General features: G+C 34.5%; 45 protein-coding genes (1 of these 45 only partly in view). 15 read left to right on the top strand and 30 right to left on the bottom strand.

The genetic code is table 11. The annotated features are described in order from the left end of the window. Window positions 1–117: 117 nt before the first annotated feature. The 3 genes from IWX83_RS04675 to IWX83_RS04665 all read right to left on the bottom strand — a co-directional run bounded on the left by IWX83_RS04675 (window position 118) and on the right by IWX83_RS04665 (window position 2349). Window positions 118–336, bottom strand: coding sequence for a hypothetical protein (locus IWX83_RS04675; RefSeq protein WP_196827981.1), 219 nt, complete (start codon window positions 334–336; stop codon window positions 118–120). 470 nt (window positions 337–806) lie between these two features. Beyond that, window positions 807–1616, bottom strand: coding sequence for a 1-acyl-sn-glycerol-3-phosphate acyltransferase (locus IWX83_RS04670; RefSeq protein ID WP_196827979.1), 810 nt, complete (start codon window positions 1614–1616; stop codon window positions 807–809). Between the two features lie 88 nt (window positions 1617–1704). Continuing rightward, window positions 1705–2349 carry a CoA pyrophosphatase gene (locus IWX83_RS04665; RefSeq protein ID WP_073354500.1) on the bottom strand — a complete coding sequence of 215 codons (645 nt, stop codon included), beginning with the start codon at window positions 2347–2349 and terminating at the stop codon, window positions 1705–1707. A 93-nt stretch (window positions 2350–2442) separates the two neighbouring features. On the opposite strand from IWX83_RS04665, the gene IWX83_RS04660 reads away from it, so the two are divergent. After that, window positions 2443–2883: a DUF4268 domain-containing protein gene (locus tag IWX83_RS04660; RefSeq protein WP_073354502.1), complete on the top strand. Its 441-nt coding sequence runs from the start codon at window positions 2443–2445 to the stop codon at window positions 2881–2883. A 51-nt stretch (window positions 2884–2934) separates the two neighbouring features. On the opposite strand, the gene IWX83_RS04655 is transcribed toward IWX83_RS04660, so the two are convergent. The 5 genes from IWX83_RS04655 to IWX83_RS04635 form a co-directional block, all read right to left on the bottom strand. Then, window positions 2935–3339: a hypothetical protein gene (locus IWX83_RS04655; RefSeq protein WP_196827977.1), complete on the bottom strand. Its 405-nt coding sequence runs from the start codon at window positions 3337–3339 to the stop codon at window positions 2935–2937. A gap of 3 nt (window positions 3340–3342) precedes the next feature. Beyond that, complete coding sequence (locus IWX83_RS04650; protein WP_196827975.1) at window positions 3343–4287, bottom strand: nitronate monooxygenase family protein; 945 nt, start codon at window positions 4285–4287, stop codon at window positions 3343–3345. 15 nt (window positions 4288–4302) lie between these two features. Then, complete coding sequence (locus tag IWX83_RS04645; protein WP_073354563.1) at window positions 4303–5916, bottom strand: S8 family serine peptidase; 1614 nt, start codon at window positions 5914–5916, stop codon at window positions 4303–4305. A 132-nt stretch (window positions 5917–6048) separates the two neighbouring features. Then, window positions 6049–7236 (bottom strand): tRNA 2-thiouridine(34) synthase MnmA, encoded by a 1188-nt coding sequence (gene mnmA / locus IWX83_RS04640; RefSeq protein WP_196827973.1) that lies wholly within the window; start codon window positions 7234–7236, stop codon window positions 6049–6051. A 72-nt stretch (window positions 7237–7308) separates the two neighbouring features. Further along, window positions 7309–8025, bottom strand: a complete 717-nt coding sequence (locus IWX83_RS04635) for a toxin-antitoxin system YwqK family antitoxin (RefSeq protein WP_196827971.1) — start codon at window positions 8023–8025, stop codon at window positions 7309–7311. Window positions 8026–8487: 462 nt separating this feature from the next. Here IWX83_RS04635 and IWX83_RS04630 point away from each other — a divergent pair, with 462 nt between their 5' ends. Beyond that, entirely contained in the window at window positions 8488–9456 is a 969-nt protein-coding gene (locus IWX83_RS04630; protein ID WP_073354514.1) for a fasciclin domain-containing protein, read from the top strand. A 53-nt stretch (window positions 9457–9509) separates the two neighbouring features. Here IWX83_RS04630 and yidC read toward each other — a convergent pair whose 3' ends face one another. From yidC to guaA, 6 genes are all read right to left on the bottom strand, one after another. Then, window positions 9510–11414: a membrane protein insertase YidC gene (yidC, locus tag IWX83_RS04625; protein ID WP_073354516.1), complete on the bottom strand. Its 1905-nt coding sequence runs from the start codon at window positions 11412–11414 to the stop codon at window positions 9510–9512. A 54-nt stretch (window positions 11415–11468) separates the two neighbouring features. After that, on the bottom strand, window positions 11469–13082 hold the full coding sequence (locus tag IWX83_RS04620) for a CTP synthase (RefSeq protein WP_196827969.1): 1614 nt from the start codon (window positions 13080–13082) through the stop codon (window positions 11469–11471). Between the two features lie 73 nt (window positions 13083–13155). Next, window positions 13156–13389 (bottom strand): DUF3820 family protein, encoded by a 234-nt coding sequence (locus IWX83_RS04615; protein ID WP_066082415.1) that lies wholly within the window; start codon window positions 13387–13389, stop codon window positions 13156–13158. Between the two features lie 82 nt (window positions 13390–13471). Beyond that, entirely contained in the window at window positions 13472–13873 is a 402-nt protein-coding gene (locus IWX83_RS04610; RefSeq protein ID WP_196827967.1) for an OsmC family protein, read from the bottom strand. Window positions 13874–13968: 95 nt separating this feature from the next. Next, complete coding sequence (locus tag IWX83_RS04605) at window positions 13969–15912, bottom strand: LysM peptidoglycan-binding domain-containing protein (RefSeq protein WP_196827965.1); 1944 nt, start codon at window positions 15910–15912, stop codon at window positions 13969–13971. Between the two features lie 119 nt (window positions 15913–16031). Continuing rightward, a complete protein-coding gene (gene guaA, locus IWX83_RS04600; RefSeq protein WP_196827963.1) occupies window positions 16032–17561 on the bottom strand; it encodes a glutamine-hydrolyzing GMP synthase in 1530 nt (509 codons plus the stop codon). A gap of 200 nt (window positions 17562–17761) precedes the next feature. Between guaA and IWX83_RS04595 the strand changes: the two genes are divergently transcribed. Beyond that, window positions 17762–18289 (top strand): hypothetical protein, encoded by a 528-nt coding sequence (locus IWX83_RS04595; RefSeq protein ID WP_196827961.1) that lies wholly within the window; start codon window positions 17762–17764, stop codon window positions 18287–18289. A 129-nt stretch (window positions 18290–18418) separates the two neighbouring features. On the opposite strand, the gene IWX83_RS04590 is transcribed toward IWX83_RS04595, so the two are convergent. Further along, on the bottom strand, window positions 18419–19087 hold the full coding sequence (locus tag IWX83_RS04590) for a hypothetical protein (protein WP_196827959.1): 669 nt from the start codon (window positions 19085–19087) through the stop codon (window positions 18419–18421). A gap of 280 nt (window positions 19088–19367) precedes the next feature. Between IWX83_RS04590 and IWX83_RS04585 the strand changes: the two genes are divergently transcribed. From IWX83_RS04585 to IWX83_RS04560, 6 genes are all read left to right on the top strand, one after another. Beyond that, complete coding sequence (locus tag IWX83_RS04585; protein WP_196827958.1) at window positions 19368–19778, top strand: RidA family protein; 411 nt, start codon at window positions 19368–19370, stop codon at window positions 19776–19778. A gap of 34 nt (window positions 19779–19812) precedes the next feature. After that, a complete protein-coding gene (locus IWX83_RS04580) occupies window positions 19813–21069 on the top strand; it encodes a voltage-gated chloride channel family protein (protein ID WP_196827956.1) in 1257 nt (418 codons plus the stop codon). Between the two features lie 69 nt (window positions 21070–21138). Then, complete coding sequence (locus tag IWX83_RS04575) at window positions 21139–22143, top strand: bifunctional oligoribonuclease/PAP phosphatase NrnA (RefSeq protein ID WP_073354538.1); 1005 nt, start codon at window positions 21139–21141, stop codon at window positions 22141–22143. 4 nt (window positions 22144–22147) lie between these two features. Next, window positions 22148–22810 carry a gliding motility-associated peptidyl-prolyl isomerase GldI gene (gene gldI / locus IWX83_RS04570; protein ID WP_073354540.1) on the top strand — a complete coding sequence of 221 codons (663 nt, stop codon included), beginning with the start codon at window positions 22148–22150 and terminating at the stop codon, window positions 22808–22810. Window positions 22811–22818: 8 nt separating this feature from the next. Further along, the gene (locus tag IWX83_RS04565) at window positions 22819–23943 is read left to right on the top strand and encodes a peptidylprolyl isomerase (RefSeq protein ID WP_196827954.1); all 1125 of its coding nucleotides are present in this window, start codon (window positions 22819–22821) and stop codon (window positions 23941–23943) included. Between the two features lie 32 nt (window positions 23944–23975). Beyond that, window positions 23976–25238 carry a peptidylprolyl isomerase gene (locus tag IWX83_RS04560; RefSeq protein WP_196827952.1) on the top strand — a complete coding sequence of 421 codons (1263 nt, stop codon included), beginning with the start codon at window positions 23976–23978 and terminating at the stop codon, window positions 25236–25238. Window positions 25239–25342: 104 nt separating this feature from the next. Here IWX83_RS04560 and IWX83_RS04555 read toward each other — a convergent pair whose 3' ends face one another. Both IWX83_RS04555 and IWX83_RS04550 read right to left on the bottom strand, forming a co-directional pair. Continuing rightward, complete coding sequence (locus tag IWX83_RS04555) at window positions 25343–25783, bottom strand: hypothetical protein (RefSeq protein ID WP_196827950.1); 441 nt, start codon at window positions 25781–25783, stop codon at window positions 25343–25345. A 147-nt stretch (window positions 25784–25930) separates the two neighbouring features. Further along, window positions 25931–26167 carry a hypothetical protein gene (locus IWX83_RS04550; RefSeq protein ID WP_139259488.1) on the bottom strand — a complete coding sequence of 79 codons (237 nt, stop codon included), beginning with the start codon at window positions 26165–26167 and terminating at the stop codon, window positions 25931–25933. 232 nt (window positions 26168–26399) lie between these two features. On the opposite strand from IWX83_RS04550, the gene IWX83_RS04545 reads away from it, so the two are divergent. Next, entirely contained in the window at window positions 26400–28553 is a 2154-nt protein-coding gene (locus IWX83_RS04545; RefSeq protein WP_073354548.1) for a PAS domain S-box protein, read from the top strand. Between the two features lie 24 nt (window positions 28554–28577). Here the strand turns inward: IWX83_RS04545 and IWX83_RS04540 are convergent, their stop codons facing one another. Next, complete coding sequence (locus IWX83_RS04540) at window positions 28578–29186, bottom strand: GNAT family N-acetyltransferase (RefSeq protein ID WP_196827948.1); 609 nt, start codon at window positions 29184–29186, stop codon at window positions 28578–28580. A gap of 257 nt (window positions 29187–29443) precedes the next feature. Here IWX83_RS04540 and IWX83_RS04535 point away from each other — a divergent pair, with 257 nt between their 5' ends. Continuing rightward, window positions 29444–32272 (top strand): pitrilysin family protein, encoded by a 2829-nt coding sequence (locus IWX83_RS04535; protein ID WP_196827947.1) that lies wholly within the window; start codon window positions 29444–29446, stop codon window positions 32270–32272. A gap of 198 nt (window positions 32273–32470) precedes the next feature. Here the strand turns inward: IWX83_RS04535 and IWX83_RS04530 are convergent, their stop codons facing one another. The 10 genes from IWX83_RS04530 to IWX83_RS04485 all read right to left on the bottom strand — a co-directional run bounded on the left by IWX83_RS04530 (window position 32471) and on the right by IWX83_RS04485 (window position 42692). Further along, a complete protein-coding gene (locus tag IWX83_RS04530) occupies window positions 32471–32830 on the bottom strand; it encodes a hypothetical protein (RefSeq protein WP_073354556.1) in 360 nt (119 codons plus the stop codon). Between the two features lie 62 nt (window positions 32831–32892). Next, window positions 32893–34071, bottom strand: a complete 1179-nt coding sequence (locus IWX83_RS04525) for an AIR synthase related protein (protein ID WP_073354559.1) — start codon at window positions 34069–34071, stop codon at window positions 32893–32895. A 176-nt stretch (window positions 34072–34247) separates the two neighbouring features. Beyond that, window positions 34248–35744 (bottom strand): carboxypeptidase regulatory-like domain-containing protein, encoded by a 1497-nt coding sequence (locus tag IWX83_RS04520; RefSeq protein WP_196827945.1) that lies wholly within the window; start codon window positions 35742–35744, stop codon window positions 34248–34250. Between the two features lie 33 nt (window positions 35745–35777). After that, complete coding sequence (locus IWX83_RS04515) at window positions 35778–37178, bottom strand: CsgG/HfaB family protein (protein WP_196827943.1); 1401 nt, start codon at window positions 37176–37178, stop codon at window positions 35778–35780. A 1-nt stretch (window position 37179) separates the two neighbouring features. Continuing rightward, the gene (locus IWX83_RS04510; RefSeq protein WP_066082459.1) at window positions 37180–37584 is read right to left on the bottom strand and encodes a curli assembly protein CsgF; all 405 of its coding nucleotides are present in this window, start codon (window positions 37582–37584) and stop codon (window positions 37180–37182) included. A gap of 16 nt (window positions 37585–37600) precedes the next feature. Then, window positions 37601–37888 (bottom strand): CsgE family curli-type amyloid fiber assembly protein, encoded by a 288-nt coding sequence (locus IWX83_RS04505; protein ID WP_082854360.1) that lies wholly within the window; start codon window positions 37886–37888, stop codon window positions 37601–37603. Between the two features lie 38 nt (window positions 37889–37926). After that, window positions 37927–38334 carry a hypothetical protein gene (locus tag IWX83_RS04500; RefSeq protein WP_231379806.1) on the bottom strand — a complete coding sequence of 136 codons (408 nt, stop codon included), beginning with the start codon at window positions 38332–38334 and terminating at the stop codon, window positions 37927–37929. After that, window positions 38331–38870: a hypothetical protein gene (locus IWX83_RS04495; protein WP_073355358.1), complete on the bottom strand. Its 540-nt coding sequence runs from the start codon at window positions 38868–38870 to the stop codon at window positions 38331–38333. Before IWX83_RS04495 ends, IWX83_RS04500 begins: the two co-directional genes overlap by 4 nt. A gap of 68 nt (window positions 38871–38938) precedes the next feature. Beyond that, a complete protein-coding gene (locus IWX83_RS04490) occupies window positions 38939–39823 on the bottom strand; it encodes a hypothetical protein (RefSeq protein ID WP_073355357.1) in 885 nt (294 codons plus the stop codon). A 679-nt stretch (window positions 39824–40502) separates the two neighbouring features. Beyond that, a complete protein-coding gene (locus tag IWX83_RS04485; protein ID WP_073355355.1) occupies window positions 40503–42692 on the bottom strand; it encodes a glutamine synthetase III in 2190 nt (729 codons plus the stop codon). A 290-nt stretch (window positions 42693–42982) separates the two neighbouring features. Between IWX83_RS04485 and IWX83_RS04480 the strand changes: the two genes are divergently transcribed. Beyond that, window positions 42983–43930: a TerC family protein gene (locus IWX83_RS04480; protein ID WP_196827941.1), complete on the top strand. Its 948-nt coding sequence runs from the start codon at window positions 42983–42985 to the stop codon at window positions 43928–43930. A 64-nt stretch (window positions 43931–43994) separates the two neighbouring features. Here the strand turns inward: IWX83_RS04480 and IWX83_RS04475 are convergent, their stop codons facing one another. Further along, on the bottom strand, window positions 43995–44495 hold the full coding sequence (locus IWX83_RS04475; RefSeq protein ID WP_196827939.1) for a hypothetical protein: 501 nt from the start codon (window positions 44493–44495) through the stop codon (window positions 43995–43997). 86 nt (window positions 44496–44581) lie between these two features. On the opposite strand from IWX83_RS04475, the gene IWX83_RS04470 reads away from it, so the two are divergent. Both IWX83_RS04470 and IWX83_RS04465 read left to right on the top strand, forming a co-directional pair. Further along, complete coding sequence (locus tag IWX83_RS04470; RefSeq protein WP_196827937.1) at window positions 44582–45151, top strand: DUF1543 domain-containing protein; 570 nt, start codon at window positions 44582–44584, stop codon at window positions 45149–45151. A 140-nt stretch (window positions 45152–45291) separates the two neighbouring features. Further along, window positions 45292–45837: a type 1 glutamine amidotransferase domain-containing protein gene (locus tag IWX83_RS04465; protein ID WP_196827935.1), complete on the top strand. Its 546-nt coding sequence runs from the start codon at window positions 45292–45294 to the stop codon at window positions 45835–45837. 296 nt (window positions 45838–46133) lie between these two features. Here the strand turns inward: IWX83_RS04465 and IWX83_RS04460 are convergent, their stop codons facing one another. Continuing rightward, complete coding sequence (locus IWX83_RS04460) at window positions 46134–49586, bottom strand: methylmalonyl-CoA mutase family protein (protein WP_196827933.1); 3453 nt, start codon at window positions 49584–49586, stop codon at window positions 46134–46136. An 831-nt stretch (window positions 49587–50417) separates the two neighbouring features. On the opposite strand from IWX83_RS04460, the gene IWX83_RS04455 reads away from it, so the two are divergent. Continuing rightward, window positions 50418–51106, top strand: the 5' portion of a protein-coding gene (locus tag IWX83_RS04455; protein WP_196827931.1) for a glycoside hydrolase family 130 protein. The gene runs 778 nt beyond the window's last position; the window shows 689 of its 1467 coding nt (coding positions 1–689); its start codon is at window positions 50418–50420; its stop codon lies beyond the right edge, outside the window.

Below are 51106 nucleotides of genomic sequence, written 5' to 3'. Positions count from 1 at the left end.
TTTTCTTTATCTTTTCTTACCAGTCTCTCAAGGAACATTGCGCGTTTTGCGGGGTGCAAAGGTAACATCTGTTTTCTAATCTCACAAGCTTTTTTAAATCTTTTTAGAAAAAAATTTCTAATTTAATTCGTGCTGCTTGCCAGTATTTAAATGAACGTTTGCCGTTGTTGCGGGTGCAAAACTAACTCCTTTATACCGGTATTCAAGCTTTTTTAAACACTTTTTTTGTCCTTTTCTTAACTTAATCTTTAACTTACTGAAACCGTGAATTTTGAAAGTAAAATTTTTTTGTGCTTCCCTCTCCCTTTCCAAAGCTAAGCATGCTAAAAGAACCATAATCTAGTTTTTTTGTTATTAGATTGCGCTAGCAGCAATCGGATATGTGACTCCTTTTAGATATTTATTGCTTCTCTGAGCCGCTTTATTAGCATCACAGACAGGATTAATACTGAAATTAGGTCCTTGAACGCAGTACCGTCTAAGATAGGTTCGGTTTTTTTGACGCCTGGGCAGTTGTTCCTTGTTTATTAATTGCGGTTCTCATTATATTAGGACGTTTTATACCTACCCATATATAAGGTACACCGAATTCTAAATCAATTATACAACTCCCCGCGTTAGGGATAGTAGCAAAAAGCCCGCAGCCAAGTGAAGTGTAACGCAACTTGACGAGGACTTGTAGCGAATAGCCCGACTCCTTATATAAAGAGAGGCAATTAATCGCTAAATTAATTGCCTCTCTTTATGTAAGGTGGAACGCCCAAGTTATTGTTATTAGTAGGTTCACGCATTTATTTAACGTCTGCTTAGTATTCCCACCTGCGCGTTTTATTTAATTCTTCTTGCTCTTTGATAATTTCAGCCGGTATTACTTTGAGGAATGAGCAATGTTGCTCAATAGCATATTCGATTTTTTCAACAATTTCCTCAACAGTATCCTTATCGTAATCAATATCCAAAGGCTCTTTAATAATGAAGGATTGAAGAATGCCCTTCTTTTTCATACGTAATCCTTTTTTATCAAATGAACGACGGAAGCCATCGATCACAATAGGAACAACAATAGGTCTGTGCTGTTTTATAATATGAGCCGTTCCTTTACGAACTGGCTTAAAGGATTTAGTTGTCCCTTGCGGAAAGGTTATAACCCATCCGTCTTTTAAAGCAATTTTAATATTTTCAGTATCATCTGGATTAATGTCTTTTTTCTCCAGAACATCGACTCCCTTAGCTCTCCAAGTTCTTTCGACCGTAATTGCGCCTGCATAAGCCATAATTCGTGGCAATAATCCAGCCTGCATTGTTTCTTTTGCAGCTACATAATAGATGTTCATTTTAGGCTGCCAGAGATAACATACGTTTTTAATAGAATCATCACGACCGCTGAGACTTGCATTAAAAACATGGAACATTGCTACGACATCAGCAAAGTACGTTTGATGATTCGAAATGAAAAGAACATTAGTGTCAGGTAAATTCCTTATGATTTCTGAACCTTCAATTTGCAATTCATTGAAACCTCTATATCGTCGATGCGTGATGGCGCCGAAAATCCTGATTAACCATTTTTTTAAAAACAGGATGTGACCAAAAGGATTTCTCTTAAATAATCCCATAAAATTATGTGTTTTTTGTATTTAGCAAACCTACGAAATTAATTTTTGATTGTTTTTAGCATTCTAAAACCGTTGCTTCCTATCTAATTTAAGAATATAAGACTTCTTTTAAAACCTCTTTCAATTCGCTAAGCATCATTGCTGTTGCTCCCCAAACGATGTGGTTTTCAATTTTAAAAGCAGGAACACTGCTTTCATCTGAATAGGACGTTAAGACCTTAGTCTCGACAACAATTGAATCACTTAAAAAAATAGACAGAGGCAATTCAATTATATCTGCTACCTCAGAAAGCTGTGGCACAAATACTAGTTCCTCTTTACTAATACCTAAAAAAGGATACACCATAAAATTACTGGGTGGAATATATAATTGTGTAAAAGGTTTAAGTACTTGTATTTTATCTGGATGAATGCCAACTTCCTCGTGAGTTTCACGCAATGCTGTGTAAGCAAAATCCTTATCATCGATTTCGTATTTACCTCCTGGAAAGGCAATTTGAGCAGAATGCACCCCTTTGTATGAATTCCGAACAATCAATACCAGGTGTGTAATTTCATTTTTAGGATAAAAAAGCATCATTACTGCAGCTACTCTTGGATTTTTATCGCTAAAATCAATCTGTTTTAAGCTTTGTGACCGCTCTAATGGTGCCATTTTAATATGTGCATCAAAGGCAGGGAGCCTTACATCAAGTACTTTAGGAACAAACTGTAAAAATTCTTGAAAATCCATAATCAAAGTCTATTTTTGCACATTGAAATTTAATATAAATATAGTCTAGAAAATACCGTTACACAAATTTTCTGATACCAAAAGTCATACACAATGTACAGCAAAGAAGAAACACAAAAGTTAAAACGCGAATTCTGGGTTGAATTTTCGGAAAAATTTCCCCGAAAATGGTTGTTGTACGATACTAAGATCAAAGATTTTTCTTTTAAATTTTATGTAGATAATAAAAAGGCTCAAGTTTTAATAGCCATAGAACAGCGAAGCGATGAAAAAAGAATTGCTTATTTTGAGAAACTGAAATTTTTAAAAAATATTCTAGAAGAGGAATTCATTAAAGATCTGGTTTTTGAAAAAGAGCACACCTTGGAAAGTGGTAAAACGATTAGCCTTATTTGGGTTGAAAAACTAGGCGTTGGAGTTAGTAATAGAAAATACTGGCCGGAAATTTTTGAATTTTACAATGATAAAATGAATGCCTTGGAGCTATTTTATTCAGAGTATGATGGATATATTAAAGATATTGAACAATTTTAAAAATGAGTAAGAAATCAAACATAGCACTGTATTATCCAACTTCATATTCAATCATATATTGAAAATATTATAAAGTATTATCTTGTTACCATAATTAATGTACAGTTGCTTTCGGTTTTCTTGCTTTTTTCTGGTAATGATCGAAACTGTACAATCGACGCCTTCGTTATCTTTACAGGTAAATGTGTAAACAGTATCTGTTTCATTTTCCTCAATAGGTTGGTATTCTACAATTTCAAAAAGTTGGATAATTTGAGAATAAACTACAATTCTACTTTTATTAGTATCTAATGAAATTAAAATATTAACTAAATTTAAATCAGACCATTTTCCCCATTTCCCTTTTTCATTTTTCTCTAAAACACTAAAGCCTGAAGTTTTAAACTTATAATTTTGTCCATAAGAATGTTGTACTCCTAGAATCAAAAAAAGTAGAATAATATATCTTTTTATCATTGCTTAAAATTGAAAATTGATTGCCTCTGCTCTTGCGTATTCAAAATCGATAATCATTTCTTGGATGATTTCAGCAGCCGGTTTTATCTCGTGAATAAGACCGGCAATTTGACCGATTTCTAACTCTCCTTCGATTAAATCGCCCTCAAACATGCCTCTTTTTGCTCTAGCTCTTCCTAATAACGTAACTAATTCATCTTTTGTTGGACAAGTTTCATATAAATCCTGTACCTCTTGATAAAACTTATTTTTAATTAACCGAACTGGAGCAAGTTCCTTCAATGTCAATTGCGTATCTCCTTCCTTAACCTTTACAATCGATTCCTTGAAATTATCATGAGCTGACGATTCTAGTGACGCAGCAAATCTACTCCCAACTTGAACTCCATCGGCACCAAGAACCATGGCTGCTAGCATGCCGCGACCAGTAGCAATACCTCCGGCAGCAATCAACGGAATTGAAATTTTTTCTTTCACCATAGGAATAAGTGTCATTGTTGTGGTTTCCTCTCTACCGTTATGGCCTCCAGCTTCAAATCCTTCGGCAACAATTGCGTCTACACCAGCATCTTGTGCTTTCAATGCAAAAACGGAGCTACTTACGACATGCACTACCGTTACCCCATTTTGTTTCAAGAATGACGTCCATGTTTTTGGATTACCCGCTGATGTAAAAACTATCCTAACCCCTTCCTCTACGATAATTTTCATTATTTCCTCAATGTTGGGATATAACATTGGAACATTTACTCCAAATGGTTTTGAAGTAGCTCTTTTACATTTTTGAATGTGTTCTCGCAAGACTTCGGGATACATAGAACCAGCACCAATCAATCCTAAACCACCAGCGTTACTGACGGCACTGGCTAATTTATACCCACTATTCCATATCATTCCACCTTGAATGATAGGATATTTAATTTTGAAAAGTTCAGTGATTTTATTCATGTGGTATTAATGCTGTTATTTTTTTATTATTTTTCCACTTTTAGAGAAACTATCGGATTCCAATTTATAGAGGTACATTCCTTGATTCAACGCTTTTAAAGAAATTACAGCTGATTGAGGTGTTACTTTTTGTTCTAAAATTTTCTGTCCTAAAATAGTATAAATAAAAACGGTTCCACTTTCAAATTTTGTGGGCAAAGAAACGGAAATAGAATCAGTGGTTGGATTGGGATAAATTATAAAGTCATCTTTTGAAAATGACTCCGTCGACAATTGGTTGCGGACAATCAGTCCAAAATCTGGAATTCCATATCCATACTGATTGTTGGGAGTTAAAAATTTATCGGATGATTGAAGTACTAATTCTTTAATTTGCTGATTTGTTTTTTGTGGAAATGCTTGCCATAAACAAGCCACCATCCCGGCCATTATTGGCCCAGAAAAAGAAGTCCCATTTGCCGTTACAATATTCCCTGCTGCATCAGAAACAACTGCAGCTTGACCTTGCGCCATGATATCGGGTTTTATTCTACCGTCAGATGAAGGTCCTACTGAACTAAAGGAGGTTACTATTTCTACGGAGTTCACTGCACCTACTGCAATCACAGAGACAGCATCTGCTGGTACGGCAACATGTGGATTAGATGTACCACCCGAATTACCGGCCGAAGTCACCAGAATCATTCCTCTACTAAATGCAATTTCCGCACCTCGAGACATGAACGCTGTTGTACCATTCATTTCACTATAGGTATGGTTGTATGCTTCGTTATCAAAATCAAAATATCCTAAAGAGGTATTGATAATATCCACACCTAAACTGTCTGCCTTTTCTGCTGCTTCAACCCAAAGGGATTCTTCTACAGGATTTTCAGAAGTATCATCTTCTGTTATAAATAAATAATACGAAGCATCTGGGGCAGTTCCCACTAATGAATTCTCTTTGTAACCTCCCATTGCGGAAAGTACCGAAGTGCCATGCGAGACACCAGTATAAAAATCTGAATTTCTCAATACAAAATTATAACCACCCAAAATTTGGTCATTGGTTCTTAATTTTTGGAAAGGTTGTGTTGTATTGACACCCGGAAATCCCGCGTCCATAATAGCAATTACTTTTCCGGAGCCCGTGTAATTTTGTTGGTGCATTACTTGGCCGTTGAGCATTTGGATCTGATTTGAAGAGCTTCCATAAGCATAATCCACTTTTGTCTTCTTGGTCTTATTCCCTTGCTTTACCTTAATTGATTTTGCGCTTTTACCAATTTGATTTAATGATTTATCTGCAAAATCAACTTTACTGACAAATGAAAGCAGTAGTAAGTCATTTATTTTAGCCTGAGTTCCTCGCACATGAAGAGCATTTAGCCATTTCGATTTTGCCATCACAGTAATACCCGCAATAGCTTTTACTTGATTAATATAAGAAGCCTCAACAGGAACATCTTTAAAATCTAAAACAATACTTTGATTGGTTCTTCTATCTAATGCTCTCTGAGAAAGCATTTTCAATGGTGCATCAGCAAAGGATTGAGAACTAGGCTTTGCATTTAAATATACCCAAGCATCCTGCTGTGCAAAACCGTTTGTTGTAAGCAATAATAAAAGAAATATATAAAATTTTCTCATAGGTATCATCATTTGTTGTGCCATCGAGACTTCAACAGTAGCTGAAATTGAATGATGGTCAAAGCTATATTTGGTTTATTATTAGAATTTTAGGTGACCTTACTAGTACATTTCGATAATACAATAAAACGACTAAGAAATTACTCCTGATCCTATTAATTCATCTCCTACATACCAAGCTGCAAACTGTCCTTCGGTTATTGCAGATTGAGGTTCATCAAAAGCGACGTACATTCCATTTTCAAATTGATGCAAAGTGGCGCTTTGTAAGGGCTGTCTGTATCGAATTCTAGCCATTACATGCATGGTTTCTCCTTTGGCTAAAGCCAAATCTTTACGAATCCAGTGTACTTCCTCTTTTTCAATATGTAACGCTTTCTTGAATAATCCAGGATGCTGACTTGTTAATCCAGTATAGATCGTATTGGTCTCCACATTAGTAGCTATAATAAATAATGGATCCGTTGTTCCACCAACATTTAATCCTTTTCGTTGCCCAATAGTAAAATAATGAGCTCCTTGATGTTTTCCTACTACTTTTCCCATTTTTGGGGTATAAGAAATTTTTTCAGCCTCCAATTTTACATCTTCTTCAAAACTTAGACCTACTTCTTTTTCTAAATTATAAATAGGGTCATCTTTATCAATTTGGATAATATCGCCCGCTTTAGGTTGTAATTTTTGTTGTAAAAAATCTGGTAACCTTACTTTTCCAATGAAGCATAACCCTTGTGAATCTTTCTTTTCAGCAGTGATCAAATCCAATTGCCCAGCAATTTCTCGAACCTCTGGTTTTGTCAATTCTCCAATTGGAAACAGCGACTTTGCTAATTGTTCTTGTGACAATTGACAAAGAAAATAGGATTGATCCTTATTGGTGTCCGCACCTGATTTTAGTTGATAGACCGTTTCGCCGTTCACTTCTATTTCGCTTTTTTGACAGTAGTGCCCTGTTGCAACAAAATCAGCCCCAAGACTCAACGCAATTTTCATGAAAACATCAAATTTTATTTCCCGATTACAAAGTACATCTGGGTTTGGAGTACGCCCTTTTTCGTATTCGTTGAACATGTAGTCCACGATTTTCTCTTTATATTCTTCACTTAAATCGACTGTTTGAAAAGGAATTCCTAACTTTTCTGCTACTAGCAAAGCATCATTACTATCTTCCAGCCACGGACATTCATTAGAAATAGTAACGGAATCGTCATGCCAATTCTTCATAAAAAGACCAATTACTTCATATCCTTGCTGTTGCAGCAAATATGCCGCAACACTTGAATCTACTCCCCCTGAAAGTCCAACAACAACACGCTTCATCTTCAAAAAATTATAATTTTATAAGACTGCAAAGTTACAAAAGATTTATAACAGTATTCGTTAAGTGTTTCGTTAATTGTTTTTGTCTTTTACTGCCTGTTCTTGAAAATTCATATTCGTTTCTTTGATCAATTTTCCTTTTTCAAAAAACTGCCATATTCCAGCTTTTTTTCCATTTAAAAACTGCCCTTTGGAAGCCACATTTCCATTAGATTCTTTGAAAATGGCTGCACCGTTATACACGTCATTCTTGAAATTAGATTCTTCCAGTAAGACTCCCTTCTCTGTGTATTTTTTATAAAAACCATTTTTCAAATTATTTTTATAATTAATCTCTTCTGCGACTTTACCACTAGGATAAAAAACGGTACGAAGCCCCTCTAGTTTTCCTTTACTATAATTTTCAATAGTCATTATGTTTTTTGAGGCCAAATGATAATATTTCCATTGCCCTTCAAATACTTTATTTACCACTTTACCCTCACTCACTTTATTGCTTTTTTGATCATAAAAAATAGTGAATGCTGAATTATCAATTGGATTAAACTCTCGTGTAGCAATTACCGACTTAGCTTTGGTATCATCATAAAAATAAAAAATACCTATTTCTTTACCATGTTCAAAATTACCTTCGTAACGAGGTCTTCGGGAATCCTGATAAAACCCTTTCCAAACTCCCTGTTTTTTTCCTCTCTCATCTAATTTATTAAAATTGGACTGAGACATGCAATTTTGGCTCAAAAGCATAAGAACTAAAAGGGTAAAAAAACTAATTTGATATTTTTTCATCACTACATTATATTAAGTCAATAGTACAAAACTACAATTGTACTCTTTTATTTTAAGCAAATTTACAAATTTATTATAGTTGTTCTCCCCTCCACTTAATTATGGATAAGAGAAACAGTTTAAACTTGTAAACTTTAAAGATAAAATATAAAATTCTAGATGGAATTACAGCGTTGAAAATTATCTACTAGTCGTTTTTAAAGTGGTGAGTAACCGTTAATTATAAAGTGTTTAATTAAACTAACAAGTATTTTTTAAAATAAATACTATAAAAAATACCCGATTCACCATATATATCTTATTATCAATGCCTTATGATTAATTAAAATTATCTACCATTGAAGTTAAACAACTTTAAATGAAACAATAAAGTTTCATGTTGTTTAGCAATTTATAATACTTATTAAACAAAATTCAAAAGCTATTTATTAATTTAGTGGAAACAAATAAACATTAAACACTATGAAAAATGTAATTAAATTGAAAAATCTAATGCTAATTGCATTATTTACCGCACTTTCCGTATCGTGCGACGATGACAATAATAACGACAATATGGTTGTGGACAACACCATTACAGGGAAAGCGGTAGCCAGTCCAAATTTAAGTATTTTGGTTCAGGCACTTGTCAGAGCGGAATTAGCTACTACTTTGAAAGGAGCTGGTCCCTTTACCGTTTTTGCACCCACGAATGAAGCATTTACCGCTTTTCTTGCCACCACTCCTTATGCTACAATAAATGATGTTCCAAAAGAAGCTTTAACACAAATATTATTGAATCATGTTGTCACTGGTTCTGTAAAATCTACAGATTTAACCACAGGATACATTAAAACTTTAGCCAAAGGTTCCGCATCAACTACTAATAATTTAAGCATGTATGTAAATATAACTGCTGGTGTGAAACTTAATGGAGTTGCGACCGTTACTACTCCAGATATCATGGCTTCAAATGGAGTGATTCATATTGTAGACAAAGTCATTGACTTGCCAACTATTGTAACTCATGCTGCAGCAAATGCTAATTTTAGTACTTTGGTAAGTGTTTTAAATCGTTCTGGAGAACCTAATTTCATAACTGCCTTATCTGGAACTGGTCCGTTTACCGTTTTTGCTCCAACAAATACTGCTTTTACAGCCTTGAATACGGAATTAGCCCCTGACGGGATTGCAGGAGTTTCTGCAGCAAATTTGACAAAAGTTTTACAATATCATGTGGTAAGTCCTGCTAATGTATTGGCAGCTAGCTTAACCGAAGGTCAAGTAGTTACTCCTATTCTAGTACCAGCTCAAACCTTTACAATACAATTATCTGGAGGAGCCAAAATTAAAGATGCTAGAAACAGATTTTCAAATATCATCATTACTGATGTTCAGTGTTCAAACGGTGTTATTCACGCTGTGGACAAAGTGTTACTCCCTCTTCTGTAATTATTTTTAAAGCAAAAAAAAGCTCTCAAAATTTTGAGAGCTTTTTTTATGAATTATTTCTTCTTTTTGTCTAATGCTTTTTGAGCTTCAGCTTGTTCCATCACTTCTTGTAATTTTTTCTGGAATTTACCTTGTTTCTTCGGCTCTTTCAATTTGTTTTCTTGAATTTGAGTATGAATTTTATCACTGTCGATAAAGTATCTTTTGATGACAATCATAATTCCAATAGTAATTAGATTCGAAATAAAGTTATACAAACTCAGTCCTGCACCATAACTATTGAAGAAAAACAACATCATGATTGGCGAAACATAGATCATGATTTTCATCATCTTAGCCATGTCTGGCATTCCCTCTTGTTGTGGAGCAGCCATTTGCTGGTCGCCAGATGTCATCTTCATGTAAAAGAAAATGGCTATCGAAGCCAATACTGGAAACAAACTGATGTGATTTCCATAAAAAGGAATATAAAAAGGCAATCTAATTACCTCATCAAAAGACGATAGATCATCTGCCCAAAGGAAGCTTTTTTGTCTCAACTCAAAAGCCGATGGGAAAAACTGAAACGAAGCATACATAAATGGAAGCTGTATCAATGCCGGAATACAACCCGCCATAGGATTTACTCCTGCTTTGTTGTATAACTTCATTGTTTCCTGTTGTTTCTTCATTGGGTCTTTTTTGAATTTTTCACCCAATTCTGTAATTTCAGGACGCAATACTTTCATCTTCGCTTGTGACAAGAACGATTTGAAAGTAATAGGCGACATCGCAATTTTAATGATGATAGTAAACACGATAATTGCAATTCCGTAAGCAATGTAAGAACTTAAAAATCCAAATAATGGAATAAAAATAAATTTATTGATCCATCCAAAAATCCCCCAACCTAACGAGATAATTTTTTCAAGGTTTTTATCATAATGCTTCAAGGTCTTATAATCAGTTGGACCAAAATACCAACTCATCTTATGATCCAATTCTCCATTAGTAAAAGCTAGCGGAATATTTGCTTTGAACTGTTTTGTAAAAAGTGTATCTATTTTGTCATCATGAACTAAATTCTCTGATTTTAATTTAGCCGTTTCAAATGGCGTTTTTGTCAATAGAATTGTAGAGAAAAAATGTTGCTTGAATGCCACGAAAGTTCCCTTTTGCACGTCTGATTCTTCTGTTTGACCTACACCTGAATAATCAATTTTACCGTCTTCATGCTCAAAATAAATTTCAGTGTAGCGATTTTCATAAGAAACACTTTTCTCATTTCTGTACGTTTTCAAATTCCATTCTAAATCTAATGGTTTTGCCGTATTCAATACTTTATTCAAACCTTGGGAACGAATATCAAAACCAATCATATAATCGTTTGGTTTCAAAATGTATTTGTATTCTAAGAATTCGTTGGCTCCGGCTTTCAATTTCATTGATAAAACCTGATCCGTTCCTACTTTCGTTAAAGTCGGTTCAAAATACAAGTCTTTTGAGTTTAATGTACGGTTATCACTAGTTAGTAATTGTACGTTTAAATTAGCATTATTGTCTTTAATTAATTGGACTAACTGCCCTGAACCTTTCTTAAATTTTTCATATTGTTTCAAAGTAGCTTCAACAATATACCCCCCTTTATTAGCAATGGTCAACTTTACCAATTCGTTTTCGATAGTTGTAAGACCTGCTTTAGCAGAAGGAAGAGTTGCAGAATAAGCAAAATTTCCTAAGTTTTTTTGTAATTGGGCAATTTGTGTAGAATCTCCCGTTGCTACTGCAACAGTTGCTTTGGCTACCGTTTTAGCTTCTAACTCTTTCGCTTTCGCTTCTTTAATTACCAACTCTTTTTGAGCTTTTTCAGCTGCAACCACTTTCGGGTCGGGTTGATTTTGGTACATGATAAAAACCAAAATACCAAAAATTAATGCAAAACCTATAATCGAATTGAGGTCAAATTTTTTTTGTTCCATTATAATTAAAAAAAGTTTTAAGTTTAAGTTGTACTGAAACTAATGTGTTTCTAGTTATTTTTTCTTTGCCTTAACGGCTGCTGCCACAAAATTCACAAAAAGAGGATGCGGATTCGCAACCGTGCTTTTGTATTCCGGATGGTATTGAACCCCAATGAAAAAAGGATGGTCTTCTATTTCTATAATTTCAACTAATCCCGTATCTGGATTAACTCCTGAGGCGATCAATCCTGCATTTTGTAATTGTGCTACGTACTTACTATTGTACTCATAGCGATGACGGTGACGTTCTGAAATCGTCTCTTTTCCGTATATTTTGTACGCCAATGAATCTTTTTTAATATCGCATTTCCATGCTCCTAAACGCATTGTACCGCCTTTATCGGTTATCGTCTTTTGTTCCTCCATTAAGTTTACGACTGGATGAGCGGTATGTTCATTCATTTCTGTTGAATTAGCATCTGCATAGCCTAAAACATTTCTTGAATATTCTATGATAGCCATTTGCATTCCTAAACAAATCCCAAAGAATGGCACTTTATTTTCACGAGCGTATTGCACTGCTGCAATTTTCCCTTCAATTCCTCTTTCTCCAAAACCTGGCGCCACAAGTATTCCATCTAAGCCCGAAAATTTCTCGTTTATGTTGTTGGCATCAATATGTTCTGAATGAATTGACACTACATTTACCTTCGTTTCATTAGCAGCACCAGCATGAATGAACGCTTCCAAAATAGATTTGTAGCAATCCTGCATTTCTACATATTTACCAATCAAACCAATATTAACCGTATGTTTTGGATTTTTCAGTCGGCGTAAAAAAGTATTCCAGTTTTTAAGGTCTGGCGCTGCTTTTTTAGGCAGATCTAATTTTTTTAAAGCCACAACGTCAAGTCCTTCTTCCAACATTAAATTAGGCACTTCATAAATAGTAGAAGCATCTATGGATTGAATAACGGCTTCTCTTTTTACATTACAAAATAAAGCTAATTTATTTCGTAATTCTTCCGAAATTTCATGCTCAGTTCTGCACACTAAAATATCCGCTTTTATTCCGCTTTCCATCAAGGTTTTCACAGAATGCTGTGTTGGTTTTGTTTTTAACTCGCCTGCAGCAGCCAAATAAGGCACTAAAGTAAGGTGAATTACAATTCCGTTGTGCTCTCCTAATTCCCACACCAATTGACGAACAGATTCAATATATGGCAACGATTCAATATCACCTACCGTTCCACCAATTTCTGTAATTACAATATCGTAGTCACCGGAATTTCCTAGCAACTGCATTCTTTCTTTGATTTCATTGGTAATATGCGGAACGACTTGTACCGTTTTACCAAGAAATTCTCCTCTTCGTTCCTTTTCAATAACGGAAAGATATATTCGTCCTGTAGTTACATTATTGGCTTGAGACGTAGGAACATTCAAGAAACGCTCATAATGTCCTAAATCTAAATCCGTTTCAGCGCCATCATCAGTGACATAACATTCCCCATGTTCATAAGGATTTAATGTTCCGGGATCTACATTGATGTACGGGTCAAACTTTTGGATGGTTGTACGGTATCCTCTTGCTTGTAACAATTTTGCCAAAGATGCCGCGATGATTCCTTTCCCTAAAGAAGAAGTCACACCGCCAGTAACAAAAATATATTTCGTTTGATTCATTCTATTGTTGTTTGTGTTGTAGTTGTGTAAAAAAACGTGGCAAAAGTACAATTATAAATTGTCAAATTGAAAATTAAATCGGTTTTGGGTACCGTTTTTTTATATTTCGAATTAACTCTTCTAGACCATTGAGTTTTAATTCATAAATTAATTTCAATTGTTCTCCCAATTCTCCTTTTGGAAACCCTTTATTACTGTACCACACAATATAATATTCCGGAATATCAATAAGAAACCACCCTTCATATTTACCAAAAGGCATTTTAGTGTGAGCGAGTTTGATGAGTTGTTTTTGGTTTTGATCCATTTTTTATAAAAAAAGGAACAAGAGATAAGAAACTAGAACCATTAATGCTTCCTGTATCGTATCTCTTGCTCCTAAAATCTCTTTATTTCCAGTTAAAAATTATTCGTTTCTCGATTTCAGGATGCAAGCTTAAGAAAACGGGACAAGTCATCGCCACTCTTTCCAGTATGATTCTGTTTTTTTCCTCAATCGTTCCGTACATCTCAAAAGCAATTTCTATCGCACCAATACGTCTCGGTTCAGCATTCATAATTTTAATTACTTCGGCGGTGGAACCTGTCAAATCAACTTCCATTTCTCGTGCCTTTATTCCCATTATCGTCATCATACACGTTGCCAAAGCATTAGCAACTGTATCTGTTGGAGAAAAAGCCTCCCCTTTCCCATTGTTATCTACTGGTGCATCTGAAAGAATTTCCGTCCCTGACTGCAAATGAATCGAAGATGTTCTCAAATCGCCCAAATAAGTTACTATTGATGTCATGTTTGCTATTATTTATTTTTATTCGTCCCAACACTGCAAGGAGGGCGTTGCATTAAAGTTTCATTAAGCTGCTTACATTTCCGGCAAGCGTACTTTTAGTTGGCTTCTTTTATGGTCAAATCTGTGTCGTAGTATAAAATATAGATTCCTTTATTGATATAACCTCCATCTCCTTTTTTATAAAATTCAAATTTATTGTCGATTTGTTCCGTTGCGGTACTATCAATTGTTTCTTGATATTTTACATCTTGTGACAAGCGCAGCATAGTATCAAAAGTAACATCAAATCCTCTCGTAGCAAAGTCACTAGGATCAATCTTGTTTTTCTCTCTAAACTCTTTTTGAAAAATCAAAGCCTCGGGAGATTCGTTTTCTCGAGTAACTGAAGGATACATTAATTTCAGTTTAGTCAGATTTACATAACTAATTTCATCGGTATCTAATGTTTCATTTGGCTCCAGAATAACAAGTTGTACTTTGTATGATGCCATAGCACCTAACATAGTGGCTATTGTTGATTTTATCATTCCCGTATTTGCGGTTTCCATCACTACATAATTCATTTTATCTTTTACAAACAAGCTTTTCAAATTTTCAGGCGATACTCCTCCGTTTGCGTTAAGTGCTGCAAAACGCACGTCTTTGTGATTTTCTTTAATAAATTGAATAACGGATCCTTTCTTTCTATCAACTACTGCCACTATATTACCGCCTTTTGAACGCATATAATCGAACATGGCGTTTTTGACTGCGTCTGGATCTGGGATTGATTGAAAAATATTAGCATAGGATACGCCCAAGTCTTTTGACAATGGCGATATAACAGGCACTTGATTTGGCAATAAAATTTCGGCAGTTTTTTCGACATTACTTTGATAGAAAGGACCAATAATAGCGTCTGCAACTTCTAAATTATTTTTTTGAATCAGCGAAGCAACAGCAGAACTATTTTTCGTTTCCTCTGAATCCAATATATTTATTTCAAAGTTAAGTCCTAATGTTTTGGCGGAATCAATAGCCATCAAAGCACCTGCATAAAAATCCAATGTCATATTTAGAAATTTATCTTTTTTCAAACGTGTAACCATCGAATTAACGGTATCGCCTTCAATTTTTGAAACATTAAAAGGCAAGAGCAGCGTTAATTTCTTTCTGTTATTGTTTGAACTACTTTTTGACAATTCCGCATACTCCTTTTTACTTTCTGGAGTAAGCACTAATGCTGCAGGAATTCTCAAAACCATACCTTCAATTACACCTTGTGCTAATTCTGGATTAATTGCTATCAATTCCTCTTGAGTTACACCCGTCATCTTTGACAAGCTGTACAGCGTCTCTTTCGGTTTTACGACATAATTCAGGTAATTGGTTGCAGGTATAGTTTTTACAGGATTTGTGACAACAGCCTCTTTTTTAGGCTCTATGGCTGTAGGGATTTTTTCTGCTTTAGGCGCTTTTCCTTTAATTAATAATTTGAATCCTTCTGGCAAATTAGATACCACTTCAGGATTCTTGCGCTCTAACTCTTCAATAGTAATGCCGTATTGCTTTGCAATTGAATACTTTGTTTCTTTTGGAAGTACGTAGTGAAACACTACTTTTTCTGAGATTGCGGCTGTACTCTTTTGGATTTTATTAGAAGGAATAATAAGTGATTGCCCTATTTGAAGTCCTTCTTTTTCCAGAAATGGATTGGCTTGTTTTAAGGCTTCGTCAGAAACTCCATATTTCTTTTCAATACCATATAGCGTTTCTTTAGGCAGAACCTCGTGCGTTACAGCCACATTCCCTTTTTTAGTTGGAAGAATGGCTAGTTGTTTGCCAGAACTTTTAGGAATTAGTAAAACACTATTTGGTTTTAGTCCAGTTTGTGCATCCGGATTCAATTGATAAATATCATACGGAGTTACATTATATTTTTGAGCAATCTGACTGATTGTTTCCCCTTTTTCGACCTTGTGTGTAGTTGTTTTACTTTGTGCAAAAACACTAAAATTAAAACACAAAGCTGTCATACAAATCGCAAAAAAATATTTCATCGCTTTTATTTATAAATTATTTAATAAAGTAACGGTACCAAATTTTATTCCAAAAATCTGATACCGTTTTATAATGAACATTCGAACTAGCTATTATAAGGATATAAAAAAATAAATTATTATTCCCATTCAATAGTTGCCGGTGGTTTTGAACTGATATCGTATACTACTCTATTAACACCTCTTACTTTATTGATAATGTCATTAGACACTTTCATCAAGAAATCATACGGTAAATGCACCCAGTCCGCTGTCATCCCGTCTGTAGATTCTACTGCGCGAAGTGCCACCACTTTTTCATACGTTCGCTCATCACCCATAACTCCTACACTGTTTACGGGAAGCAAGATTGCTCCTGCCTGCCATACTTTATCGTACAAGCCCCAAGATTTTAATCCGTCAATAAACAAGGCATCAACATCTTGTAAAATTTGAACTTTCTCTGGGGTAATATCTCCTAAAATTCTAATGGATAATCCTGGTCCAGGAAAAGGATGTCTTCCTAATAATTCTGGATCTATCCCTAATGAAGCTCCTACTCTACGCACTTCATCTTTAAAAAGCATGCGAAGTGGCTCCACGATTTTCAGTTTCATGTAATCTGGTAAACCACCTACATTGTGGTGCGATTTTATAGTAGCTGATGGTCCTTTTACAGAGACCGATTCAATAACATCAGGATATATTGTTCCTTGCGCCAACCATTTAACATCTTCGATAAGGTGTGACTCATCATCAAAAACTTCGATGAATACCCGTCCTATTATTTTACGTTTTGTCTCAGGATCACTCACTCCAGCTAATTCGCTTAAAAAACGATCGCCTGAATCTACTCCTTTTACGTTTAAACCCATTCCTTTGTATTGGTCTAACACATTTTGGAATTCGTTCTTACGAAGCAAACCATTATTTACAAAAATACAATATAGATTTTTGCCAATTGCTTGATGCAATAGAACTGCTGCTACAGTGGAATCTACTCCTCCTGAAAGTCCAAGAACTACTTTATCATCTTGCAATTTCTCTTTCAATTCTGCTACCATTTCGCTAACAAAAGCTTTTGGTGTAAAATTTTGAGGCACTTCTGCTATTTTAACTAAAAAGTTTTCTAACATTTTTGATCCATCCGTAGAGTGAAAAACTTCTGGATGGTATTGAATAGCATAAGTTGTCTCCCCTTCTATTCGATACGCTGCAAATTCCACATCATGTGTACTTGCCAGTTTTACTCCATTTGAAGGTAGTACTTTTACACTATCGCTGTGACTCATCCAGACTTGACTATTCTCTGAAACTCCTTCAAAGAAAACTTCATCCTCTTTTATGTAAGATAAATTCGCTCTACCATATTCTCTTGTATTTGAAGCGGCTACTTCACCACCACTAAAATGAGCTAAGTATTGTGCTCCGTAACATACGGCAAGCATTGGTAATTTACCTCTAATTTGAGATAAATCAGGATGTGGCGCATCTTCTGCTCGTACAGAAAAAGGGCTACCTCCAAGAATTACTGCTTTATAAGAAGACAAATCACTCGGAAAATGATTGTATGGGAAAATTTCGCAGAATATATTTAATTCGCGAACTCTACGCGCAATAAGTTGTGTGTATTGCGATCCGAAATCTAAAATAAGGACGTTGTGTTGCATGCGCAAAAATACTTTTTATATTTTGAATTGAAAAATTGAATTTTGAAAAATATTTATTTTATTTTTAATGCTGTTATAATCTCCTGCCTCTCGTAAAAACCGAAGCGCCAGCATCCTTCAAAAGTTACTTCCGTACAAGGTAGGCTTTAAAGCTACAATGATTTATATTTGCGGTCTTTACCAATAATAAAGATAAAAAAATGAAACTTAACAAATATATTGCTATCGCAATTTTTGGGCTCGTAGCCCTATCCTGTAGCGTGATTGATGACTTATTGACTTTTTCAATAGACAATCAAACTACTGTTACAATTCCAAGCGGTTTTCCTGTCAATACTGCATTTGAATTAATTACTCCAGATATTACCTCCAATTCAAGTTCCGAATTTGAAAACAACAATACTAAAGCGGAATTGGTTAAAGATGTAAGACTAAAAGAACTGAAATTGACGGTAACTAATCCTGCTAATAAATCGTTTTCATTTTTAAAATCCATACGTATGTACATTTCTACGAATGACAGTGATGAAATTGAATTGGCTTTTTTAACAGATATAAACTCCACTTCAAATACAATAGATCTAACGTGTACTTCCGAAAAATTAGACAAATACATTAAAGCGCCTAGTTTCAGATTAAGAATTTCAGCGGTGACAAAAGAAACTATTACCCAAGATATCGCTATAAAAGCAGCGATGAAATTTCAAGTTACTGCCGATCCTTTTTAGGAGAGAAGTACCCTTAGCCTATTTTGTGAAAATTTAATTATGCTATGAGGTCGTATATAAAAAAACAGACTCCTAAATAATTTTAGGAGTCTGTTTTTTTTATATAACCCTTGCAACTAAAAGTACAAACTACTCTTTAACTAAAATAATTGTAGCCTTGAATCCCGTACCAAGATTCCATTGACTTCCAGAAATTAAAGCTCCCTTATCATCATAAACCTTAAATTCAGCAGTATTTGGACCAGAGCTTCCTTGATTTAGCGCTTCAAAATCGATCTTATTGAATCCTTTCTCTAATACAATTTCAAAACCTTTGAAAGCACTATCCAAGTTTACTTGATTCTGAATCACTTTATCATTCAAGTACACTCTAATTTGATCTCCATCGACATAAGCTGCATCACGATACATAACCTTTGCCGTAACAGATCCTGTTTGATAATTACCTAAATTCTGATTTTTTCGATATACAATACCTTGTGAATTATCTTCTTTTTTATTCCACTTGTCTTTATATACATCTCCCGGATTAATAAATTCATTCTTTGGAGTCATCGAAAAATTATTTGCAGGTGTAATCGTGCGCGAAGGGCTGGGGTTTGGGTTGAATATTTCCGGATTCTTAAATACATTTGGCGTCTTAATCGGCGGAATATCTGCCTTAGGTGGAATTGTCTTTTTTATTTTTGGCGCATTAGTTTTAAGTGGAATCGCTTTAAATTTGGAACTAAATTCACTTTGAGCATAGCCACTCAAAGACATGCTGATCATTATCATTAAAAATAAAATCCTTTTCATAACTTTCTAAATTAGTTTATCAGTGCTTATAAAATTTTAAAAATAAAAAACCAATTGTATTTATTCAAAAATTAGGCAACAATTTAACTTTCATTCATAACTCCCAAATCTGCCTTTTATTACATTTTAGAAAACAAAACAGTTAAAGTTCACCACTTTAAATTCGAACTTTTTAATCCAAAATTGGTATTCTTATTTCACTTTTTTTTCTAACTTGCAAATAGTATGCCATACCGTAAATAGCATTTCGATTGTCACAAATATTTAAAAAACCAAAAAAATGAAAAGAGAAAACATATTGACAGGCTCACCTTGGGAAGATAAAATGGGATATTGCAGAGCGGTACGCATTGGAAACATTATTGAAGTTTCCGGAACCGTGGCTCTAGTAGATGGCGAAAAAGTAAAAGCTACTGATGCGTATGCACAAACAATGAACATAATGGAACTCGTAAAAGTAGTTCTAGAAGACTTGAAAGTTAGCATGGAAGACGTTATAAGAACCCGTATATTTACGACAGATATAACCACATTTGAAGATGTAGCCAAAGCGCATGCTCATTTTTTTAAAGATATAAAACCCGCTACCGGTTTCTATGAAATCAGTAAACTAGTAGCTCCTGAATATTTAGTAGAAATTGAATTTACCGCAATAGCCACCGAAAAATCATTAATTCAAAAAGGATTATAATACTTTTGTCAAAATACTTTGCCGCCTTTTACTAATGATTCTAGAAAAAACCAAAAAAACTTCTTCGCTTCTATTCCAATGGATTTTTATCTGTAGCATAGTAGGCGTTTTATCTGGATCGGCATCTGCATTTTTTCTTGTCGCTTTAGAATGGGTTACGCAAATCAGAGAAAACAACATTTGGATTATTTGGCTTTTGCCAATAGGCGGCTTATTAATAGGATTAGGATATCATTACTGGGGAGAATCAGTCGTTAAGGGGAATAATTTATTATTGGAAGAATACGAAAACCCAAAACAAATTATTCCATTAAAAATGGCTCCTTTGGTCCTTATAGGCACATTACTAACGCATCTTTTTGGCGGGTCGGCGGGTCGAGAAGGAACTGCAGTACAAATGGGCGGCGCCATTGCAGATCAGTTTACAAAGCTATTTCAACTCGATTCTTCCGAAAGAAAAACAATACTCATTCTAGGAATCAGTGCGGGATTCGCCTCCATTTTTGGGACACCTTTGGCAGGAGCACTATTCGCTTTAGAAGTTGTTTATTTCAGTAAAATCAATCTAAAAAGCGTCTTATTGTCTTTTCTAGTTGCTTACATAGCCTATTTTACGGTAGCATTGTGGCAGGTGCAACACACCCATTATGCTATTCCTTTTGTGCCAGCAATAACCGTTATCAATTTATTTTGGGTAGTGCTTGTGAGTATTCTATTTGGCTTAGCCGCCATGCTTTTTTCCAGAAGCACACACTTATGGAGTCACTTGTTCTCAAAAACAATATCCTTTCCTCCTCTTCGTCCCTGTGTAGGAGGAATTATTTTAGCTGTAGCATTATTTTTTATTGGAACAACAAAATTTGCAGGTTTAGGAATTCCCGTTATCGTTGATGCTTTTACAATTCCTAATGCTCCATCCGACTTCCTGCTTAAAATATTATTTACCGGTTTTACATTAGGCGCTGGCTTTAAAGGTGGTGAAGTCACTCCATTGTTCTTTGTTGGCGCCACTTTGGGAAGCGCCTTATCACTGCTAGTTCCCTTACCAATAGCACTTTTAGCAGGAATGGGATTTGTAGCTGTTTTTTCGGGAGCAACTCACACGCCTATTGCCTGTACCGTAATGGGATTGGAACTTTTTGGGATTGAAAGTGGTCTTTTCATTGGACTTGCTTGCGGAATTGCTTATTTTAGTTCGGGTTCCATGGGGATTTATAAAGCCCAAATAGTTAGGGGAGCAAAATACTACGTATACCAAAAATTGAAAAGAAAAAAAACAGACTTTTTATAACCTTCTAAAAGTTTGTTAATTGTATAAATGATTTCAACTTTACATTAAAAAAATGTAATTTCGCAGACTATGAATATACAAGACATTGAAGCGATACAGTTGTTATTAGCAACTCCAAAAAAAATTGCCATAATCCCACACCGAGGTCCTGACGGAGACGCCATGGGTTCTACGCTGGGTTTATACCATTTTTTATTAAAAAACAAACACCATCCAGTGGTGGTTTCTCCTAATGAATTTCCAGATTTTCTGGCTTGGATGCCGGGATCTGAAACTGTTAAAATATTCGAAAAAGACAAACAAAACTGCACAAAAATTCTTGAAGATGCAGAACTTATTTTTACATTAGACTTTAATGCTTTGCATCGTACCGGTGAGATGGAACACGTGTTAGCCAAACTAAAAGCCCCTTTTGTGATGATAGACCATCATCAAAAGCCAGATGATTATGCCATTGTGACCTACTCAGACACCTCTTTTGGTTCTACTTGCGAAATGCTGTATAACTTTATTTTATTTCTTGGCAAAAAACAAGATATAGATAAAACTATTGGAACCTGTATTTACACTGGAATCCTTACGGATTCTGGTTCTTTTCGTTTCCCAAAAACAACCGGAACAACGCATAGAATTGTAGCTGAATTAATTGATTTAGGCGTCGAAAATACTGAAATTCCAAGTTTATTATTTGACAATAGTTCCTATGGGCGTTTACAAATATTAGGTCGAGCACTTCAAAACATGATTATCCTGCCGGAACATAAAACCGCCTACACCACTTTGACGCAGGAGGAATTGAATTCCTTTGATTATGTTAAAGGCGATACGGAAGGAATTGTGAATTATGGCTTAAGCATCAAAGGAATCCTTTTTACAGCTATATTTATAGAAAATAAAGAAGAGAAAATAATCAAAATTTCATTTCGTTCCCAAGGTGATTTTGATGTCAATCAATTTGCAAGAGATTATTTTAACGGAGGAGGACATCGCAATGCTGCGGGAGGGAAATCATCCGATACGATGGAAGAAACCAAAAAGAAATTTGAAGATTTGATAACAAAATTAAGCATCTAATCCTATGAAAAATAGCACGCGAATAGCCGTTGTATTTTTTTTATTTCTTCTAATTTCCAGTTGCAAACAGCATCAAGAAGCCAGAAGACCAATCTCTCAGGCTTCTGGGAGTTTCATGAAAAAATCTATTGCCCGCAACAAAAAACTGGTTTCTACTGAGGAAAGCCAAATTCAGAATCTAATCAAGAGCAATCCTAATGTAGTGTACTTGGCCTCCAAAAAAGGATACTGGTACTCCTATGTAACACGAAATACTACTGATACGCTTACACCAAAAAAAGGAGATGTGGCCTTCTTTGATTACGAAATCAAAGATTTAAAAGGAACCATTTTTTATTCGGAGTTAGAATTAAGACCTCAAACGTACTATGTGGACAAACAAAATATCATGATGGGCTTGCGTGACGGTATTAAGTTGATGCGTAAAAACGAAAAAGTAACCTTCCTTTTTCCGTCCAATATGGCGTATGGATACCATGGTGATGATAAAAAAATTGGCACCAACCAACCTATAATTTGTACCGTTACACTTCGTGATTTTAAATCGGAAGTAGTGTATAAAAAAGAAAGTCAATTAAAGGTATCAACGCCCACAGTTGCACCACCAATAAAGAAAGAAGCACCCGCTTTGAGTAAACCTCAAGACACTTTAACTCCACAAAATTAAATTTAGAAATGAAAAAAAAGATCCTATTCGTATTCCTAGTAATCGCCTCCTTTTATTCTTGCAAAGAAGAACACAGCAATCTGCCAGATGGCTTGTATGCTAAAATTGAAACTAATAAAGGAGACATCATCGTTCAATTAGACTTCGAAAAAGCGCCAATTACGGTCGCTAATTTTGTGGCCTTAGCCGAAGGAAAAAATGAATTTGTAACCAATGAAAACCTTAAAAACAAACCTTTTTTTGACGGTTTGAAATTCCACAGAGTGATCAAAGATTTCATGATACAAACCGGAGATCCATTAGGAACAGGATCTGGAGATACAGGATATAAATTTAAAGATGAATTCTCAGATTTAAAGTTTGATAACGCTGGTGTTTTGGCTATGGCCAATAACGGACCGATGACCAACAGCAGTCAATTTTTCATCACGCATCTTGCAACACCTTGGTTGGATGGCAAGCATACTATTTTTGGTCATGTAGTTGAAAAAGGAATCGACGTAGTCAACAAAATTGAACAAAACGATTACATCAATAAAGTAACCATTATTCGAAATGGCGAAAATGCAAAGAAATTCAACGCTGCAAAAATATTCAATGATTACTTTGCCGTTGAATCTGAAAACCAAAAGAAAAAAGCAGTTATTGATGCTGAAAACAAAAGAGTGTACAACGAAAAATACAAAGTAGTTCGCGAGGAAAAAGTAGCTTATTTTACTGATTTAAAAACCAAAGCAACAAAAACACCTACAGGATTAGAATACGTGATTACCCAAAAAAGTGGTGGAAAAAAACCCGCTAAGGGAAGCAATATATTCATTCACTATTCTGGTTTTCTAGAAGATGGAGAATTATTTGATGCCAGCGTAGAAAATGTTGCTCAAACTTTCGGAAAATACGATGAAAACAGAGCCGCTCAAAACGGATATCAACCCATTCCTTTTCAAGCAGGCAAAAAAGATGGCATGATTCCTGGTTTTATAGAAGGATTGGAGCAATTGTCTCTTGGAGATAAAGCGGTTATTTTTATCCCGTCGCGTTTAGGATATGGAGCAGCTGGAGCTGGAGGCGTAATCCCACCCAATGCTAACATCATTTTTGAAATTGAGTTATTAGAAAAAATGCCCCAATAGTTTTAAACAATAAGCCTTTAAATTAGTACAAAATGAAATTTAAAATTCTGTTTTTATTATTTCTGGGAATGGTCAATGTACATTCTCAAACTGTCAAGAAATCTGTTCCTGCAAAAAAATCAACTACCACAACCAAAGCAGTTGTAAAAGCTCCGGTTAAAGCTCCGGTTGTTATCGAGGGAATCTTTGCCACAATTGCTACGAATAAAGGAGCTATTGTTGTGGAACTAGAATACAAAAAAGCACCTGTAACCGTTGCTAATTTTATTGCTTTGGCAGAAGGTAAAAACACCTTTGTAACGCCAGAAAATCTTAAAGGAAAACCATTTTTTGATGGGTTGAAGTTTCACCGTGTAATCAAAGATTTCATGATTCAGGGAGGAGATCCTTCTGGAAGTGGTTCCGGTGGTCCAGGTTATGCCTTCAAGGACGAATTCACTGATTTAAAGCACAGCAAAGCCGGAATACTGTCTATGGCTAATTCTGGACCAACAACGAATGGAAGCCAATTCTTTATCACACACAAAGCAACACCTTGGCTGGATGGAAAACACACCATTTTTGGACATGTTACTGAAGGAATGAGTGTGGTTAATGCTATTGCGCAAAGCGATGTAATTACAAAGATCACCATTGTGAGAAAAGGGGCATTGTCCAAAAAATTTGATGCTCCAAAAGTATTCGCAGATTATTTCAATAATAAATCCGAAGATCAAAAGAAACAGGATTTAATCAACGCTGAAAATAAAGCGAAACAAGCAGCTATTGAAGTCGAAAACAAAGCAAAACGTGAAGTTGAAGAAGCGGAAGCCAAAAAAGTGTACATGGGAAAATACGGTTCTATAGTCGCCGCCAAAAAAGCCTATTTAGCCACTATAAAAGCAACAGCAACTACTACTCCATCTGGATTAGCATACAAAATAACTGAGAAAGGAACCGGAATAAAACCCGTTAACGGAACAACATTCTATTTCAATTATGCTGGTTACTTTGAGGACGGAACTTTATTTGATAGCAGTTATGAAGAAGTCAATAAAACTTACGGGAAATTTGATGCAAATCGTGCCGCTCAAAACGGATACCAAGCCTTCCCATTTGAAGCAGGAAAAAAAGACGGTATGATTCCCGGATTTATTGAAGGATTAGACAATATGGCTTTTGGTGATAAAGCGGTCGTTTTCATCCCCTCCAATTTAGCGTATGGAGAAAGAGGCGCTGGAGGTGTTATCCCACCAAATACCATGCTTATTTTCGAATTGGAAATGCTGGAAAAACAACCCGCTCCAAAACAATAGAGCACAAACATAAATCCTAAAAAAACCCGACAGACTTCAAAAGCTGTCGGGTTTTTTTTTACCATTCGATGGAAATGTCTTTAAAATAAAGATTAAAAGGTACTTTATTTCTTTCCAAATTTCCAATCAAATTCGTCCTTTTGATTGATAATAGCGCCAATCTCAAATTTCACAACCTCATCAAATTCCGTTTGAAAAATAATCCAGTTTTCTTCATTGAAGTAGTTCTCAAATGTATCAAACTCTTCCTGAGTGAACTTAGTAATGCCCTTAAGAGCTAAATCTTTTTTGACTTCACTAATTTTTCTGTTGATCATTTTAAATCCAAACAATTCCAGCTCTGGACTCGAACCTACGATATAACCCAATTTAAATTCTTCTTCAACATAGAAAGTCAAACGCATTTTTAGCTTGTTATAAGCAAAAATCACATTGTTATCTTCGTCCTTGTAATTGCGATCTGGCTTGCCGTATAGTGCCGTCACATCATTTTGTTTCATTCCGAAAATGAGTTTCTCAATTCCGTTTTTTGGGATTATTTTCATTTGTAGCTGATTATTATTTATTCGTTAATGGTCCTAAGCACGCGCCGCTTTATGCTTTCGCCAAATTTGGAATCGCACCAAGTACCTATTGTTTTCTCAGCTTGCAAAGTTCGGAAAGATTTTTACAAAGTCGACTACTTTTTGCAACTAAAAGTTAGCACAAAACGAGATCATCTTCCACCAAATCAATATTAAACGAGGAACAATCTGCAATAAAACAGCAACAGCCGATGAAATAGCTAGCAGCCAAGGATTGGTTGGGTTCATCCCGACGAACGAACAATGAATTCGGAGTGGAATACTCCATCCTAAGGATTGAAATCCTTTGCACGTCGTCAACACTTCTGATCTTCGAGGCAAAGTATCCAAAGCCCAGATAGCCATCTGAGTTTAGCTGTAATTGTGTCTTTTCTTGCGTTTAATTTAACTTAATCGAAAACCGATATAACTTCGTTACTGCAAGTGACAAGAAAACAAAAGTCTCTAGAATACTACCTATTGAATGCAAAAATAAATGATGAAAATTAAATTTAAATCACTAACTTTCATATACTTATATTTATTTTGGAATAGTAAAATTTAGATTGATTTTCTTTGAATTAAATACTGTTATACCATGAAAATTTCTTTAGAAAAAAAAATAATAATTGGTTTCATCCTTAATTTATTTGTTGTTTTTGCAATAGCTTGGGTTTTTATCTTGAGAATTGACAAAAAACGAGATCAATCATTAGACAATTCAATGAATTGGATTGAAATCTCACTAATTATTCTTTCTATCATTTTGTTAACCGTCGTCTATTTTATTATACGCGCTCAACTTCGAGCTAAAGATATTTCCCAAAAATTACTTTCAGAAAATAAGCAATTACTTCAATCCATAATTGATAATACTTCGAGTCCTATATTCATAAAAAAAATAAATGGAGAATATTTGTTAATCAACAAAGAGTTTGAGTCCTTATTTAAAATTTCAAATGAAGAAATAGCAGGCAAAACAGATGAAGATTTTCTGGCACCGCTTACTGCGAACGCCTATCGAAATTCGGATTTTGAAGTCGTTAAAGCTTTGAAAGAATTAAAAACAGAGGAATCAATTCAGCAAGCAGATGGCGAGCACACTTATATCGCAGTCAAATTTCCTATTTATGATGCCACCAAAAGAATATATGCCATAGGAGGCATTTTTACCGATATTTCCGAAAGAAAAAAGCTAGAAGAATCATCTAAAGCTGCGGACAAATTCTTCATGATGTCCGTAGAAATGATGATTATTTCAACGCTGCAAAAATTCATAAAAGTTAATCCGTCGGTTAGTAGAATTTTAGGATATTCGGAAGAAGAGCTTTTAAGCAAAAACTTTTTGGAATTTACCCATCCTGATGATCTTGAAATTACGCACAAAGAAGTTGCTAAACTTAAAACAGGAGCTTCTTCTATCAAGTTTGAAAACAGATACATTTGCAAAGACGGCAGCATAAAGTGGTTGGCTTGGTCCGTTTTTCCGGATGTTAAAAACGAATTGTTATACGCTGTTGCTAGTGACATTACAAATAAAAAAGAAATTGAAAATGCGTTAAGTGTTTCTAATATGTTTTTTTACATGTCATTTGATATGTTTGTAGTGATCAAAGACCTCAAATTTATAAAAGTTAATCCAGCCTTTACACGGATTCTTGGCTATGACCAAAATGAAATTATTAACCGATCCATTTTAGAATTTTTACATCCTGATGATTCAAAAATGGTTACAAATGCAATTAAAAATTTACAAATTAGCGATTCTGTTATTAGTTATAGAGTTCGAGAACGCATTAAAGATGGCACTTATAAATTACTAGATTGGACCATGACAATTGATATCCAAACAGGAGTCCTATATGCGGTTGCGAGAGATATTACAAAATTAATTAAAAATGAAGAATCTCTAAAAATATCGAATATGTTTTTCAATATGGCATTCGATATTCTAACGGTTGCCAAAGACGGGCATTTCATCAAAATCAATGAGGCCTTCACTAAAACCCTTGGATACAGTCAAGAGGAAATGGATAAAATAAAATTCATAGATTTAATTCATCCTGACGACAGACAAATGGCCACCGAAGTACTTGAAAAACATTACAAAGGAGAATCTATTGTGAATTTCAGGACCCGTTTTTTATGTAAAGATGGGACCTATAAATGGCTAGATTGGAACAGCAACATGGATGTTGAGAATGGAGTGTTTTATTCGGTTGGAAGAAACGTTACAAAACTTGTCCAATTAGAAAACGAGCAACAAGTCGCCATTAATGATCTTTATGAAAATGAAGAAAAACTGAGACTAATTGTCGAAAATATTAGTGAGGGAATTATTGTAGCAAATGCCGATAAAAAAATCATCATGGCCAACAACATGGCCAATGAAATTTTTGGAATTGAAGAGGACGACAAAATATCACCTAATTTGAGTAATCACTTTGAATTGTATTTTCCAGATGAGAAAACGATTTTTCCTTCTCAAAATTTACCCATGGAACGGGCACTAAATGGAGAGGTGACAACGGATATCGAAATCATACTTTGGAATCCCATTGCACAGGAAAAGAAACGAGTGCTCATCAGTGGCAGACCATTGGTAGATCAAAATAACACTGTAGTTGCTGCTGTTGTCACTATAAAAGACATTAGCAAATACAAACAGATGGAGCAAGAGTTAAAAGAAACAGAATCAAAATACCGACAATTAATTGGATACCGCAAAGGCGGAAGTGACACTATGATTTAAGTCTTACAATGACTCTGCCTATTACTAACTGTCGCATGACAAGGTACTTTTCAGTTTTGCTTTAACATCTAAAAACCATTCTTCTTTTAAGATACTCAAAACAATAGTGTCCCGTCGCAATTCGCTTCCTAAGGTTGGCATGTGATTTCTCAAAACACTTTCTACTTTACAACCTATGCTCTTCATGGCTGCAATACTTCGTTGATTGTTATTATCCGCGCGGAATTCTACTCGTTCTACACCTAAGTTCTCGAATGCAAACTGTAACAACAAGAATTTACAATGTTTGTTTAAACCCGTTCCTCGGAATGCTTTTCCGTACCAAGTATAGCCTAACTGAAGGGTTTTGAATGACAGATCAATATCATAAAAACGAGTACTCCCAGCATATTTCCCTGATTTTTTGTCGAAAACTATAAAGGGAAATTCTGTACCATTTTCTCTTGCTTTCAAAGCAATTTGAATGTAGTTTTCTAGATTATCTTTTCCATTTGCACGAATTAACGAGTACTGCCAAGTTTCTGGCTCATTCATGGAAATTTCTAATAAATTATCCACATCTGATTTTTGTAATGGCCGTAACAAAACGACTTCATCCTCAAGAATTACCTCTTCTGAAAAATTAAAATTCATATACTATCCAATTAATTATAAAGCAACCAACTGCATCAAATATAAACTATAAAGTTCGCTTTCTAAGAATTATTTAGCGGACCTATTTCAATTTTAGAAACTACTCCTTTAACAAAAATCGAAAATATACTTCAAATTTAAAATGATAAATCAAATGCTTCTCCTTAATGAGTTTATTACTATTATTTCTTACTTTAGTTCTTTGAAATAATAAATTCGTTTGTTCGAAAAAATAACGCCAAACCTAAATTCTAAACATGAAATCAATCCAATCACTCCTGCTCTATTTCTTGCTTTGTTGTACCTGCTCTTCTTATTCTCAAAACCAAAAACCGAAAGAATTTAAAGTAGAATTTGAAAAATTTACCTTAGATAACGGATTACAAGTCATCTTACACCTCGATAGATCAGATCCAGTTGTGGCTGTTGCTTTGACAAGCCACGTAGGTTCTGCGAGAGAAAAAGCGGGCCGAACCGGATTTGCTCATTTATTTGAACACTTACTTTTCTTGGAATCAGAGAATTTAGGCAAAGGAGGTCTTGATAAAATGAGTGCGCGTATTGGTGGTGCTGGAGCAAATGGTTCAACTAGTAGAGATCGTACTAATTATTTTCAAACCGTTCCTAAAGATGCATTAGAAAAAATGATTTGGGCTGAAGCAGATAAATTAGGCTATTTTATCAACACGGTTACAGAACCAGTTCTATCAAAAGAAAAACAGGTCGTTAAAAATGAAAAAAGACAGAGTTATGATAATAGACCTTACGGACATACCTTTTCTGTAATATCTAAAAATTTATACCCGTCAACGCATCCCTATAACTGGGATGTTATTGGTTCATTAGAAGACCTACAAAATGCTACTCTTGAAGATGTAAAAAGTTTTTACAATCGCTGGTATGTTCCTAATAATGTTACGTTGACTATTGCCGGAGATTTTGATGTTAAGCAAACTAAAGCGTGGGTTGAAAAATATTTTGGAGAAATAAAACGTGGCGAAGCAATTCCTAAAATGGAAAAACAGCCTGTGACACTGACCGAAACTAAGAAACTTTATTATGAGGATAATTTTGCAAAGGTGCCACAACTCACATTGACTTGGCCATCTGTTTACGAGTACCATCCTGATAGTTATGCCTTAGAAGTGCTGGCCAGTTATCTTTCAAAAGGTAAAAAAGCGCCTTTGTACAAAATTCTTGTTGAAGATAAAAAATTAACAGATGCCGCTGATGTCTTTCAATATAATTCAGAAATAGCCGGTCAGTACATGTTAAGTGTTACTGCATTTGAAAAAGTAAACCTGAATGAAGTTATGAACGGCGTCAACGAAGCTTTTAAAAACTTTGAAACGGAAGGGATTTCACAACAAGATTTAGACCGCATTAAAGCGGGACAAGAAACCGCTTTCTACACTAATTTGTCCAGTGTATTGGGAAAAGGATTTCAACTGGCACAATATGAAATTTTCGCGGGAACACCAGAGTATATTAACCAAGATGTGAAAAAAATTCTGGCAGTGTCTACTGAAGACGTGATGCGGGTATATCAAAAGTACATCAAAGGAAAACAGTATGTAGCCACTAGTTTTGTTCCAAAAGGAGAATCAACTTTAATCTTAAATGGTTCTACATTAGCCGCTGTAGTAGAGGAAAAAATAGTTGAAGGAAAGGAAGATTCCTTCGATGCTAGCATTGCGGCAACGTATGAAAAAACACCTTCTAAATTTGATAGAACTAAGGAACCCTCTTATGGTGAAAGCCCTGATGTGAAGTTACCTTTAGTTTGGAAAAGTAAGTTATCATCTGGACTAAACGTTTTGGGAATTGAAAACCAAGAAGTACCTCTCGTACAATTTCAGTTGCAAATAAAGGGAGGAATGCTCCTAGAAGAAAGTGATAAAATAGGAGTTTCGAATATGCTGGCTCAAATGATGACTAAAGGGACCAAAAACAAAACACCAGAACAATTGGAAAATGCTATCGAAAGTCTTGGAGCCACAATTAACGCCTACGCAACAGACGAAGCAATTTTTATCTCGGTAACTACACTGGCAAAGAATTACAACGCTACTATGGCGTTAGTTCAAGAAATAATAGTACAACCGCGCTGGGACGCAAAAGAATTTGAATTAATCAAGCAAAGTACTTTAAGCCAGATTTTACAACAGAAAGCAGATCCTAATAGCATCGCCAAAAATGAATTCAAAAAATTAATTTATGGAAATGAATCTATTTTAGCGTATAATCGTATTGGAACTGATAGCACGATTAATAAAATTACGCTAGAGGATTTGAAAAATTATTACGCTAAAAACATTGCTCCTTCTGTCACTAATTTTCAGATTGTAGGTGCTATTTCAAAAACGAATGTTATTAATTCTTTAACTTCTTTAAATAGAGAGTGGAAATCTAAAAATATTACTTTTCCAAAAATTACAATTGGAAATACAATCACCACCTCAAAAATTTATTTTTATGATGTTCCAGGGGCAAAACAATCCGTAATCCGAATTGGTTATCCTGCACTTGCCGCCACTGATACAAATTTTTATCCAGCCCAAATAATGAATTATCGCTTAGGTGGTGGTAGTTTTGCGTCCCAGCTTACACAGCAATTACGAGAGGGAAAAGGATATACTTATGGCATAAGCTCCTCCTTTACTGGCTCTACTAATAAAGGGCCATTCCTTATTTCTAGTGGTGTTAGATCAAATGTTACCTTTGAATCTGTGAATTTGATCAAGGAAATCTTGCAGCAGTACGGAAAAAATTTTAGCGAGAATGACCTTGAAGTAACCAAAGGATATTTAATAAAGAGCAATGCTAGAGCATTTGAAACGTTGTCATCAAAACTAGAAATGCTTTATGATATTAGCAACTATAATTACGCTGATGACTATGCAAAACAACAGGAAAACATTGTGAAAAATAGCACAGTGGATAGTATAAAAAAGCTTTCAGAAAACTATTTGAATCCTGATAAAATGATCTATTTAGTAGTAGGAGATGCGGAGACACAGTTAAAAAAGTTATCTCAAATTGGTTTTGGAGAGCCTATTCTTTTGAATAAAACGGAAACAAAATAATGCTCCGTTTGCTGATATTATAGTTGGTTCGAATTACAGATCGTAATTAGCCCAGATCGAAGTGAAAAGCCCAGACTACAAAAAAACAATTTTTTCTTGTCCTGAAAGAGCGACCAACGGGAGCTCCTTTCAGGACATAGAAAAATGTTTATTTAAGGGAGGACTTGAAGCGTAGTGCTGGATTAGCTTCTAAAAAAACTACTCGGCCATTTCATCATAGCGCTGTGGGACTTGAGGATCATACAGGGCGCACTTGAATTCCTCCATTATGTTTACCAAGGCATCCATGGTCTTGCCTTCGGTACCATAACAATCAATTTTTATACTTTGCGGCGTGGTTCTAATGTGAAATGCACCTACCCCAGTGTTATTTTTCCAACTTTTATCGTCGACTTTTTCCCATTTTGAGAAAACCGATGCAATTCTATTCAAAATGACTTGAACAGGAAGTTCTTCTAATCCCTCAATGTGAGCCTGTTCTTCGATAATAGCTTCATACACTTCATGATGGTTTAAATAAATTCCCTCAAGATATTTCCAAAAAAGTAATTCGTACATTTTAAAATAGTGAATATTGAATAGGAAAAGATTAAAAAATCAGCACTAATTCAATGGGTTAATTAATATTCGAAAGTTCCATATTCGCTGGTAATCGTCAGTTTTTTAACGTCAGATTCCGTTACTCTACCTACAATTTGCGCATCAACATTAAATGATTTTGAAATTGCAATAATAGTATCAGCAATATCTTCTGGAACATAAATTTCCATTCTGTGTCCACAATTAAAAACTTGATACATTTCTTTCCAGTCCGTTTTGGATTGTTCTTGTATCAATTGAAACAATGGTGGCACTGGAAATAAATTATCTTTTATAATGTGTAAGTTTTCTATAAAATGCAAAATTTTTGTTTGCGCTCCCCCACTACAATGCACCATTCCGTGAATTTCAGTAGAAGTATAAATATCTAAAATTTTCTTGATAATTGGCGCGTAGGTTCTGGTTGGCGAAAGCACTAATTGTCCTGCATCTATTGGTGAATTTTCAACGGCATCAGTCAATTTTACTTGTCCAGAATAGATTAATTCCTCAGGCACTGCTGGATCAAAACTTTCTGGATATTTAGTTGCCAGGTACTTCCCAAAGACATCATGACGTGCCGATGTCAAGCCGTTGCTTCCCATTCCGCCATTATAGCTTTTCTCATACGTAGCTTGACCAAAAGAAGCCAATCCTACTATTACGTCTCCTGCTTTAATGTTAGCATTGTCAATTACTTTGCTTCGTTTCATGCGAGCTGTAACTGTTGAATCAACAATTATAGTTCGAACAATATCACCTACATCTGCGGTTTCACCCCCTGTGGAATGTATGGATACCCCAAAAGAGTCTAATTCCTTGATTAATTCTTCGGTTCCGTTTATAATTGCTGAAATTACTTCGGCAGTAATTAGATTTTTGTTTCGTCCAATAGTGGATGAAAGCAAAATATTATCTGTAGCACCTACACATAGTAGGTCATCAATATTCATGATTAAGGCATCTTGAGCAATGCCTTTCCAAACTGAAATATCGCCAGTCTCTTTCCAATATAAGTATGCCAAAGAGGATTTTGTTCCCGCTCCATCCGCATGCATTACAAGACAATAATCATCATCTTGAGTTAGATAATCTGGAACGATTTTACAAAAAGCTTGCGGAAATAACCCTTTATCAATGTTTTTTATTGCGTTGTGTACGTCCTCTTTGGATGCCGAAACACCGCGAAGAGCATATCTTTTTGAAGTATCTGAACTCATGTAGTATAGTTGTGAAGCCTGCTTTTAGGCTGCTAGTTGTGCGGCAAAGATAATTATTTTTTTTCGGTTTTGTCTATTGTCCTTGTTGAAGAGTTTAGTTCAAATTTAGCGGTAACTGTTGCATAAAAAAATACCCAATTCGCTAGAAATGGGTGTTTTTTTTTGATTCATTGCTATCATTCCCAATCTGGCATACTAGCATTGGTAAATAAAATTACTCTTGAAACTCCTGTATTATTGATAGATGGAGTATATTTCACAATGTTTTTAGCAGATATACCATCATTGGAAGTATTCGTGACAATTAACTCTGCTTCATTAGGTGAATACCTTACATCTAAATCTAACGTTCCTGCTGGTTTTTCTAAACCTGCCTCACTAATTAAATTAGTACTAAAAACATACTGAAACACTCTTGTATCTAATTGCCTGTAGTTAGCATCCTCATAACCAGAAACATCTCTTGTGAAAATTAATTTCTGACTGTTTACGGTAAAATTCAAACCTCCAATGGCACCAGAAGTTCCAGAGATAATTTGATTAGTGACGGTTCCTGCTGCATTGATCAAATATATTTCAGCATTATAACCGTTAGCATCATTTACTTTTAATGCAATTTTTGCTCCATCATTGCTCCAATCACATTCTGATATAAATTTACCATTTGGAGTTTGATAAATTTTAGTCAAACCACTACCATCGTTATTAATTCGATATAATTTGTCAAAATAAGGATAGATAATCTGACTTCCAGAGGCATTCCAAGAAAAATTTATAAAATCTGAATTGAATCCAGAAATAGGAACTGAGTTCGTTACTTTAAAAATTCCAGAGCCATCCGGATTCATTGTGTAAATATGATTTTGTGCACCACTTGCTCTTATAAATGCAATTTTTTTAACTTGATTATTTTTTCTTGGCCGCCAACTATTTACACTCGAACTAGTTAATTGCAATTGACCTCCCTTCTCATCTCCTGAATAAATAACATAATTATTAGTTTCATTCTTAACAAACAAAAATCTTGCGTTTGGAAAAGCAATAGTCGTAAAAGTTCGAACAGCACTTAAAACCGGTGGATTTATTCCGTCCGAAACTGAAACCTGCCAATAATACTTGGTGCTGTAAGACAACCCTTTTAATGTGTAATTGGTTTTAGAAATATCTGAATAAGTCACAATATCATTACTATTGTCCTTTCTCACAGTAATTGTATATTTTAAACTGTCTTTTTCAGTATCTGTAGCTGTCCACGTCAAATTTAATTCTAAAGCTTGATCAATAGCATTATCGGGAGGAGAAACTAAAACTGGAGTAGTTGGAGGTTTGTTATTCGTCGTTGATAATTTTAATTCAAAAACTAAATTGGTCGCTTTACCAGTATTTACAGTAGCAGCCTCAAATTTAGTAATATATCCATCTTTTTGAGCTTCAAAAGAATAATCTCCTACTTTTACATTATTTACAACAAACTTTCCCTCTTCATCTGTAAAGACTATACTTGAATTTGGGTTAGAAAAAACTTTGACATTTGCTAAAGGCTTAAAATCTATTGCACTCACGACTTTACCCTCAACAGTACCAAATTCTTCTCCAGCAAAATTTTCTTCGCTACAGGAGAAAACTGTAACTAGCAACAAGACCAAACTAATTTTAAGATAAATATTTTTCATCAGGATAGAATTAATATTATTAATGAGCTATGATTATTTCATCAGGGCATTAGTCATGCCTTTGGCATCTATGGATTTATTTTTGTTTAAAAAATAGAAGGTTAATCCTAAACCAAAACGATAATAGTAATCATCTCGCACTCCTCTTTTTATATAGTCGATATTATCGCTAAAATTGAGATTATGCTCTCCATACAATTTAATTCCTATATTATCGGAAGCCATATACTCGAGCCCAATACCATATTGCACTTTACCATGAATATTTTCAGAAATTTTACTCATTCCTAAACCAGCGCCCGCAAAAACAAAAGGAGTAAGCCTGTCTTTTGGCAATAATATATATTCACCATTCAAATCAAATGTAAGGTAACCTGCATCCAATAAATTTTTGTTTGCTAAACTAAAAATATTTGTAGAAACGCTCAGATTAAAACTTGGTGCTACAAAGTATTTTAATCCACCTCTGACCATTGGCCTTAATTCTGGGTTGCTGTAATCTCCATCCATCAGAGTCGTTCCCCCTACAATTTCCAAAGCAAGTTTAGCCCTTCTTTCTTTTAAATTTCTTCCAAATATTGCGGTAACGTCTGCTTCTTCATTTTCCTTTGCATAGTTTTTTAAGACGATATCTACTTCAGGCTGAGGAATAGCAGCTTCCCAAATTCTATCTTTTATTCCCTCCAAAACAAGGGTTGAAACTGCTTTTTCGATTGCTTCTGTCACCGCCATTTGAACAGGCTCATTGGTTGTATAGCCCGTCTCTACCTCTAATAATCTTTTAAAATTCACATATTTAAAAAGACTTTGATCAATGGCTTGAGAAAGTATTGTTTTTGAGATGTAAACAGATTTTAATATTTTACCATTTGCAGTTGATATCATTCGAAGATATATAGTAACGCGGTCCTGTCTGTACTTAATAGAGCCACCCGTACCGAAGTAACGTGCGCCAAAACCACCAGTAATAATATTAGAATCGTATGAAATAATCCCTCCTTCAAGTAATATTCCGGCATAAAGCAGTGGCGTAATTTGAGGCACATTAGGATCCGCATCTTTTGAATATTCCTGTCTTGTAGAGCGAATAAGATTTCGTTCCTGTAGCAAATTTCCAATATTTTCTCGTTCAATAGGAATGAACCACTTTGAATCCTCTAATGCCTTAATTAAAATAGAAGTGGCTCCTTGGGTTACAGCTGTACTAAAATTACTTCCGTTTTCTGATGCTTTGTATTGACCTGTTTGATCTCTAAATTTATAGAGTCCTACTACAATTTGTTCTTTAGCCTTAGGAAGCTGTTTTAAAAGTGTAGTTGCTGGAGTACCTTCTCCAATAACAGCTTTTTCTATTCCAGTAGGCTGATTGTAATAAGCACCACAACTAGAGATTAAAAAAAAAATTAGCAAAGGTAAGTAGGTGTATAATCTCATATTATCGATTTGGAATGATTACTTGAGTTGTTTCTCCTGTTTTTGTATCTAAAATATCTACTGTTAAACCTCCCGAAGAAGGATAAACTTCAACGGATAAGCTGCCGAAAGTATAGGAGCCTATTTTAATACCATCACTACCAAATTGTTGTCTAAACAACGAACTTGAAATTTGACTTAAAAGCAAAGAATTTAAACTCGAAGTAAAGCGCTCCAATTCCGTTTGTTCCACCTGAGAGATCGTTTTATCTGTGAATTTATTTTGTGACTCCGCAGAGCTTGCCAGCCACTGATAGTTGAAAGTATCTCCTCCAAAAGCTGGATTCTTAGGTTTGTAAATCAAGCCTTGTGCATTTGCTGATTGAACGGCAAGTAAGAAAATCGTAAAAGAAATTAAAAGCTTCATAGGTTAAATGATAAAATTAATACTGAGTAAAATATTTCGTTTGCTTTTCTAAATTCTTAAGGTGCAAATAAGTTGCATAAATAGACTGTTCAGCCATTTCATTTAGATATTCTTCATCCGGTCTAGTTAAAAACTCATATATTATTTCATTTTCAATACTTATAATTATTTTAGTATTTCTAGAGAAAGTAAATTCCTCGTTCAAATTGACAATTTTTATCGAATTGATTTTATATTCATTGTATAAATAATAAAATAAATCGTAAAAATCTTTTCCAACCCTAGTCTTTGTGTCATCTGAAATAATTCCTGTTAGTTCAAATGCATCAGAAGGAATAATTGTTATTTTATCTTTTTTTTTTCATCCCCTAGCACAACTCTATCTTTTCCTATTAATTGTTTATTTTCATTATAGAAGAGCAGTAAAACTATAACCTCATCCTCAGTTCCCAAATTGACTGTAGAAGTTGATAAATTTTTATTTTCACTTGGATTTAAAGAAAACAACCCTTCTTGAATATTATTAGAGAGGTTAATATTTGATTTATTTTTTTTAATAACTGACAATTTATATGACAAACTTTGAACTATATCTGATAAATTTTCAGCTGTACCTGTTATTTTAATATTCTGCTCACTTTGTTCAACTTCAATTTTAGCTATCACTACAGTATTAGTCGTCTGAGAATAGGACATTTCAGAAAGCAAAACTAAAATAAGAAAAGACAAAAATTTCATTGAAGTTTTCATTGCTTAGAACTGTTTATTATTATTACGGAGGCTCCAGTTCCAGATTGAATAACCTTCATATCTCTTGAAATGGAATTTGAACCAAAATTTTGAATATTTTGATTATTCCCTTTCTGAATTAATTCCATTGTCACATCGTATTTTGTATATAATGCAAAATCGTGGATTTTATTATTATTACCAAGCTGAATCACTTTTTGGTTTAGCGAATTAGCCTGTTTATCGAGTAAAACTTCATTATTATTTCCTTTTTGCACAACGGAAATATCAATGATTTTACTCTTGAGGTACGAATTAACACTATTGTAATTCCCTATTTGTTGAATTTGAACGTTACTGCCCATTAGTTGAAGATTTAAAGAGGCACGAGAGTTAACAATATGAGAATTAGAACTAATGTATAAAGTAGCTTCTTTTTTATCCAACAATGAAATATTATTATCATCATCATATTTATAATTTACAGGTTCTCCCTGAGCTAAAACAAGCTGGAAAAAAAATAAACAAAGAATGATATTTAAAGATATAGATTTCATGATCTTATTTTTATAATAAAAAAGATGGGACAGCTGTAATGAGCTGTCCCTATCTTAAGGCTTACTTATTAGTTAGCTTGATTTACATTAGCCACATTAGAATTTCCTTGTTGTGCAGTATTATTCATGTTGCCTGAAGTGTTTCCTGTTTGCATAGTGGTCGCTCTATTATTGTTACCTTCCTGCAAAATATTATCAAGATTTCTATATCCCATTTGAGTAGTTGAAGCATCATTATTACGTCCATATTGATAATGATTCGCTACGTTTCTATCAACTATCGTTGCTGCCTTACCAACACTATTTTGGTTAATATCGGAATCATTATTTCTACCACCTTGACTAGTGTACGCTTTATTCCAATTTCCACGTTGCGTTTGAGTAGCTTCATTATAACCATGAGGAGAGAATGGTATTGCAGAAGTTAATGGCACTCCTAAGGTAAAAGTAGCCAATGTAGGAAGCGGATTATTTCCTGAAGTTCCTTGATCTATAGTAGCTTCGTTATCATTTCCTCTTTGTGTCTGAGTAGCTTTGTCATGTCCATCTAAACTTGCAGTTGCCACTACTACCTCATCTTGCCAAATTGTAGCGTCATTTCTATCCCCTCTTTGTGATTGGGTAGCCATGTTGTCCCAATTATTTTGAGAAATATAAGCATAGTTGTCATCCCCTCTTTGGAAGATGTCAGCCATGTTTTTTGCAGATGTATTAATCGAACCTACAAGCATTTGACCCGGATTAACTCCTTGGTATACGTAAGCATCATTGTTGTTCAATTCTTGTTTAACCTTGGAATTCTGAGCGGTACCAATTTGACTAACTTGTGCAAATTGAGAAAATCCAGTTTGGCCTACTGCACTTACATTTGGTCCAGCTACTGGACCTGGTTGAGCATAAGAAATTGCCACTGTACATAGCATCGCGGAGATGCTTAAAACTACTTTTTTCATAATAAATATATTTAATTGGTTGTTAATACAAATTATCATGTAGGTTTTAAAAAAGCGATTTGGGAACCACTCTTACGGTATAATAAATAACAAGATTTTTAGTATTAATACTGAAACCTTATTTGATTATTACATACCAAAGATAGAAAACATTATTAAAAAAAAACAAGTATAAATACTTGTTTTTCATCTGAATAGGTGTTTTTTCGATGAAAAGCAACTCTGTATCGATGAACTACCTTGTAATACAGAAAAAAAATAAGAAAAAAATTATAAATATAGATATTCAAAGAAAAAGAAAAGATCTCCAAATATTTAACGAGAACTATACTATAATAATCTCAAAGTAACGCGCGTAAGAAAGGCTTAGCACAATAGTTTGGTAAAAGAGCATCCTATGCAGCCCAATGCTGAAGGAACATAAACGAAAAGATCTGGAATAAATAAATAGGACCACTCTTTTAGTTAATTCGCTAGCCTTTTCGTCATTGTTTATAAAAATAAAACCGTGCTACACTTCGATTGGTCATATTAAGTTCAGTATTAGCTCTAATTCCAATTTACTGAAGCAAAGTTTTTTTTACAACAGCATAGCAACAATTTTTATCGAGTAATGGATCGCAAAAAAAATGCCTTTCCAAAATGGAAAGGCATATATCCTGTTAAAATTCTTCGCTTATTATTTAGTAAACAACAATTCTCTATATTTAGTCAACGTCCAAATTTCGTTATCAACCAACAACTCTAATTTATCACAGTGATTTCTAATGATTTCAAAATAAGGTTTTACTTTGTTACAATATGCTTCTGCCATTTCCTGCGCATCAGTCAAATTATTAGCACTCTTTCTCTCATTAGTCATCTCTTGTACTTTAGAGTTGATTCCTTCGATATGACCTGAAATTTCTTTTATCAAAACGATTTGTTCTTTGGCAATAGTTTCAAAATCTGTCCCAAAAATATCTTTTAGCCCCTTCACATTTGCAATCAGCGTATTTTGATAACGGATTGCCGTTGGTATAACGTGATTTTTTGAAATATCACCTAGAACGCGACCTTCAATTTGAATTTTCTTGGTATATTCCTCTAATTCAATTTCATATCGAGCTTCTACTTCAATATGATTCATAATATTCAATTCAGAAAACAAGTCTAAAGATTGTTTAGAAATTCTTGCTTTTAAAGCTTCAGGAGTCGTTTTGAAGTTACTCAAACCTCTTTTTGCAGCTTCTACTTCCCATTCTTCACTATAACCGTCTCCTTCAAAAAGGATTTTTTTAGATTGTTTGATGTACTCTCTTAAAACATTGAAGATCGCATCGTCTTTCTTCATGTCTTTGGAATCAATCAAAGCATCAACTTCAACTTTAAAATCTCTAAGTTGTTTTGCAACAATAGCATTCAAAGTGGTCATTGCATTCGAACAGTTCGCCGTAGATCCTACTGCTCTAAACTCAAATTTATTTCCTGTAAAAGCAAATGGTGAAGTTCTATTTCTATCTGTGTTGTCTAAAAGAACGTCTGGAATTTTCCCTACTACGTTTAATTTTAGATCTGTTTTTTCTTCTGGGGATAATTTACCTGTGGTTACTCCTTCTAACTCCGCTAAAACTTTAGTCAATTGCCCCCCAATAAATACGGAGATAATTGCAGGAGGTGCTTCATTAGCTCCTAATCTGTGATCATTGCTTGCGGAGGCAATCGCAGCTCTTAATAAAGACTCATTATCATTTACGGCTTTAATCGTATTAATAAAGAAAGTCAAAAACTGTAAGTTACTCATTGGTGTTTTGCTTGGACTTAACAAGTTTACTCCAGTGTCAGTTGCTAATGACCAGTTATTGTGTTTCCCTGAACCGTTTACTCCTTTAAAAGGTTTTTCATGGAACAACACTTTCAATTCATGACGTTCTGCTACTTTTTGCATTACATCCATCAACAAACAGTTGTGATCAACGGCTAAGTTTGTTTCTTCAAAAATAGGTGCTAACTCAAATTGATTTGGTGCTACTTCATTGTGACGTGTTTTCACTGGAATTCCTAACAACATACATTCTTGCTCTAAATCTCTCATGTAAGTCAAGGCGCGTGTTGGAATTGATCCAAAATAATGATCGTCTAATTGTTGTCCCTTTGCAGAGGTATGCCCTAACAAAGTTCTTCCTGTCATAATAAGGTCAGGGCGTGAATTTGCCAAAGCTCTATCTACTAAGAAATATTCTTGTTCCCAACCTAAAGTGGCGGTAACTTTTTTTACATTTTTATCAAAATATTTACATACTTCAGTGGCTGCGTCGTCCATAACCGTTAAAGCACGTAATAAAGGTGTTTTATAATCCAAAGCCTCTCCTGTATACGAAATAAAAACAGTTGGAATACATAAGGTCGTTCCAAAAATAAACGCTGGAGATGTTGGATCCCAAGCGGTATAGCCTCGCGCTTCGAATGTGTTTCTAATTCCTCCATTTGGAAAACTAGAAGCATCCGGTTCTTGTTGTACTAATTGAGCACCTCCAAACTTTTCTACTGGATCGCTACCGTCATAAGAGGTTTCAAAAAAAGCATCATGTTTCTCTGCTGTAGTTCCTGTAAGAGGTTGAAACCAGTGTGTGTAATGAGTTACTCCTTTAGACAAGGCCCATTCTTTCATACCCATGGCGATATAATCTGCTAATTTTCTGTCTATCTTAGTTCCATGCTGCACTGCATCGCGCACGCCTTTAAAAGCATCAGAAGTTAAAAATTGCTTCATCGCTTTGTCATTAAAGACATTAGCACCAAATATCGTTGATTTTCTATCTGATTCTTCAAATTTAACTGGCTTTCTAGTCGATGCTTCTCTCAAAGCTTGAAAACGTAATGTTGACATAAAAATTGATTTTAATTAATTAGACCCCTACTATTTTGATGCAAATATAATTTAATTATTACTTTTATAAAATTTTACCTCTTATTTTTATGGGTAAAAGCTCTAAATTTATTAAATCAACAGAAAAACGTACTATAAATAACAACTTAGCAATTTAAAGTGTGTTATTTTTCTAAGTACTACATTCTGTAAAATTTATACTCTTAACAAGACTATTAACTTTCGATAAAATTTTTCTTAAAGTTTAAAAATCAAAAGTATCTTTACACAAAATTTAAATAACTTACATTATGATTGTCTGGATTACTTTTTTAACCGCTGTTTTAATTTTTCTAGCACTAGACTTAGGAGTTTTCAATAAAACTCCGCATATTATAAGTTCAAAAGAAGCTGGAAAATGGACTGGTATTTGGGTTGCATTGTCATTTATGTTTTCTGGAGTAATATACTGGCTTTATTCTGCAACTTATATTGCTAATCCTGATAACCTTCAGCCCACAACAGCTGCAATAAAATTCATTACTGGATATTTGATTGAGTTATCATTGAGTATTGATAACATATTCGTGATTGCAATCATCTTTGCCGCATTTAAAATTCCACAAAAATACCAACATCGTGTGCTATTTTGGGGAATATTAGGAGCCATCATTTTTAGAGGTCTAATGATCTTTTTTGGCGTCATGCTTATTAATAAATTCTATTGGATGACCTATATCTTTGGTGCATTCCTTATCTATACTGCTATGAAAATGTTATTTAGTGGTAAAGATGAGCAGTTCCAACCTAAAAAATCATTTGTATATAAAAGTCTTAAAAAAATAATGCCGATATCAAACCATATTGATGAGGAACATTTTTTTGTAAGAAGAAGACATATAACAGCTGCAACACCTCTTTTTGTTGCGCTAGTAGTTATTGAAGTGATGGATGTGGTTTTTGCTATTGATAGTGTACCGGCAATTTTAGCCATAACAAACGATCCCTTCTTAGTTTTTAGTTCTAATATATTTGCTATTCTGGGATTGCGTTCCATGTATTTTTTCCTTGCAAACATGTTAGCCAAATTTAGCTATTTAGAATACAGTCTGATCGCTATTTTAAGTTTCGTTGGTTTAAAAATGTTATTACATGAATATATTAAATTACCAGAATGGGTATCACTTGCTTTTATAGCACTTTCCCTTATTATTGGGATTGTAATTTCTTTACGAAAAAGCAGCAAAGAATTCGTTTAATATCATCAATCAATTAAAACATACAAAAAAGGGAAATCTCACGATTTCCCTTTTTTTATTCACTTTACAAGTCGATTTTCTTCACTTCACTCTTACCAACTTTCAATGCTGACATGACGGAATCAATATTGTTTTTATTAATTGTTTTAGCAAACCCATCTGGTAGAATAACGATTCTAAAAGTTTGATTTTGTGTCCAACTGGATGGCAATGTATTCAGATTGAAATTAGCCGACAAAAAGATATTTACATTAAACCTTGAATAATCAAAGTTAAAATCTAGTGCTCCTCCATCATTAAAGTAATAAGTCTGAGGCATTAATTTCCAAATATCTTGACCATTTACCGTATCATATAAATGATATACTAAAACGGAATCCGAAGAATAAATAGGAGGATTAAATTCAACCAGGCTATTATAATTATTGTTGGAATTAAATGAAGTAGTGACTTCAAACACTTCGGTTCTTGGTCCGATGTCCGTATTATCATATACTTCCGTTACTTCACAACTTTGTAGTGCCATCATCCCGATGAAAACTAAAAATAAGGTAATTTTTTTCATTCGTTATCGTTTTATAATTTATATTGAAAAACACTATTCATGAATTGTGCCAAAGTTTATTATAAAGAATTTTGTACTTTTGAATTATGGAACAAAAACTTAAATTATACATGATAATGTTAGGCTGCACGCCAGAAGGCAGGTTTACGGAGCAACATGATATTTTTTTTGGAATTGGTAGTTCCTTGAAAGAATTGGTACCTCACATGAAATCTTTTTGGCCAGAAGCCAAAGGAAAAATTCATATTGATGCTTGGCGAGAAGTAACGGTAGTAGATGACTTCTTGATTGAAATAATCCCCAACAAAAATGCAGTTACTGCGTCATCGGAACAGCTATTTTTTATCAATTTAGGAGGTTATAAAGAAAATGAATTTGAAGAATACCATTATAAGATGCTTGCCGTTGCGAATCGTTTAGCTTTGGCAACCAAAAAATCTAAAACAACTGCTTTTTATAAGCATTATGGTTTTAAAGGAGCTGAGTCGCACGTTGACGAGAAATACGGCATTGATGTAGACGATGTTTATAAAGTCGTAGATATGCTACCTGCGCAATTCAAAGCCGAACATGCTTTAAAAATTACAAAATCTGATACGAATTGTCAGGAAGATACTTTGCATATTGGATATGTCAAATTAAACAAAATAAAATAACAAAATTTCCTTGACGTATTTGCCTATTTGATGCTTGCTACTCTATCAAAAATTACATTTATTTTAAGACCTCTTTGTGAACTACAGCAGCATTTAATTTGTAAATTTAGAGTATTAAATGCACTAAAAATTAAAACAATATGGAAAAGAGAATAGCTATTTTAGCCACAAATGGATTTGAAGAAGTTGAATTAAGTTCGCCAAAAGAATATCTGGAGCAGCAAGGATGGAAAGCAGAAATTATTAGTCCAGAAAACGGAACTATAAAAGCATGGGCCAAAACAGATTGGGGGAAAGATTATAAAGTCGACCAACTTTTAAACAATGTAAAGGCTAGCGATTATGATGCACTAGTGCTACCCGGCGGTGTAATAAATCCAGATAAATTGCGAACAAATGAAGCTGCTTTGCATTTTATTAAAGACTTTTTCAAAGAAGGAAAACCCGTCGCCGCTATTTGCCATGGGCCTCAAATTTTGATAAGCGCCAATCTAGTCAAAGGAAGGAAAATGACTTCTTATCCTTCTATAAAGATTGACTTAATCAACGCAGGTGCTGAGTGGCATGATAAAGAAGTAATTGTAGACAGAGGCCTTGTTACAAGCCGAAATCCTGATGATTTACCAGCGTTTAATAAAAAATTAGTAGAACAAATTAAAGAAGGAAAGCAACAGCAAGTTGAATAATTTTTTAGCCTTTAGGCAAAAAAAAAAATGCGGAAAATATTTTCCGCATTTTTTATAATTTAGTAACCGATTTTTTTTTCTTGAAAAGATCCCGATAAAAATTAGTATTACCGATACGAACGTTTCTTGAAAAGATCCCGATAAAAATCGGGATAAGCGATTCATTTTTATCATTGAAAAAGATCCCGCTCGAAAGCGGGATAAGCGATTCATCTTTTATTATTGATCAGATCCCGATAAAAATCGGGATAAGCGATTCACACACTTTTTTGCAGAGCAAAAAAGTGGTTCTCTGCTTACATATTTCTTCTATACTGACCGCCTACTTCAAATAAAGCCGAAGTGATTTGCCCCAAAGAACAAACCTTAGTTGCTTCCATTAAATGTTCAAATAAGTTTTCATTTTTAATGGCAGCCTCTTGAAGCGTATTTAAATGTTCATTTACCAAATCCTGATTTGCCTGATGTAAATGACTCAACATATCAATTTGGTATTGTTTTTCTTCTTCTGTTGCACGAATTACTTCGGCTGGAATAACAGTTGGCGAACCTTTAGAACTCAAGAACGTATTCACACCAATAATTGGAAATTCACCTGTATGTTTCAAGGTTTCATAATACAAGCTTTCTTCTTGAATTTTACTTCTTTGGTACATCGTTTCCATCGCACCAAGTACGCCACCACGTTCTGTAATTCGGTCGAATTCTAGTAAAACTGCAGCTTCCACTAAATCTGTTAATTCTTCGATGATAAATGCACCTTGAATTGGATTTTCATTTTTGGCCAGACCTAATTCTTTATTGATAATCAGCTGAATCGCCATGGCACGACGCACTGATTCTTCTGTTGGCGTTGTAATTGCTTCATCATACGCATTGGTATGCAATGAATTACAGTTGTCGTAAATGGCATATAAGGCTTGCAACGTAGTACGAATATCGTTGAAATCGATTTCCTGTGCGTGCAAAGAACGACCTGATGTTTGAATGTGGTATTTCAACATTTGGGCTCTTTCATTAGCTCCATATTTATTTTTCATGGCTTTCGCCCAAATTTTACGCGCTACACGGCCAATAACTGCATATTCCGGATCCACTCCATTCGAGAAAAAGAACGATAAATTAGGTCCAAAATCATTGATGTTCATTCCACGACTCAAATAATATTCCACGTAAGTAAACCCATTGGAAAGTGTGAAAGCCAATTGCGTGATTGGATTTGCTCCTGCCTCAGCGATGTGATATCCTGAAATAGAAACCGAATAAAAGTTTCTAACATTCTTGGTAATGAAATATTCCTGCACGTCACCCATCAAGCGCAACGCAAATTCCGTAGAGAAAATACAAGTATTTTGTGCCTGATCTTCTTTTAAAATATCCGCTTGAACCGTTCCACGAACTTGTGATAAGGTTCTTGCTTTAATGTCATTATATATTTCCAAAGGTAAAACCTGATCTCCGGTAACACCCAAAAGCATTAATCCTAAACCGTTATTTCCTGAAGGTAAATCCCCTTGATAATGAGGTCTTTCGACTCCTTTTCCTTTATATATTTTATTTATTTTTGCTTCAACTTCTTTTTCAAGATGCTGTCCTTTAATGTAAAACTCACATTGTTGATCAATCGCTGCATTCATGAAGAATCCAAGTAGCATTGGCGCCGGTCCATTAATAGTCATACTCACCGAAGTCATTGCATGAACCAAATCAAAACCAGAATATAATTTTTTGGCATCATCCAAACAACATATAGAAACTCCGGCATTACCAATTTTTCCATAAATATCAGGACGAACGTGTGGGTCATTTCCGTATAAAGTCACACTATCAAAAGCGGTTGACAATCGTTTTGCAGGCAATCCTGCACTCACATAATGAAAACGCTTGTTCGTTCTTTCTGGTCCACCTTCTCCTGCAAACATACGAGAAGGATCTTCTCCTTCACGTTTAAAAGGATACAATCCTGCGGTAAAAGGAAATTCTCCAGGAACGTTTTCCTGCAAACACCAACGTAAAATATCACCCCAAGCTTTATACTTTGGCAATGCTATTTTCGGAATTTGAGAATGCGAAAGCGACTCTGTATGCGTCGCCATTTTTATTTCTCTATCGCGAACTTTGAACGTATACACTGGATTTTTGTACTTATTTACTTTTTCGTCCCAAGTCAAAATAATTTCCCAATTGTAGGGATCCAAATCCATTTTTACTTTATCGAATTGATTTAGTAAAAGGTTGAGGAATATTTTATTTTCGGCAGCACCTGATTTTTCAGATTCTAAAGCGGTTGGTAAAACTGAATCGTCATCAATCCCAGTTTTATTTATTAAAGGTATTTTTCCAGAGACCGTTTCTAACGTTTTGAAAATCCCATATAATTTCTGAGCCACTTGTTCTTGACTTACTGCCGTAACATCATATTTGCGATTGCTTTCAGCAATTTCAGACAAATAACGTGTTCTATGTGGTGGAATGACAAAAATTTTCTCGCTCATTTCACGAGTGATTTTAAAAGTCGATTTCAGATCTGAATCTGTTTTCTCGACAATCTTATCCATAATTGCTTTATAAAGCGTATTCATTCCCGGATCATTAAATTGCGAAGCAATAGTCCCAAAAACTGGCATATCATCTGGACTTGCATCCCATAAATTATGATTGCGTTGGTACTGTTTTTTGACATCACGAATGGCATCTAACGCTCCACGTTTGTCAAATTTATTTAAAGCGACCAAATCAGCAAAATCTAACATATCGATTTTTTCCAACTGAGTTGCTGCTCCAAATTCTGGTGTCATTACATACAAAGAAACATCGGAATGATCCATAATTTCGGTATCAGATTGACCAATTCCAGAAGTTTCAAGAATTATAATATCATATTTTGCAGCTTTTAATACTTGAATCGCTTCAGCAACATATTTAGACAAAGCTAAATTTGATTGACGAGTTGCTAACGAACGCATGTAAACTCTAGGATTATTGATAGCATTCATTCGAATTCTATCTCCCAATAATGCTCCTCCTGTTTTACGTTTTGAAGGATCGACAGATATTAAACCAATGGTTTTTTCTGGAAAATCGATTAAGAAACGACGTACTAACTCATCTACTAATGATGATTTTCCTGAACCACCTGTTCCTGTAATTCCTAAAACTGGAATTTTTGAGGTTTCGTTATTTTTATGAATAGTTTCAAAAACTGGTTTTGCTATTTCAGGAAAGTTCTCTGCAGCAGAAATTAATCGAGCAATTGCTGTTGGATTTTTTTCTTCAATATGGGATAATTCTCCGTTTAGCTTGTTTCCTACAGGATAATCCGATTGTTCCACTAAATCATTTATCATCCCTTGTAATCCCATGGCACGTCCATCATCAGGTGCATAAATGCGGGTAATCCCATACGCTTGTAATTCCGCTATTTCAGAGGGCAAAATAACCCCGCCACCGCCTCCAAATATTTTAATTTGTCCCGCTCCCTTCTCTTGAAGCAAGTCGTACATATATTTAAAATATTCGTTGTGTCCACCTTGGTAAGAAGTTATTGCAATAGCATTCGCATCTTCTTGAATTGCAGTATTAACCACTTCTTCAACGCTACGGTCGTGACCTAAATGAATTACCTCAACACCTGTAGATTGAATAATCCTACGCATAATGTTGATTGCGGCATCGTGACCGTCAAAAAGAGCAGCTGCTGTAACAATTCTTACTTTATTGTTAGGGATATACGGTTTTTGTTGTTCCATTTTTATTTAAATGTCGATTTTAGGACCGCAATTTACGAAAATAATAAAAATTAATTGTTGAAAATATCAATTTTAAGAGTGAATCTTGTGATTTTTAAAACGGGCAGCAATAATTATTTTACTATTTTTTTAGACGCGCTGCTTACTTCTGACAGTCAGGCCCTCTAAATTATACTTTTTAGATCCTATTTATCCGTATAGTAGCACAATTCCTCCTTTGCACTGAAACATAAATTAGATTTTTTCATTGCTACCCTCTTCAATTAGTTGCTAACTTTATGCATAGCGAGTAGTTGAATCGGACTCTTATTAGGAGCACTGCAATGAAGTGACTTATTCTTAAAAAATTAAAAAGGAATTATTTCTCGTATTTCATTGCTACCCAATTCAATTTTGTATTATTTTAAAAAAATATCATCAATAATGTAAAACAAAAATTTACGCTCATTTAAAATATTTTTTTGTAATTTTAAAACTGATTGTGTAAATACAATTAGCGTATTCAAAATTACTACCTTGAAAAGTTGTTCTTTTATAAACAAACCAATATTTGAAACCTGAATGAATCATTTCTACAAAGCAATTTTTTATTTATGATTTTAATTGACCTATATTTCTCAAAGGAGCTACTTAGCTTAGGAGGCATTATCAATGGAGCTGGCTTACAGTCATTTCTAATTCAAGAAAGAAAATGCTGCGAATAAATTTCATTTAAATGGCTTTCTTGTAAATAAAACCAGTAATCTGGGCTAACTAGAGTTAAATACTTAAACGACTTTTCATTCTTAGTTAAAATACACAGTTGTAAAATTTCACTTTAAAAATGAATCTATGCGAGTTCCTGTTATTCGAAAAAATATAAAATTCTTGCCTGATTGCAGTAGAGTTGTTGCCAGGTATTTTATGAATGGTGATTCTCGAACCCAAAAAATGGTAAGCCATATTATGGTTTTGAGCGAAAAACAAGTTCAAGAAACCTTAGAACATACACTACGTGAATTTGCTAGAAGACACCGTAATATTTCACAAACATTTTTTAGGCATTGCGAAAAAATTAAAGGTTTGATAGAAGGCATGCAAATTAATTACAACCAGCTATCCGATGAGCGAAAAATGCTTATTGGTTCCTATTGTACAATGGAATATGCAATAGAATCTGCCGCCTTTTTTAATCCGTCTATGGTCGAAGATTTTGACCAATCAGATCTTCAAAATGGAGAAAAACGAATTATTATATCTTTTCGTGCGACAGGAGAAGGACATATTTCATCCATTGTTTTTAGAAGAGGAATTCTAGATAAAAATAATGATCTACAAGTGATGAAAATAGGAGACAATATTGATAAAGCAGAGATTGCCCGTAAAACCTTATACAATAAAGAGCGATTTCTCGTCAAATTGGCAGAAATGAATACATCAGATAAATGTTCTGCCCAAATCATGCGAGAGTTGCCGGATCAATTCGAATATACTGCCTTAAAAAATATAATTAATAAAGCCTTAAGCGATCCAACGATTCT

Source organism: Flavobacterium sp. CG_9.1, assembly GCF_015751645.1.
In the GTDB taxonomy this organism is placed as follows: domain Bacteria; phylum Bacteroidota; class Bacteroidia; order Flavobacteriales; family Flavobacteriaceae; genus Flavobacterium; species Flavobacterium xanthum.
Note: the sequence above shows the minus strand (reverse complement) of the source record. Positions and strands in the feature narration are given on the sequence as shown.

Excerpts from the sequence above, each read along its gene's own strand:
- IWX83_RS04675 (WP_196827981.1), bottom strand. The coding sequence starts at position 336 with ATGGTTCTTTTAGCATGCTTAGCTTTGGAAAGGGAGAGGGAAGCACAA.
- IWX83_RS04670 (WP_196827979.1), bottom strand. The coding sequence starts at position 1,616 with ATGGGATTATTTAAGAGAAATCCTTTTGGTCACATCCTGTTTTTAAAA.
- IWX83_RS04665 (WP_073354500.1), bottom strand. The coding sequence starts at position 2,349 with ATGGATTTTCAAGAATTTTTACAGTTTGTTCCTAAAGTACTTGATGTA.
- IWX83_RS04660 (WP_073354502.1), top strand. The coding sequence starts at position 2,443 with ATGTACAGCAAAGAAGAAACACAAAAGTTAAAACGCGAATTCTGGGTT.
- IWX83_RS04655 (WP_196827977.1), bottom strand. The coding sequence starts at position 3,339 with ATGATAAAAAGATATATTATTCTACTTTTTTTGATTCTAGGAGTACAA.
- IWX83_RS04650 (WP_196827975.1), bottom strand. The coding sequence starts at position 4,287 with ATGAATAAAATCACTGAACTTTTCAAAATTAAATATCCTATCATTCAA.
- IWX83_RS04645 (WP_073354563.1), bottom strand. The coding sequence starts at position 5,916 with ATGAGAAAATTTTATATATTTCTTTTATTATTGCTTACAACAAACGGT.
- mnmA (WP_196827973.1), bottom strand. The coding sequence starts at position 7,236 with ATGAAGCGTGTTGTTGTTGGACTTTCAGGGGGAGTAGATTCAAGTGTT.
- IWX83_RS04635 (WP_196827971.1), bottom strand. The coding sequence starts at position 8,025 with ATGAAAAAATATCAAATTAGTTTTTTTACCCTTTTAGTTCTTATGCTT.
- IWX83_RS04630 (WP_073354514.1), top strand. The coding sequence starts at position 8,488 with ATGAAAAATGTAATTAAATTGAAAAATCTAATGCTAATTGCATTATTT.
- yidC (WP_073354516.1), bottom strand. The coding sequence starts at position 11,414 with ATGGAACAAAAAAAATTTGACCTCAATTCGATTATAGGTTTTGCATTA.
- IWX83_RS04620 (WP_196827969.1), bottom strand. The coding sequence starts at position 13,082 with ATGAATCAAACGAAATATATTTTTGTTACTGGCGGTGTGACTTCTTCT.
- IWX83_RS04615 (WP_066082415.1), bottom strand. The coding sequence starts at position 13,389 with ATGGATCAAAACCAAAAACAACTCATCAAACTCGCTCACACTAAAATG.
- IWX83_RS04610 (WP_196827967.1), bottom strand. The coding sequence starts at position 13,873 with ATGACATCAATAGTAACTTATTTGGGCGATTTGAGAACATCTTCGATT.
- IWX83_RS04605 (WP_196827965.1), bottom strand. The coding sequence starts at position 15,912 with ATGAAATATTTTTTTGCGATTTGTATGACAGCTTTGTGTTTTAATTTT.
- guaA (WP_196827963.1), bottom strand. The coding sequence starts at position 17,561 with ATGCAACACAACGTCCTTATTTTAGATTTCGGATCGCAATACACACAA.
- IWX83_RS04595 (WP_196827961.1), top strand. The coding sequence starts at position 17,762 with ATGAAACTTAACAAATATATTGCTATCGCAATTTTTGGGCTCGTAGCC.
- IWX83_RS04590 (WP_196827959.1), bottom strand. The coding sequence starts at position 19,087 with ATGAAAAGGATTTTATTTTTAATGATAATGATCAGCATGTCTTTGAGT.
- IWX83_RS04585 (WP_196827958.1), top strand. The coding sequence starts at position 19,368 with ATGAAAAGAGAAAACATATTGACAGGCTCACCTTGGGAAGATAAAATG.
- IWX83_RS04580 (WP_196827956.1), top strand. The coding sequence starts at position 19,813 with ATGATTCTAGAAAAAACCAAAAAAACTTCTTCGCTTCTATTCCAATGG.
- IWX83_RS04575 (WP_073354538.1), top strand. The coding sequence starts at position 21,139 with ATGAATATACAAGACATTGAAGCGATACAGTTGTTATTAGCAACTCCA.
- gldI (WP_073354540.1), top strand. The coding sequence starts at position 22,148 with ATGAAAAATAGCACGCGAATAGCCGTTGTATTTTTTTTATTTCTTCTA.
- IWX83_RS04565 (WP_196827954.1), top strand. The coding sequence starts at position 22,819 with ATGAAAAAAAAGATCCTATTCGTATTCCTAGTAATCGCCTCCTTTTAT.
- IWX83_RS04560 (WP_196827952.1), top strand. The coding sequence starts at position 23,976 with ATGAAATTTAAAATTCTGTTTTTATTATTTCTGGGAATGGTCAATGTA.
- IWX83_RS04555 (WP_196827950.1), bottom strand. The coding sequence starts at position 25,783 with ATGAAAATAATCCCAAAAAACGGAATTGAGAAACTCATTTTCGGAATG.
- IWX83_RS04550 (WP_139259488.1), bottom strand. The coding sequence starts at position 26,167 with ATGGCTATCTGGGCTTTGGATACTTTGCCTCGAAGATCAGAAGTGTTG.
- IWX83_RS04545 (WP_073354548.1), top strand. The coding sequence starts at position 26,400 with ATGAAAATTTCTTTAGAAAAAAAAATAATAATTGGTTTCATCCTTAAT.
- IWX83_RS04540 (WP_196827948.1), bottom strand. The coding sequence starts at position 29,186 with ATGAATTTTAATTTTTCAGAAGAGGTAATTCTTGAGGATGAAGTCGTT.
- IWX83_RS04535 (WP_196827947.1), top strand. The coding sequence starts at position 29,444 with ATGAAATCAATCCAATCACTCCTGCTCTATTTCTTGCTTTGTTGTACC.
- IWX83_RS04530 (WP_073354556.1), bottom strand. The coding sequence starts at position 32,830 with ATGTACGAATTACTTTTTTGGAAATATCTTGAGGGAATTTATTTAAAC.
- IWX83_RS04525 (WP_073354559.1), bottom strand. The coding sequence starts at position 34,071 with ATGAGTTCAGATACTTCAAAAAGATATGCTCTTCGCGGTGTTTCGGCA.
- IWX83_RS04520 (WP_196827945.1), bottom strand. The coding sequence starts at position 35,744 with ATGAAAAATATTTATCTTAAAATTAGTTTGGTCTTGTTGCTAGTTACA.
- IWX83_RS04515 (WP_196827943.1), bottom strand. The coding sequence starts at position 37,178 with ATGAGATTATACACCTACTTACCTTTGCTAATTTTTTTTTTAATCTCT.
- IWX83_RS04510 (WP_066082459.1), bottom strand. The coding sequence starts at position 37,584 with ATGAAGCTTTTAATTTCTTTTACGATTTTCTTACTTGCCGTTCAATCA.
- IWX83_RS04500 (WP_231379806.1), bottom strand. The coding sequence starts at position 38,334 with ATGAAAACTTCAATGAAATTTTTGTCTTTTCTTATTTTAGTTTTGCTT.
- IWX83_RS04495 (WP_073355358.1), bottom strand. The coding sequence starts at position 38,870 with ATGAAATCTATATCTTTAAATATCATTCTTTGTTTATTTTTTTTCCAG.
- IWX83_RS04490 (WP_073355357.1), bottom strand. The coding sequence starts at position 39,823 with ATGAAAAAAGTAGTTTTAAGCATCTCCGCGATGCTATGTACAGTGGCA.
- IWX83_RS04485 (WP_073355355.1), bottom strand. The coding sequence starts at position 42,692 with ATGTCAACATTACGTTTTCAAGCTTTGAGAGAAGCATCGACTAGAAAG.
- IWX83_RS04480 (WP_196827941.1), top strand. The coding sequence starts at position 42,983 with ATGATTGTCTGGATTACTTTTTTAACCGCTGTTTTAATTTTTCTAGCA.
- IWX83_RS04475 (WP_196827939.1), bottom strand. The coding sequence starts at position 44,495 with ATGAAAAAAATTACCTTATTTTTAGTTTTCATCGGGATGATGGCACTA.
- IWX83_RS04470 (WP_196827937.1), top strand. The coding sequence starts at position 44,582 with ATGGAACAAAAACTTAAATTATACATGATAATGTTAGGCTGCACGCCA.
- IWX83_RS04465 (WP_196827935.1), top strand. The coding sequence starts at position 45,292 with ATGGAAAAGAGAATAGCTATTTTAGCCACAAATGGATTTGAAGAAGTT.
- IWX83_RS04460 (WP_196827933.1), bottom strand. The coding sequence starts at position 49,586 with ATGGAACAACAAAAACCGTATATCCCTAACAATAAAGTAAGAATTGTT.